This is a genomic window from Parabacteroides sp. AF27-14 (assembly GCF_003635425.1).
Lineage (GTDB): Bacteria > Bacteroidota > Bacteroidia > Bacteroidales > Tannerellaceae > Parabacteroides > Parabacteroides distasonis.
The window spans coordinates 79,226-136,896 of sequence record NZ_QTLZ01000007.1; the positions used below are offsets into that span (position 1 = coordinate 79,226).

The window sequence follows — 57,671 nt, forward strand, 5'->3', positions numbered from 1 at the left end:
TTGCCTCGTGTTGACCATCTTGCCACCCACCTTCCTCGCCTCGACATACGAGGGGGAGAAATACTCGAACAACGCCTCACCACGACGCTCACGGCGGGAAAGCTCAGCGTCCAGCCCCTTCGAGGGGCTGATCCTGTCACGCCCGCCACCGGCGGTAGGAAGCGTGAGCACGTACCAGCGGACAGCCTCCTGATCACGTCGCTTCAGAACATGCGCCATGAACCTATCCGAGCACTTGCCTGTCAATATATCCATCTCTATGATTATCTTTTCTAGAGGTTATCCCATGGCCCGAAAACAGACCCCACGGCAATTCAGAGCCCTACCAAGAATCTTTTATATCATCTTGATAAACAGTACTTTATATTTTTAAATGTGGCATTACTGAAAATTACCATCTCTCGAAATCTTAGGCTACTTGGGGAGTAGCCTAAAAGGTGCGAGAACGGTTATCACCCGGTTGTAGAGACGGGGCACGCCCCGTCTCCCACTGTCTGATAGTAGCTTTAAGTTACCATTTGGAGGGGATGAGACGGGGCATGCCCCGTCTCTACAGGAATACACACAGGTTATAAGGCATGGTGGAATGATACCGGGAACAAGAGGTCATTTCACCCGCATCACCATGTCTATACGTCTAGGATAAAACAGGAAAATCAAAAAATAGAGAGGATCAAACGCCTACAATGAGTAAACAAGCGCATTTGTTTGCTTGTTTTTAGTTATTTTTTACTACATTTGCGCCGTGAAAGAATACGCTACTCCCCAAGTAGCCTACTCCCTTTACCCTACTTTCGGTACATGATTGTACACACTCTCAAAACAAATTTTATTCACCGCAGACATCTTTTCTAACGAGAAACTTTTCAAATAGATTTGCGTAGTCTTGATCGATTTATGGCCCAATAGTTCGCTGATCATCTCAATCGGGACATCCTGTTCCTTCAAAATCATCGCAAAAGAATGACGGATCGAATATGAGGTGATCGGGATAGACACACCGCAGGCTCTCGCCAACCTCTTCAAGTTCCGGTTAAAATGGGCCAAAGCGGAAGTGTACTCCTTGTAGGCTTCTTTTCCCACTTTCATCCCCTTCAAGAAAGGAAACAAATAGGGTGAGTCCTTACCTACATCACTTGACAGTTCCCTCAGCGACTCCCATGCGGTAGATTGTACCTCTATAAGCATCGGAGTACCCGTTTTCTGGCGTTTATATTCCAAAACCCCACCCCGGACATTCTCCTTTTTCAGATGAGCGAAATCCACGAATGCCATACCGCAAAACTGGAACATCAGGCACAATGCCTGCCGTGTTTTTCTCAGTTCCGGATCATCTAATGGGGCCGTCATCAGAGAACGTAATAAATCCTGTGGTAACGCCTTTTTGCGTTTGCTCTCTATACCCGTGAAAACTCCCTTAAATAAATAAGGGATATAGGGGGCCAACCCTTCCTCCACCGCCATGTTGTACACACAACGGATCCGACGCATATAGGTCGACACCGTGTTCCATGTACATCCTTTGTTCAACAAAAAGGCCTGATAACGCCGAAGGTTCTCCTTATTGACATAGATATAGGGAATTACCTCCAACCCACAAAACCGCATGAATGAGTTTAATGCATCCTGATAGCTCTTCGCCGTGGAATAACGCCCATCCATACGCAACTTATAGATATACAGACTCATCCCTTCTACTAAATCCTTTTTCTCCATATTATCGCTATTTTTACGTGATAAAACTTAGCAAATGTAATACAGATCCGGGAGGCTGAGCATATACAAAAAAAGGCGAACCAACCGGTCCGCCTTTATAAAATCTCCATTTCTAGATTATTTCAATCCTCTATTCTTCAGCAACGGATCCGTACCCGGTTCCTTGCCACGGAAATTCTTGTACATATCCATAGCGTCGTCGATACCACCCGGGGTCAGGACATATTTACGGAATTTATCGGCACATTCTTGATTGAAGATATCGCCGGTTTCCTTGAATGCCTCGAAAGCGTCGCAATCCAATACCTCGGCCCAGATGTAGCTATAATAACCGGCGGTGTAGCCGCCACCCATCGTATGGTTGAAGTAAGTCGTACGGTAACGGGAAGGGATTTGTTTCAGCAAACCACGACGGCCTAACGTCTGTTGCTCGAAATCCATCACATTCAAGTTGGCCGGAACATTATTCGTCTGGTCAACGAACTTGATCACCTTCTTATCCGCCGCGTCACCACTGACCGCATGGAAATCCATATCCAGATAAGAAGCCGCCAGATACTCCGTCGTAGCGAAACCTTGTCCGTACTTACCGCTCTTATCCAACTTCTCGATCAACTCGGCCGGGATCACCTCGCCGGTCTGATAATGCTTAGCGTACACCTTCAATACTTCCGGCTCGAATACCCAATGCTCCATAACCTGTGAAGGCAACTCCACGAAATCACGAGGAACACCGGAAACACCGGAGTAATGCACGTCACGGAACAAGCCGTGCAAACCATGACCGAACTCATGGAACAATGTATTCGCCTCATCAGCGCTCAACAACGCAGGTTGTCCCGGAGCGGGCTGGCTAAAGTTACAAACGATCGTTACGACCGGAGCCACACGCTTGCCATCCTTATAAGCCTGCGGACGATAAGAACCACACCATGCGCCACCACGCTTGCTGGCACGAGGGAAGAAATCGAAATAAATAACGCCCAAATGAGAGCCATCCTTATCTTTGCACTCAAAAGCCTGCGCTTCCGGATAAGGCAACGGAATATTACGGATCGGGGTGAACGTGATACCATATAACTTATTAGCTACATAGAAAGCACCCTCACGAACATTATCCAACTTCAAGTAAGGACGAACCTCATTCTCATCCAAATTGAATTTAGCTTTCTTGGCCTTCTCGAAATAATAACGCCAATCCCAGCCCTCGGCCTCGAAATTGCCGCCTTCTTTCTTGATCTCGGCGTTGATATCGGCCAATTCCTCTTTCGCTTTCGCCAAAGCAGGCTTCCAAACCTCGTCTAGCAATTGATAGACCTTATCCGAGCTTTTCGCCATACGATCCTCCAACACGAAAGAAGCGTAATCATCATAGCCCATCAACTTCGCTTTCGCCAAACGAGCGGCAACCAAATCACGAACCACTTCCTTGTTATCGTTCTCATTATTATTATTACCACGGTTGATATAAGCGTTGAACATCTTCTCACGCAACTCACGTTTATCGGAATATTGCAAGAACGGCATCACGCTCGGGTTCTGCAAGGTAAATACCCATTTGCCTTCCATCCCGGCATCCTTAGCCGCTTGAGCGGCGTTAGCGATCAAGGTCTCGGGCAGACCGGAAAGATCCTCCTGCTTGTCGATCACCAATTTAAAAGCGTTCGTCTCTTTCAGCATATTCTGTCCGAAAGTAAGCTGTAGCATGGAGATCTTGCTATTCAACTCACGCAATTTAGCCTGATCCTCAGCGGAAAGATTAGCGCCACCCCGAACGAAGTCCTTATAAGTCTCCTCCAATAACTTCATTTGCTCCTTATCGAGACCCAACTCATCCTTCTTATCGTATACCGCCTTCACACGAGCGAATAATTTCGGATTCAAGTTGATATCATCACTATATTTTGACAATAGCGGCGACATCTCACGGCTTAACGCCTGCATCTCATCATTCGTATTCACGCTATTCTGTCCACCGAAAACGATCTGGACCTTCCGAAGCAACGCACCCTGCTCATCCAAAGCGACAATCGTATTCTCGAACGTCGGCTCCTCCGGGTTATTCACGATCGCCTCGATCTCCTTGCGTCCCTCTTCCATGCCTTGCAATAGGGCCGGTTTGTAGTGCTCGAACTTGATTTGATCAAAAGGTGGAACTCCAAACGGGGTGGTATATTCCGCAAAGAACGGGTTCTCACCCTCCACGGTCTTCTTTTCGGAAGTACCGCAGGCAGTAAGCATAACGGCTAATCCTGCTGCCATAATTAATTGTTTCATCTTTACTGATTTTTTGATTTATGAGTTATAAATTGTTCTGCTCATTTTAGCCCTCTGTTCTCCAACAGCGGATCGATGCTAGGTTGTTTGCCACGGAAATTCACGTACATGTCCATAGCGTCGTCGATGCCGCCCGGGGTCAGTACGTATTTACGGAATTTAGAGGCAACCTCCGGGTTGAAGATATCACCCGTCTCCTTATAAGCTTGGAAAGCGTCGCAATCCAACACTTCCGCCCAGATATAGCTATAATAACCGGCGGTATATCCACCTTCCATCGTATGTCCGAAATAAGTGGAGCGGTAGCGAGACGGAATCTGACGGATCAGACCACGATCGCCCAAGACCTTCGCCTCAAATTTCTCAATATCCAAATCGGCAGGGATCTCTTTCAATACATGATAATCCATATCCAGATAAGAGGCGGCCAGATACTCCGTCGTAGCGAATCCTTGTCCATACTTGCCACTCTTGATCATCTTGTCTACAAGGGCTTGCGGTATTACCTCGCCGGTCTGGTAATGTTTAGCGTACACTTTCAATACCTCCGGCTCAACGGCCCAATGCTCATCGACTTGCGAAGGTAGCTCCACAAAGTCACGAGGCACATCGGACACGCCATAATAATGAACGTCGCAGAATAAACTATGTAGGGCATGACCGAACTCATGGAATACGGTCTCGGTCTCGTCGGCCGTCAAAAGCGCCGGTTGTCCCTCCGCCGGTTTACTGAAATTAAATACGGTAGTAACCACCGGGGCTACCCGTTTCCCATCTTTATACGTTTGTGAGCGGTAACCGCCGCACCATGCGCCACCTCCTTTGCCCGGGCGGGTAAAGAAATCCATATACAGCACGCCCAGATGCGTACCATCTTTATCCTTGCACTCGAAAGCGAGAGCGTCGGGGTCCGGTTTCGGGATGTCCTTGATCTCGGTAAACGTGATACCGTATAATTTATTGGCTACATAGAAGATGCCCTCACGTACATGTCCCAACTCAAAATAAGGACGCATCTCGTTCTCGTCCAAGTTATATTTCGCTTTCTTGGCTTTCTCGAAATAATAACGCCAGTCCCAGCCCTCGGCCTCGTAATTACCGCCTTCCTTCTTGATCTCGGCGTTGATATCGGCCAATTCCTCTTTCGCTTTCGCCAAGGCAGACGGCCAGATTTTATCGAGCAAGTCGTACACGTTCTTCTCGTTCTTCGCCATATTCTCTTCCAATACGAAAGCGGCATAATCCTCATATCCCATCAATCGGGCTTTCTCCAGACGAGCGGTAACCAGCTGCTTAACGACCTCCTTATTATCATTCTCATTATTATTGTTGCCACGATTTGTATACGCCTTGAAGATCTTCTCTCGCAAATCACGCTTATCGGCGTATTGAAGGAAAGGCATCACGCTCGGATTATGGAGGGTAAACACCCATTTACCATCCAGACCATTCTCTTGGGCCGTTTGCGCCGCCTTGACGATCACGTCTTCCGGCAGGCCGGATAAGTCCTCTTTATTATCGATCACTAATTGGAAAGCGTTGGTCTCTTTCAGGGTATTCTGTCCGAAAGTAAGTTGGAGCATGGATATCTTCTCGTTCAGCTCACGCAACTTCGCCTGCTTATCCTCCGGCAGATTGGCTCCTCCCCGGACAAAGCTTTTATAGGTTTCCTCCAACAGCTTCTTCTGTTCCTTATCCAGATGGAAGCTCGCCTGATTCTCATATACGGATTTCACCCGGGCGAAAAGCTTGGGATTTAAGCTGATATCATCCGAATGTTTGGATAAAAGGGGATAAAGCTCACGTTCGAGCTCTTGGATCTCGTCCGTGGTATTCACACTGGATTGGCCACCGAAAGCATACATTACTTTAGTAAGCAACTCGCCACTTTGGTCTAAGGCCACGATCGTATTCTCGAATGTCGGCGCATCCGGATTTACCACGATCGCCTCGATCTCCTTCGACTGCTCTTCCATACCTTTCAAAAGAGCCGGCTTGTAATGAGCCACCTCTATTTGATCAAACGGAGGCACCCCGAACGGTGTCGTATACTCCGCAAAAAACGGATTGGGTGTAGCGCCTTCCGCTACATCGCTTTTCTTTGAGGAGGAACAAGCTCCCAAAATAACCGCTAAACCTGCGGCCATAAGCGTTTTATTCATGCCATTGTTATATTAGAATTACAATGGACAAAGATAACGAAGTTTTGCGTTACAATTCTATTTCAAATTGTTATTATTTAGAATCCGGAAAAAGATTTTCACAATTCACACAAAAAAGATCCCCAAAGGGAGATCTTCCCTTCGGGGACCCAATATGCTTTCATTCAATGTTCAATCGAATCGCTCTCTATACCGTCCTCGATATTTTCATTTTCGATCGTTTCTTGTAAATCTTGAATGTCATTAGACGTGTAATCATCCGACAATACCGAATTGGTAGACATGGTCTCATCGTGAAGATCATCGCTCTCATCCCATAACGTTTTCATTATATTCTCTGGCATATCTCTTATATTTTAAAGTTATATGCCTATTCAACAACCTCGACAAAGAAATTGTTGTTCCAATAAAAATAGTTCACTAATTTTAGCGAGATTAACGCAAGAAATAATATGAATCGAATTTGTAGTCTTTTTGGTATTCAGTATCCCATCATACAGGCGGGAATGGTTTGGTGTAGTGGTTGGCGGCTAGCTTCAGCGGTTAGTAACGCCGGTGGATTAGGATTGATCGGGGCAGGCTCCATGCACCCGGAAGTGCTCCGGGAACATATCCGTAAATGCGAGGCGGCGACCGACAAGCCTTTTGGCGTGAATGTCCCGCTGATGTACCCGGAAATCGATACCTTGATGCGGATATTGGTGGAGGAAAAAGTGAAGATCGTATTTACCTCCGCCGGCAACCCGAAAACATGGACAAAGTATTTGAGGGATCATGGCATGACGGTCGTTCACGTGGTAAGCAGCTCTAAATTCGCCACGAAATGCGAGGAGGCCGGAGTGGATGCCATCGTTGCCGAAGGCTTCGAGGCCGGCGGGCACAACGGACGGGAGGAAACAACTACGATGTGCCTGATCCCCGCTGTCCGGAAAGCGACCTCTCTCCCCCTTTTGGCGGCAGGAGGTATCGGAAACGGTCAAGCGATGCTAGCGGCACTCGCACTAGGGGCCGACGGCGTACAGATAGGCACTCGTTTCGCCTTGACCAAAGAAAGCTCGGCACACGAGAATTTCAAGAAACTATGCTTGAATCTTAAGGAAGGCGATACGAAGTTATTATTAAAGAAACTGTCTCCTACCCGTCTGGTAAAAGGAGATTTCGCTACGGCAGTGGAAGAAGCGGAAGCCCGGGGAGCGTCCGTGGAAGAATTACGTGAGTTATTGGGCAAAGGACGTGCCAAGAAAGGAATCTTTGAGGGCGACCTAAAGGAAGGCGAGTTAGAGATCGGACAGGTAGCGTCTTTATTCTGGGAGGAATTATCCGTGGAAGAGGTGATGAAAGAATTGATCCGTGACTTTAAGCTATCCTTAGAGAACGTAAAAACACAGTTGTGTTCGTGAGAAAACACAACTGTATCTGTGGATAAACACAACTGTGTTCAAGAGAAAACACAGTTGTGTTCCTTATCATAATCGATACTTATACAATTGCGCCATGACCTTTTGGTATTGGTTTTGCAATTGCAGGTAGTTTTGCACGCTTTGGTAATAGGTCGTCACATCCACGAAATACTCGATCATAGAGATTTGCCCGGCCTGTATAGCCTTGTTCAACAAGACCAAGCTATTCTGCCTTTTCAGCACATCCTTATATTCATCGATAGATTTCTTTAAGGAGACAGACTGGTCATATAGCTGCCTCAACCCATTCTCTACCGTGAAAGAAGCGCTCTCCAACTGCATCTCCGTATAGCGGGCCTGAGCCTTCGCCTGTTTCACGTTATTACGGTTCGAGAACAACGGGATGGTGATTCCTACCAAGAAACCATTGAAACGCTCTCCACCCGAGGCGGGATTCATACGATACCCTAACTCAAAGCCGGGCAGACCTTTCGCCTTATTCACGCTCACCTGCCGAAGGGCTGTCGTCTGGTCGCTACGCAAGGTCTGTAATTGCGGATCGGATTGCATCGCCTCCGTCCGCAGCTCATCAAAGGAAAGCACCTCCCTATCCGGCAAGGCGTAAACCGTATCCGTAAACTCGATAGCGATACCGCCGTTCAGGGTAGCTAGCTCCTGCAGCTTGGCAATACGGGAAGTCTCGTTCATCCGGGCCTCTGTCCGAGCGTTCAATAATTCCAGATCGATCTTGTTTGTCTCAAGGATATTCGCATTTCCTTTCTCCAAACGAGTCGCATAAAAAGCGGAAAGTTGCTCGGCGTTCCTAAGACGGGTATCCAATAGGTTCTTCTGCTGGTTCAACAGCACCAAATCTAGGCAAACCTCTTTCACCTGCAACAAGATTTGCTGACGAAAAGCCATCCCTTGACGATCCAAACCCGCGGATTTCGCCTTCGTCAGCTTATGCTTCCGGACATATACGGACGGGAAATCAAAGCTTTGGGAAGCCACGAACTCGCCCGTGAATCCCATCCCTTCTTTATTCCCCCAGAAATGCGAATAAGAGACCGAAGGGTCTGGCAAATTATTATCCAACTTCGCCTCCAGCTTCTGCGACTGGACCAACTGGCTGTTCGCCTGTAAATCCTTATTGTTCGCCTCCACGCTCCGGAGCACGTCCTCTATAGAAGTCTGGGCGGAAAGGCCGCCTGTCAATACAGACAAGGCGGCGACTATAATATATGATTTCATAAAACTTATTCTTTATTCTTGTTCATTATCAGATAAACAATCGGGATGATGAATCCGTTTAAGAACGTAGAGGTTAATAAACCACCCAAGATCACCGTCGCCATCGGGCTTTGGATCTCATTCCCGGGAAGATCGCCATTCAACGCCAACGGGATCAACGCCAAGGCGGAACTCAACGCCGTCATCAAGATCGGGTTCAAACGGTCTAGGGAACCTTGTATCACGGACTCACGCAATCCCATTCCCTCTCCACGCAAATGCGTATAGTGGCTGATCAGCAGCATACCGTTTCGGGTAGCGATACCAAACAAGGAAATGAAACCGATAATCGCCGGGATACTGATCTCGCCGGAAGTAAGCCATAGGATAATCACGCCACCGATCAACGCCAACGGCAGGTTCAACAAGATCACGCCGCTCTCCTTCACGTCCTTGAACTCATTGTACAGTAACATGAAGATCACCAATAACGACATCAATGACGTCAGCAATAAGGTACGGCTGGCCGCCGCCTCGCTCTCGAACTGGCCACCATATTCGATATGGTATCCCTCCGGCAAACGGATATTAGCCTCTACCCGATCCTGTATCTCATTAACCACACTTCGCAAGTCACGTTCCGATACATTGGCGCTAATCACGATCTTACGTTGCACATTCTCACGATTGATCGTATTCGGACCGGTCACGGAACGGATATCGGCCACGTAGCTTAGCGGCACTTTCTGTCCGGCGGCATCGATCATCAGATTGCTAATATCATCCATCGTGGCACGGCTAGCGTCGGAGGTCTTCACGGTCAGGTCGAAGCTCTTGCCATCGTCGTACACCTGACTTACGGCCTCTCCACCCAACATCACATTGATATATTCCTCGAACTCCGGCAGGGGAATACCATATTTAGCCAGCAACTCACGTTTCGGGGTGATTGTCAACTGCGGACGCTCGATCTGTTGCTCTACCTTCAAGTCCACCAGACCCGGGATCGTTTGGATAGCGGCCTTGATCTGGTTTCCGACCGTAAACATCAGGTTCAAGTCCGTACCAAACAGCTTGATAGCGATATTCGCCTCCGTACCGGAAAGCATAGCGTCGATACGATGGGAAATAGGTTGCCCGATCTCTATATTAGCGCCACTGATCGTAGATAACTTCTTGCGGACATCATTCATCACCTCATCCCGACTACGGTCTTGCAATTCGAAAGGAGCCTCGATCTCGGAAACATTCACGCCCAAGGCATGCTCATCCAATTCCGCACGACCGGTCTTCCGAGCCACAGTCTTTATCTCGGGCACTTGCAACAGCAACGCTTCCGCACGGCGTCCGATCTGGTCCGACTCGTCCAAGGAAATTCCCGGAAGCGAGCTTACGTTGATCGTAAAAGAACCCTCATTGAACGGGGGCAAGAAACTACGTCCCAAATGAAAGAAGATCACCAAGGCGACCACAAACAAAGCGATCGTGGTACCTAGCACCCATTTCTGGTAAGCCAACGCTAACTCCAAAGCCCGTTTATACACCACCTTCAACTTCCGGGCTATCCAAGCCTCACGCAGTTCCTTCATTCCCGTCGCTTTACGGTTCAGCAAATAGCTACAAAGCACCGGGGTCAAGGTAAGCGCCACCACCGTAGAAGCAAACAACGCCACGATAAAAGCGATACCCAGCGGAACCAACATACGGCCTTCCATACCACTCAAGAAGAACAAGGGCACGAAGCTCACCACGATAATCAAGGTAGAGTTCAAGATCGGCATACGTACCTCACGGGAAGCGTCGTAAACCACCTCCAAGGTAGAGCGTTGCTGATCCGGAGGCAAGAGCCGGTTTTCCCGGATTCGTTTATACACGTTCTCCACGTCCACGATAGCGTCATCCACCAAGGAACCGATAGCGATCGCCATACCTCCCAAGCTCATCGTGTTAATCGTCAATCCCATGTAGTGCAATACGATGATAGAGACCAGCAAAGATAACGGCAAGGCTACCAACGAGATCACCGTCGTACGTATATTCATCAAGAACAGGAACAAGACGATCACCACGAAGAAACTACCCTCAAACAAGCTCTTCTTTACATTATTAATAGAGTTATCGATAAAATGACTCTGGCGGAATATATCCGTAGAGACATGTACATCCGCCGGCAAGTTCTTCCGCAAATCGACAACAATCTCGTCCAGCTTCTCCGTCAACTTCTCCGTACTCGTATCCGGCTGTTTAGTCACGGTAATCAGCACGGCTGGCTTTGTCCGCTCGGAAGCGGTTCCCAGCTTCGGGCTTTTACCGCCGATCTTAACCGTAGCGATATCACCCAGCGTAACCGGATACTCATTCACGGTCTTCACCACACCCTGAGCGATCTCTTCCGCCTTCGACGTAGACAAGACTCCCCGGATGATATACTCATTATCAAACTCATACAATACACCACCATTGGCGTTCCGGTTCATATTCCGACAAACATCCAACACCTCGTTCAACCCTACACCGTAGTGCTTCATACGAGCCGGGTCCAACAATATCTGGTACTCCTTAATATCGCCACCGATCACGGCAACCTGCGCCACACCGCCCGTAGACAACAAACGGGGACGGATCGTCCAGTCGGCGATCGTACGTAAGTCCAACAAAGACGTGGAATCGGCGGTCAAACCGAGAATCATCATCTCACCCAAGATGGATGACTGCGGGCCTAAGGTCGGTTTACCTACGTTCTCGGGAAGGCTCTCACCCAAGACAGCCAGTTTTTCGGACACGATCTGACGAGCCCGGTAAATATCCGTACCCCAATCAAACTCTACCCAAACCACGGAGAATCCGGTGGTAGACGAGGAACGTACACGCCGCACGTCCATCGCACCGTTCACGGCAGTCTCCACAGGGAATGTCACCAAGCGTTCCACCTCCTCGGGAGCCATACCGTTCGCCTCGGTCATAATCACGACCGTCGGGGCGTTCAAGTCCGGGAACACATCCACGTCCGTATTAAACGCCGTGTACGTACCCCAGATCATCAGCAATAGCGCACAAACCAAGATTACCAACCGGTTGTGCAATGAATAATAAATTATCTTATTTAACATGCAACGTCCCTCCTATTAATGGCTATGGCTATGAGCCGGTATCGCGTTAGAAGCGGAAGACAACTTGATCTGGTAAGCGCCACGAGTCACGACCTCATCGCCCGGTTTCAATCCGGAAAGGATCTGTACCTCCGAGCCGTTATTCGCTCCCAGCGTCACCCATTGCTTCTTATAGCCTTCCTCATCCAGACGGATAAATACCGAATAAACGCCCTGCTCCTCGATAAGGGCGGAGACAGGCACGCTCAAGACATTCTCCATCGGCTTTGTCAACAAAAAGATCTCCACGAAAGAACCGGGGATAACCGCTCCTTTATTATCGAACTCGAAAGTCACCGGTACATAGAAAGAGTTCATATCGGAAGCCTTTCCATACGATAACAACCGTCCACGCAAATCAGACAATTTATAGAGAGCGTTATCATACGGAGTCATGAAATTAGCGGTTTGGATCATGGGAAGATCGTTGTAATACCTCTCAGACACGTCCGCACGCAATACCAAACGATTGTTTTGCGAGATCGTAGCCAAAGGCTGGCCTACGGATACATAATCACCCTCTTTCACTTGGATGTTCTTCAAGTAACCATTCAAGGGAGAGACTACAGACACGCCTTTCGCCGTCTGTTTTCCCGCTATCGCCTCATAAGCGACCTTGGCGTTCTCGTAATTCAAGCGGGCCTGCTCGAAATCCTTGGCGGATACGATCTTATCGCCTACCAAGGCTTGCATACGCTCGTATTCCTTTTTCGCCGTCTCATAAGCGAATTTAGCCCTTGCCGCCACGTCTCCATCCGAGAGGGCGTTGGAGGCGATACTCAACACAGCCTGTCCCTTGCGTACCGCCGTACCATCCACGAATGGCAAGCTACCAAACGAGATCACGCCGGGGACGGTAGCGACGATCACGGACTCCTCCCCTTGCGCCGCCATTACTCGTCCGCTCGTCTTAATCACATCCGTGAAAGGAGCGGGATTAACCGTTACAGTCTGCAAACCAACGGCCTCGGCTAAGGCTTTCTTAAAGACAATCTCGCCGGGATGGGTACCACCGGCCTCATGCTCATGGTCATGGCCTTCGTGTTCATGTCCCTCATGATCATGATCGTGATCCTCACCTTCATGCTCATGGTCGTGAGCCTCTAATTCATGATTATGCTCATCGTGTCCGGCTTGCGACGCATTTCCCGCACAACCGGCAAACAGGTAAGCGCACATCGCACCTACCAAATATATTTTCTTCATTGTGTAAAAAATCTTGATATCGTTAATAATAAATAGATAGGGGCAAGTCTGTCCTCACCCGCTCTCACAAACGAGGTATCAAGACATAGGAGGGGCACGAAGTCCCGAGGCACTCACTATCCAAGTGTCGTGCAGCGACTCAATGTAGGGGGCGTTCTCGTGATCAAGGAGCTGTCCACAAAACGCCGGTTCAGGTGGATAAATGTAATCAAATAAGACGAGTAACGGCATCAGATGTATATCCACATCTCCATCCATAAAATGAGAAATATGCGTACTGAAATAGGCCAAGTTATGCCCGTCGCAACCGCAATCATGCGTATCAGTGCTTTTATCGCCATGCGCTTGCTCCGCAGTCAAGGATTGATAACAAGGCATCCCGTCCCGGTGATGATGGTGAGGGATAACCACAGAAAGCAATACCAAGATGCCGGCCATCAGCACCACGTATTGTACAATCCTCTGTTTCATTTTCTCACGCATGGCACAAAGATAAGGATATTTTTCCGTTTTTTACATGAATGTTGTAAGTTTGCGGTAAATAAAAAGATAGATGAAGTTTGGAGTAAATAAAAAGATATTATTATATACCGCCGGTTGCGTATGGATTTTCGCCGGTATCAATATCTTACGCATCGGTATCGTCACATGGTTAAACGATACCCATTATTGGTTATTCAAGATCGGGGAAGCGACCATCGTTTTCTTACTTTTCTTCAATTTGGTCTTTAAACGGCTTTTCTATAAACATTCCGAACGGATCTCCCGGAAAAACGGGAAACATTGCCCGTTCTCTTTTTTCGACGTGAAAGGTTGGATTATCATGATCTTCATGATCGCTTTCGGGATCACGATCCGCACGTTCCATTTACTGCCGAATTCTTTCATTTCCGTATTCTATACGGGATTATCCACGGCATTGATCATAACGGGATTCTTATTCTTGAGACAAGGAAAAACCGTTAGGAATTGAGAATTGAAAATTATTGATTGTTGTATCTTTAATTTTCAATTCTCAATTCTCAATTTTCAATTCCCAAGTTTTTCGCAGATCAACTCAGCAGCCTTCTTGCCGCTCATCAGCATGCCGCCAAAGATCGGTCCCATACGGAAGCTACCGCTTACGCCGTTAGCGGCCATACCGGAAACGAATAATCCCGGGTAGATCTCCTTCGTGTTCTCCACCGTCGTCTGCTCACCCAGCTCCACATTCAAGGAACGCTCGCCGATCACGCCTCCGGTCGGTGTATTCAATTGGATATCATTCTTACGGGCTACCACACGGGCAATCTCGCAATCATGCCCCGTACCTTCCAAGACAGCCTTTGCCATGATCGTCAACGGATCCACGTGCATCCCCTCACGGATTACCGGAGCCCAGTTCACTACCACACCGGCTACGGCATCGTTATGAAACACCACGTCCTCTACCGAATAGCAGTTAAAGATCGTAGCGCCCGCCTTCGTCGCCTGATAAATCAAAGCGGAAGTGGTATGTACCGAATCCATGATATACGTGCCGTTAGCACCCTCCTTATAGCTTACGCCCAATTCCTTGATAATCGGCATAGCCTCTTCCTGCACCACGATATCGTTGAACATCATAGCGCCGCCCCACATACCTCCACCGGGAGCCAGCTTACGATCAAACAACGCCACCTTCTTACCGGCTTTCGCCAAGAAATAAGCGGCCACGATACCGGAAGGTCCCCCTCCCACGATCGCTACATCCACAGACAAGTTGCTCTTCAACTTCTCGAAGTAAGAGTCAATGATTCCACTTGAAACAATCTGTTCCATCTTAATAACTAATTAAAGTTTAAACATCAGGGAGCACATAGAGGTAACGCCCCCTTTATTTCCTAGTTCTACCTTATTTTCCCTTCGCCGGCATTACCCGGATCAGGTTCGATGGGTATAATCTCAGCCCGTATGACTCGGGCACCCCTATGTGAAAAGTCGGGAGCAAATGTACAAAAAATTAGTATATATGTACTCAACAGAGCCATAAAAGGCAAAAAACGCTCAGCCAAACAAAATGTAAAAAGTTTAGTCTTCTTCCGACCAGTCATCAGACCAACCGAATTCTTTATCCCGGAATAATTCAGCTAATCCCGAAATCTGCTTGAACCGAAGTAACTCATTTTTATCCATTCCAATATTACGCATGATCCACTTATCAGACATCCCAGATTTGACCAACTCCGTAACAATCTCCGTCATAAGTTCCAAGTTGTGCATCCCTCGAGCCCTGTTATGGCGAATGGTTGAAGCCATTCGGTTTGAAATATCTTTCTCAATCACCGTTACAGGCAACATTCCTTTCTCACGATCATAAATCCTTTGAGATTGCTTCATAACCAGATAACGATGATAACCATCTACTATCTCATATAAATCATCCTCTTCAAGATAATAACAGACGCAAGGCATCGTATAGCCATCCTCCCAAATGGAAAGTTCCAATAATCGCATTTCCGGTGGTGCCATGATATTAGGGTTATAGCTGTTGGCTACAATTTTTTCTATAGGGACAGCCCTAACACCATATGCCGGACTAACAAAGTTTCCCATGCTTATAAAAATTATATTTGTCCATTACTTCTTTTCTCATATCCCTCTCTCGTTTTGTCTGGGAAAAACCCATATACTTGCATGTATGATCGTTTTTCAAAATACAAACACACATACGTTTGTAAGTAGGGATTTCTTTAAACTCGGGTATATTGATATCATCGATATACTCCATCCGTACTGGTTTCTTATCCGTATGGTAAGCGGTACATTCTTCCACAATGATAGGAATATTAGCCGCCCGTAACTTAGCGATTGTCTCCTCACTGAGGCATCCTCCTTTTTCTCTCCAGAATTCACGGCTGACTCTTAACTTATTCAAATAGTTCTCACGAGTTTCTTCGGGTAAGGTATTTAGGAGAAAATACATATATTTCTCCCAAGAGAACCCGGCTGGGCACTTGATAGCCCTCCATCCCATAGCGGAGGTATTCCCATATATACCGGCAAAGCCAACACCGTTTACACGTCCAACCATCCGCCCCCACATGTCGGGATCGACAACTTTGTAAATGAACAGTGTGGATATCGCTTGGGATATGAATGGGCTCGCCACACGTTGCCGGGACAAAGGCACCCCTGCTTGATAATACAAATCATACAAATGATTATATGGCCAACCGAACTTTCCGTTCGCTATCCAGATATCCTGAGTTTTCCAATCATAAATAGGATATGCGTTATATATAGAATAATTCATTCTGCGAGTCCATTTATAATTAGCTAGTTTTCTGTAATTCTTATCACTATGTATGGCCCGCCACCTATTAAAACTCTCTTGGGTACGGATACCAACAAGGCAACATATACGCCGGCCCATTTTCCGTTGATACAACCAAAAAGGGAACATATTCTGAAAATCATAATCCCACATGTCCTCCTTGAAGAAGTCAAAGTCTTTCGCCCGGAGACATGAATGGGGCATCTCTCGAACCCAGATATCCCGGCACTCCTCGCTCCAAGGTCTCCAATATTGTTGAAACATAGATGTACATGTCTGGACTTTAAAAGGAACACAACAATGATAAATATCAAGGATATCGGAATTAGCGGCATAAACCTTTTCCACATATTCGGTCGTCTGGCTGTATTGAACCTCATAATCCATATGAAATACACCTAGTTTTCGTCCCGGAGCGTATCTACGAATATAATCTACACACAAATTCAACAGTACACCACTATCCTTTCCGCCGGAAAAAGAGACGTATACGTAATCGAAATAATCAAAAATGATCTTCAATCTTTTCTCTGTCGCCTCGTACACATCCATTCTTCGCATCATGACTCTACCTCCGGTAAATAATGCATTTTATCATAATTTTTCCACTCAACACATGTCTGGAACTTTTTTTGTGAGAACACTTTTACATGACGTTTATGCACAACAGCCATAAGTGAAGCTTGAGATGAAAAATCCTTTATGACTTCTTCAAGAAGTTCACTCAATACCGAAGGATCGTCACCACTCACGAAATAATTGTCTATAGAGTAATAGATATGTCCTTTTTTTACAGGCATAAAACCAACAACAGCCGTTTCATGAAAGGCTATATACCAAACGTGGCTACGAGATGTTTTAAAAGGGTAATTGTTATTTTGTCGCAAAATGGCTGGATTCATGACCAAAGGCGCGACAAGTTCATATAACAATTTGTCCGTTCCCTGCAATGTCATAATTTTCATGGTCTGCACTTAATAATATTACCATGCAAATTTAGGCATTATATATAGATACCGTAACCACAAAAACACAAAAATGTAATTTACCCTATTTATATTTAGTCACTCGCTCATCATCGATAACGCCTTTCCAATTCATACCAAAAGCGAAATCATACAGATGGCCCTCGCTGTCCGTATAGCATTTCATATCCCGGGGAACATCCTCGAATTGCTCCTCCACGATACGCATATCTGCCGGCATCTGCAAAGGCAACAAAGCGGAAGGCTCGGCTTTTCCACTGATGATATCCAAGACCGCTTGGTTTTGTACACCGAAGTTCACCAAAATGGCATCCGCCGAACCCTCGAACTCGGACATAATCGTGGGCTTATCCATCTCCAAAGATACGATTACAGGCTTACCTTTCATTTTAGCCTTTGTCTCCAAAACAGAAAGCATATCCTGCTTATTAGCTGTTTTCACGGACTTACCTTTATAAGAACGGTTCGTGAAATTCTCAAACGGATCTCCCCCCGCCAAACTTGGGTTACGGGCATAGGTAGCGGTATAATCATTATACTGTAAACTGATAGGCATATAACCGTTTCCACCTTTCTCACAATCGGATTTATCATACCCCGTACCACTGTTCGGGCTCGTCATAAAGACGATGGCGAAATCCGCCTCATCGGGATTATCAACGACCGTAAGATACCATGACCGATACCCTCCACTAAAGCTTGCGCATTATTATTCCAGCGAGCCGCCACTTTCGGGCTTTGCACTCTCGTAACCAATACATGACGAACATTATCCTCGGTGAGGAATTTACGCTGCGCATCGGAAAGATCGGATGGCTGGGCTCCACTCTCATCAAAAGATTTGCCATTGTAGGTAGAAGTTCCAAACCCTTTCGAGGCACCGGGGATAGATTGATGGGCGCTATAAAGCATCAATCCGGCGATTTCCTCTGTAGATACTGTCCGGCCAAATCAACGGCACGTTCCTCGGGCGTAAGACGCCAATCCTCATACGGATCAAGCCGCCCGTTCCGATTCAGATCTTTGAAGGCATATCCGTCAACAGTAAGAAGTCTCACCCCCGAATTGGCGGAATATCCTAATACAGCTCCTTCTTGCTGGGTAACGATACGGATAGAATCTTTCTCCACCTCCGTCCACTTCGTGCCCGAACAAGCACAGGTGGAAACTAACAAGGCGCCCAACATACCATGGGTCAGCCGAACAGTAATAAAAGGTTTTCGCATACTTTCTTAGTTTTAATAGGTTAATCTCTATTCAATAATGGTTTCTCAAGAATACGATTTATCCGAAATGAGGCGGACGCTTATTCAATCTGCGCTCGATAAAGCTTTTCATAAATTCCACGGTCTCGTCGATCCCTAATACGGATACATCGATCGAGAAATTATAAGAAGAGGCCATTCCCCATGTCTTATTCGTATAATAATTATAGTAAGCCGCACGGGATTTATCAGTCTTCTCCATCATGTTCTTCGCCTCTTCCACCGTCACACCATGCCTTTCCACGGTCTTTTGGACCCGGCTCTCCACTGAACTATGGATAAAGAAGCTCAAACAAGCCGGATTATCCCGGAGGATATAATCAGCGCAACGCCCTACCAAAACACACGACTCAGTCTCCGCCAATTTACGGATAGCGTCACTCTGTATCTTAAAAAGACCGTCATTAGACAAAATATCATTATAAGGCGTAAACATCCCTCCCATAAAAGAAGAATACCCCATCGTAAAAGCGTACGATAAACCACTGGAGGCACGTTCGTCCGCCTTCTCGAAAACATCCTCGCATAATCCACTCTCACGGGCCGCCACGGTAATCAGTTCCTTATCATAGTAACCGATACCCAACTCCTTCGCCAAACGTTGTCCGATCTCGCGGCCACCGCTTCCGAACTGGCGGCCTATCGTCAATATGATTTTATTATCCATAGATTTCAAGTTTAATTCAACCATCTACAAACGTACAAAATTATTTTTAAAGCCACGATAATAATATAATAAACACTAAAACAAAAAATAATCAAAGTTTATACTTACATTTGTTTTCGAATAAATTTAGTACACTCAATTTATCATGAATAACATTCATTCCAATACAACATTTCTTAATGAGGCTATAGACAAGAAGACCGATGTAGAAGATGAAAAGACCGACTTGATTTTGGCCAATATGATTGATTTGCGAAAAACGATGTCGGATGTATTGTCACTTCTTCTTGGAGCCAAAAAAAACTCGGTTATTGACCAAGCGCTATTCCGCATCTTACAATTTTTCGATGTGGATCGGGTGTATATCGGAACATTTGACGAACAAACTCATACTGTTGATTTTACGAATGAAGTTACTTGTGATGGCATTATCTCTATGCGAGAGGATTTACTGCGTCAACTCCCGCAAGACGAGATTCCTTGGTGGTACGACAGTATCAAAAAGGGCATGGATATCGTTATTCATGATGTCTCTAAAATGCCGGAAGAGGCGAAGAGTGAGCAGCATCTTCTGATTTTGCAAGAGGTTTCATCCTTATTAGTCATCCCTATTTTCAAGCAAGGCAAACCATCCGGATTTATCGGCTTTGATTCTGTAAAAAAGAAACGGAACTGGAGTGCCTTAGATATAGAGAACTTACATATGTTGGCTGATATCCTTTCCATAGCCATTGAAAGAGGGGAAGTTCAAGGATTAGTAGAACATACGGCTATGCAAGTCATGAAAAGCGAGACGAAGTTTAAGATCATTTTCGACAAGATGCCTTGGGGCGCCGAACTTTATGATGAGAATGGAGTGTTGGTAGATATCAACCAAGCGGATCTCGATATTTTTGGTGTTACCCGTGAGCAGGCCGTGGGACTGAATATGTTCGAGAATCCTAATATCCCGAAATATGTAAACCAAAGCCTCAAAAACGGAAAAGATATATTCTTTCCTCTTAATTATGATTTCAAGGTTGCTTCTCAAAACGGCTATTACGATAGTCATCATGATTCTAAAACAAAGCATCTGTTGGTAAAAGGAGTCACATTAAAAGACTCTCTTGATAATATATTCGGCTATATTTATATTGTATTCGACGATACCGAGAATCACATCAAGCGGGAACAAATCGAAAATAGCCTAGCCCGGCTAAAAGTATCAGTAGATACCGGGGATTCCATTCTTTGGGAATACGATGTAGAGAATGATAAATTGACCGTAGATTTTGGCCTCAATGAAGACATTAATAATAATGAGGGGCTAAAAGCGATTCATGATTACAACTTCAAGAATCAAGAAGACTATAAATCCTCAATCCATCCGGATGATTTTGACCGGGTATATAATAAACAGTTCAAACCTCTCCTGCAAGGGAAGATCAATAACTTCGTAGCGGCCTACAGGCGTATCCTCAATGGCAAAACATTCTGGTTCAACTCCAATGTACGCTCCTATAAATTCAACGATGACGGAACGCCTAACAGGATCGTAAGCTATACCTCCAACATAACCCAGCAACGGGAAAAGGAGATCGAGCTAATCAAGGTAAAGGAAGCTGATAAATTGAAGTCCGCATTCTTGGCGAATATGAGTCATGAGATACGCACGCCGCTGAACGCTATCGTCGGGTTCTCAAATATAATCGCCGAGATTGATGATGAGGTAGAGCGTCAATCTTATTTAGATATCATTCATAAAAACAATGATTTGCTACTGCAACTGATCGATGATATCCTTGATTTCTCTAAAATCGAGGCGGGAACCATGGATTATCATTTCGAGGAAGTGGACATCAAGGATATATGTGGCGAAATCGCATTGGCAGACTCTATAAAGATGCCTTCAGACGTGGTTCTTATCTTTGATCTCGGCTCCCCATCCGTAATCGTTAAAACCGATGAGCGGAGGGTTATGCAAGTGATATCCAATTTCGTGAATAACGCTATCAAATTTACCACAAAAGGAAGTATCACGATTTATTATGAGATAGAAGGGGATTTTATCCGAGTCTGCGTGAAAGATACAGGTATCGGTATCTCCGCGGAAAACCAAAGACGTATATTCGAGCGATTCATCAAGGTAGATACTTTCCAGCAAGGTACGGGATTGGGATTAACCATCAGCCGAACCATTATCGAGGCATTAGGAGGTAAAATCGGCGTAGACTCTGAAGAAGGGGTGGGTTCCACTTTTTGGTTCACTCTGCCTTTGGACACAAAACGGACTGATATTGAGCTTTCACCGGATATCCCCGTCCAATCCGAAGAAACGCCCCGTTCAGATAGGCATCATTCCATCTTAATCGCCGAGGACGTTTATGAGAATTATTTCCTTTTGGAAACCTTGTTTGGCAAGCAATACCAACTTTATCATGCGCTAAACGGGCAAGAGGCTATCGATATGTTCGAGACATATCATCCGGACCTAATCCTGATGGACATAAAAATGCCGGTTATGGACGGATTCGAAGCGACTCGCAGAATCCGCACCTTATCCAAGACCATTCCGATCATAGCGCTCACGGCATTCGCTTTCGAAAGGGAAAAGGAGATCGCCAAACAATGTGAATTCACGGATTATGTAGTGAAGCCCATTGATATAAAAGAACTAAAGAAATTAATCGTTAAGGTATTGGCATAAAAAAGCGTGTTGCGACAATCGCAACACGCTTTTTTTTACTTAGGCATCGGAGCGGCAGAAGGAGGAGGCGTTCCCAATCCCCATTCCTTATTCGCTTTCGGCCCCATCTCTAACTCTAACAAACCACCAGCGGCGATATCGCTATGATTGAACCAAGGCTGGTTCAAGGTTACGCCGTTCAACTTAGCGGATTGTACGTATTTATTCTCATCGGATGCGTTATTCGCACGGATCTCGAACGTATTGCCGTTACCCATATCCACTTTCACGTCGGTAAACATCGGGCTACCGATATTATAGGTAGGAGAACCCGGAGTCACCGGATAGAATCCCATCTGGCTGAAAACAACGAAAGCGGACATACCACCACCGTCCTCATCGCCCGGCACACCCATCAAATCATTGCGGAACCATTGATTCAATAAGGTACGAATACGTTTCTGGGTCATCCAAGGCTTACCCGCATAATTATACAAGTACGGGATATGCAAGCTCGGCTCATTCGCCATAGAGAACATACCTACGTTACCCGTATGATCCGGAAGCGTGGAATAGAATTGCCATTTAGACATACCCAGCGGCGTATTGAACATGGAATCCAAGGCAGAGGTAAACGCCTCATTGCCTCCGATCAAAGAGATCAAGTCACCGATATTATGCTGTACGTCCCAACGATAAATATATCCGTTATTCTCATCGTAATAATCACGGGCACCTAGACCGCCATCATAACGGTAATCCAATGGATAGATAAACTTGCCATCCTTATCTTTCGGATGGAAGAAACCTGTCTCCGGATTAAATACGTTCCGGTAATTGTAAGAGCGACGCAAATAATAATCCGCCTCGTCTTTCTTTCCCAATTCTTGAGCGATCTGGGACAAGCACCATTCATCATACGAAGTACCTAAAGTCACTGCGATCGGCTGACGTTTTTCCCAAATGGATACGTTAGGCACCGTCTCTTTCTCTCCCGGTCTCAATGCGGGAATATAGCCATGTTCCTTGTAGAAATCATCCAACCAACCGGCGGGAGCGGCAGACCACGGGATCAAGGTCTTTTCCTCGATACCTTTCTTACAAGCGATATAGGCTTTTTCCAGCTCAAACCCACGCAAGCCCTTGCGGTAAGCGTCGATCACGGTAGCGACAGCATGGTTTGAGTTCATACGGCGTGTATCTCCTGTCACCTCCGGGAAGGTAGGCATCCAATCGGTACCCATCTGCTCCGCCATCAGGAGATAAGAGTTGATGATATCGTTCTCACGCTCATTATCGATCAAGACACGCAGGGGATGTGTAGCACGGTAGGTATCCCAAATCCAGTCGTCCGTATAGAAAGACCGTCCGCCATCCTCATGGATCTTTCCGTCGAAAGCACTGTAATAATGTCCGTCCTCGCTCAAGTTTATCGGGCGTTCGTAGCAACGATATAAAGAGGTATAGAATACGGTCTTCTCATCCTTGGTACCGCCTTGTACTTGTATTTTACCTAAAGCGTCGTTCCAATCGTTGCGGGCGATCTTCGCTACCACATCCACGTCGTAAGCGGCGATCTCACGCTCCAGATTCTTCTTCGCCTGTTCCTCGCTGATAAAAGAGATACCGTAGCGAACGCCAAGTTTCTTCACGTCCTCCCCGAAGGAAAGGGCGATAGCGGCATTGATACCTTCCACGGAAGTCTCGTTATAGTTGACACTGCCGTTCGACAATACCCCCGCTTTCACAGGCTTCTGGTTCGTCTCGGCATATAAAAAGACTTTCGTTTTCTTATCTATATATTGATAACCGCTTACGGCGTTACCATTTACTTGTAGCTGTCCGTTACGGCTGTTAAATACCAGATAAGCCGGTCCCTCTTTCTCGAAAGTGAGCGAATATACGGCACTTTGATGGGACGGGGCGAAGTCCACGTCGATTTCCTCATTATCCAGATATACCTGATAACGGTACGGCAAAATCTTCTCCCGGTCATAGCTATAAGCGATCACGGGTCGCAAGCCGGATTCGTCACCTTGATAAGGGCATAAATTGAACGCAGAACGCTCACGATGGTTTGTCACGATAATAGGCAAACCGCCCAGACGGTCGCCCGTGAAGTCCGCACGCTCCGGATATACACGTAGCATACTGTTCGGCAAATGCACGGTCGGGAAAGTAGGCACCAATAAATGGCTGATGTTTCCCATATAAGGATTCACGTAATCCACCGGGTCCATCGCCGAAGGAGAAGTCCCTCCCCCACCGGCGCATGACACCCACAGGAAAGCGGAAGCCAAAAGGGCCATCGAAGTTTTAAGCTTTGTCTTCATTTTGTCGATTATTAATTCGTTAATTATTCTTTGCTTCTCAGCCGGGTACTTTCCCGGCAATCCGTGAGACGTTGTCTCACTAGTAACTGAGCAAGCCGCTCACTGGTAAAGGAGCTATTTACTCAGCCGTCTTCGGACGATTTTCCGGGGCAGCTCCGAACTCCTTATTCGGTGTACTTCCCATCACAAAGGTAAGATTCCCTCCCTTCACGATATCATCATACAGGATATAAGAATTGTTATAAGGTTTACCATTTAACAACACGGATTGGATATATACATTCTCCTTGCTGTTGTTCTGGGCTACGACCTCGAAAGTCTTACCCTCCGGCAAATGAACGGAAGCCTTATCGAATAACGGGCTACCGAACACGAACACGCCATTGGAAGGATTTACTTGGTAAAATCCCAAGGCAGACATGATATGCCAAGCGGACATCTGGCCACAATCCTCGTTTCCGATGATGCCCTCCGGCTGGTCGGTATAGAACACATCTTGGATGTAACGAACTTTCTCGGCTGTCTTCCATTGCTCGCCGGCGTAAGGATAAAGATAAGTGACATGATGGCTCGGCTCATTTCCATGGGCGTACATGCCGATCAAGCCACTGATATCCGGAGAGGCGTTCTCTCCTAACTCACCTTCCACCAAGAACAAAGAATCCAGTTTCGAGATAAACGGAGCGTCGCCACCCATCAACTCGATCAAGCCTTCCGGATGCTGGGGCACGAAGAATGTATAATGCCAACCATTTCCCTCACAGAAATCGCCTACGCTATGTATGGACTGGATCGGATCGTACGGCGTACGCCAGCTGCCATCATTCATTTTCGGACGGATAAAGTTGATATCCTTATCGAAATACTGCGTATAATATTTACCACGTTTCAAGTAATTCTGGTAATCCTCCGTCTTGCCCATTTTCTTCGCCATCAAGGCGATACCCCAATCATCGGCTGCGTATTCCATCGCGATAGAAGTAGCCTCACGTACCTTATCACAAGGGATATAGCCTTTTTCCAACACGTACGGCACCCCGTTTTGCTTCTCATAGACAGAGGAAGCAACCATATAACGATACGCACGGTCGGCGTCAAAGCCGGTAAAACCTTTCAGATAGGCATCCGCGATAATAGGCACAGCGCTATATCCCGGCATTTGATCCGTCTCACCACCAATCAACGGCCAGATCGGTAATTTCTCTTGCTGGTCGTAAATGCTTAACATAGAGTTCACCAAATCCGACACATATTGAGGCTTGATAATCGTGAACAACGGATGCAAGGTACGATACGTATCCCATAGAGAGAAAGTGGAATAGTTCTTCCAAGTATTGTTCGTATACACCTTATCATCATGGCCACGGAAATCGCCATTCGCGTCGCAATACAACGTCGGAGCGATAAACGCATGGTACATGGCGGTATAGAAAACCTTCTTGGCACGCTCATCTTTCGTATCGATGGAGATACAAGACAATTGGTCATTCCATTTATCGATAGCCTCGTTACGAACCTCGTCGAAATCCCAATGAGAAAGCTCCGTACGTAAGTTAGCCAAGGCATTCTCACAACTTACGGAAGAGATAGCGACCTTTACCAAGGCGGTCGGGGCATCTCCCTTAAAGGTAATCACTCCCTTTACGGACTCGCCTGTCAACTCATCATTACCCGCGGCCTCATCATCGTTGAATACAGCCAAAGACTCGATCGGCTGATCACATTTCAACGTAAAGAATACTTTGTGACGTGGGCTCCAACCTTTGGAAAAACGGTACCCCTCGATCGTGTACTCATCAATCTTCTTCAAATAAGTGTCATACGCTTTATCACCGATACCTTCCTTCAAGTTGATCAAGAGGCGATGCTCGCTTCCCGACGGATACGTATAACGATGTAAAGCTACACGCTCGGTTGCCGTCAACTCCGCTTTTACGCCATTATCCATCAGCAAAGAGTAATATCCCGGAGCTACGGCTTCGTTGGCATGTTTATAATAGGAAGAAGCGGCTCCCTCTATATTATCTTGCTCGCCACGGGCGGTACGTACCTCGCCCGTATAAGGCATCAGAAGGATATCCCCCAGATCAGAACATCCGGTTCCGCTCAAATGCGTATGACTAAATCCGATAATGATACTATCGGAGTAATGATAACCGGAACACCAGTCCCATCCCTTAAAAATATTCTGAGGACCTACTTGAACAGCTCCAAACGGAACGTTCGCCCCGACAAATACGTGTCCGTGCTCTCCCGATCCGATATAAGGATCTACATATGCGGTAAAGTCTGTCTTGTTTTCCGTTTTCTCCGGTGTAGCACAGGAGTATGCGAAAAATGTCAGGCATATCGCTATGCCTGACATTAATGGTTTATGAATGAAATTCATCTTAATTGCTTATTTCTTCTTTTTACTAGGTTTTACAGAAATAGGGGAAAGTTTATTGATCCCTTCCTCGTTTACGGAGAATGAGTAAGGCATATCCTCCGGATTAATACCACGATTCATATTCGGCTTGTCACCCATCTTGAAGTCGATCACGCCACCCTTAAACAAATCGTTATGATCCAGATAATTCTTAGTGTAGTTCTTGCCGTTGAACGTCATGGATTCGATATAGATATTCTTATCGCTGTTGTTCGGGGCATTGATCACCAAGTTGTTTCCATTCTCAAAATGGATCGTAGCCTTCTTGAACAGCGGAGCGCCCAACACATATTGGGTCGTACCCGGAGCTACCGGATAGAATCCTAACGCTGAGAATACATACCAAGCGGAAGTCTGGCCATTATCCTCATCACCGCAATAACCATCCGGACCCGGAGTATACATCTTATTCATTACTTGACGTAACCAATATTGAGCCTTCCAAGGTTGACCCGCATAGTTATATAAATAAATCATATGCTGGATCGGCTGGTTACCATGAGCGTAGTTACCCATATTCATCACGGTCATCTCACGGATCTCGTGGATCACACCACCGTAGTAGCTATCATCGAACAAAGGCGGTACAGCAAATACGGAGTCAAGCATCATCACAAATGACTCCTTACCGCCCATCAAGTCGATCAATCCCTGAGGATCGTGGAATACAGACCATGAATAATGCCAGCTATTACCTTCCGTGAAAGCGTCACCCCATTTCAGCGGAGAGAACGGAGCCATAAACTCGCCATTCTCATTCTTGCCACGCATCAACTTGGTTTCCTTGTCGTACAGGTTCTTATAGTTCAACGCACGACGGGCATATAATTCCAATTCCTTTTTCGGACGGCCTAGTTGTTTAGCGATCTGCCAGATACACCAGTCATTGTAAGCATATTCCAATGTACGGGCGGCGTTCTCGTTGATCTTCACGTCGTAAGGAACATATCCTAACTTATTATAATATTCATGACCCAGACGTCCTGTAGAAGAGACCTTCGGGTGAACGTTTTCCGTACCATGGATCAAACCTTTATATAAAGTCTCCAAATCGTCAACCTTCACACCCTTCATATAAGCGTCTACCAAGATAGACGCCGAGTTATTACCGACCATGCAACCACGGTGACCCGGACTTGCCCATTCCGGGAAGAAGCCGCTTTCCTTATATGTATTGATCAAGCCCTCTTGCATCTCCTTGTTTACCGACGGGAACATCAAGTTCAAGAATGGGAACAAACTACGGAACGTATCCCAGAATCCGGTATCGGTAAACATATAACCCGGTAATACCTCACCATTATACGGACTGTAGTGTACCACCTCGCCCTGAGCGTTGATCTCATAGAACTTACGAGGGAACAACAATGAACGATAGAAACAAGAATAGAACGTACGATATTGATCCAAATCTCCACCCTCAACCTCGATCTTGCTCAAATGCTCATTCCAAACATCCTTACCTTTCTGAACCAAGGTATCAAAGTTATCGTTACCTAATTCCTTCATGTTGATAGCGGCCTGATCGAAGCTAATAAAAGAGGAAGCCACCTTCGCATGAACGATTTCACCCTTCTTCGTCTTGAAACCGATTACGGCTCCTACATGGTCACTCGTTTGCTCCTTCGCACCCTCTTTCAAAGAAGCGTCGGCAAATGTAGCCTCGTATGTGAAAGGCTTATCAAACTCGATCACAAAATAATTCTTGAAATTATCGGGAACCCCACCGCTATTCTTCGTTGAATAACCGATGATCTTATTCTCCTCCGGAATCACCTTGATATAAGACCCCTTATCCAAGGCATCCACCACGATATAAGAATGCTCGTTTTCCGGGAAAGTGAAACGGAACATAGCGGCACGATCTGTCGGCGTTAATTCCGTTACCACGTCATGCTCCGCCAGATATACCTTATAGTAATAAGCCTTGGCGATCTCTCCTTTATGCGAGAACCAGCTCGCACGTTTATCTTGGTCGAATTCCGGTTTACCAACCACCGGCATGATTGCAAATTGTCCGTAATCATTGATCCACGGGCTTGGCTGATGGGTCTGTTTAAAGCCACGGATCTTGTTAGCCGTATATACATACTGCCATCCATCTCCCATCTTTCCTGTCTGAGGAGTCCAGAAATTCATACCCCACGGACGAGCGATCGCCGGATAGGTATTTCCTGTAGACAACTCAAAAGAAGATTGCGTACCCATTAGCGGGTTTACATACTCTACTGGATCAAAAGCCTCATTCACAGCCGCTACCGCAGGTTTTCCCACCCACATCAACATCGCCGCTAAAGCTAAAGCCCAAACGCTTTTTTTCTTCATGATATAGCTATTTAATTAATAATATAATTTATCCGTTTTTGTGTTTTATATTCATAGTTGGACTACAAATATCCATTTAATTAACATGAATAGAAAGTGATTCTCGTGTCATTTATTTAGAAATATCCCTTTCTTTCTTATGAATTTCTGGCATTATACGAATCTAGGTGCAAATCTAACAAAAAGAATTAGAAAAAAGAAATCCAATGAGCTAGATCATGCCCTATTCATCGCACTTTTATCATTCCCGAAAAAGATTAAATATCACATGCGAGTTCCGTACGAACTATGTCTATTCTACAATATAATATTACATATAAATGTAATCAATCTAAACTTAATTTAAAACAAGAGCAAAATGACAAAGAATGAATCTAAGCTATTATCCCTTCAAGGGATAGCTAAAGCCTCAGCGTTCTGTTTGCTGCTTTCTGCCTTCTCTGTAGACGCCGCTATGGCCGTTCCCGCTTCCGCAGGTACGGTTGATGAAGTGATGGTCGTACAGCAGGGTAAGAAAGTGACAGGTATGGTTGTTGATGGTGCTGGTGAGCCTGTTATTGGCGCTAACGTGGTGGTGAAAGGCACTACAAATGGTACGATCACGGACTTCGACGGTAATTACTCGTTGGAAGGCGTGTCCGCAAATGACATCTTGGTGGTATCCTATATCGGTTATTTGTCCCAAGAGATCCCGGTGGAAAATCAATCTTCAATAAAAGTAACTTTAAAAGAGGACACTCAAACTTTGGACGAGGTTGTAGTTGTAGGTTATGGTACGATGCGTAAGTCAGACGTGACCGGTTCTATCGGTGTGGCTAAAGGAGACGACTTGACAAAGAATCAAAACTTTAGTGCGCTAGACAACTTGCGCGGTAAGGTATCTGGTGTAAACATCTTCTCAAACTCCAGCCAGCCGGGTGCTTATTCTAACCGTGTCGTTATCCGTGGTATGGCTACTATCAACGCTTCTTCAAACCCTCTATATGTGGTAGACGGTGTTGTTATGGAGAACTTCGACTTGGTGAACCCGAATGATATCGAGTCTATGGAGGTCTTGAAAGATGCTTCCGCTGCCGCTATCTACGGTGCTCGTGGTGCCAATGGTGTTATCATGGTAACTACGAAGCGTGGTAAGAAAGATGGTGAAGGTGTACAGGTTAGCTATCAAGGATCTGTCAGCGCAAGCCATATCGCTCGTAAGATGGATACGATGAACGCCCAAGAGTGGTGTGACGCATTCATGATTGGTCTGGAAAACGAGAATAAGTGGCAAGGTAAAAATTGGTCTTTGAACCGTGCTGATTGGTTTAATGATTCAGATTTCTTTGATGCAAACGGTAATCCTCTGTATGATACGAATTGGCAAGATGAGGCTACTCGTACCGCGGTTTCTCACAACCATCAGTTGAATATCCAACAAGCGGGTAAGAGCTCTTCAATGGGTGCTTTCTTGAACTATACGGATCAACAGGGTATTGTAAACAATACGTATAATAAGCGTATTAATGCGAAGTTGGCATACGACGCAAATCCTACGAAGTGGTTGTCTACGGCAGTCAATGTATTGGTTAACCATACATGGGGGCGTTATACGCCTGAGGATGGTGGTGGCCAAGAGGCTCGTCGTACCATGATCGAGATGGTTCCTTGGATGCCGATTCGCGATAAGAATGGTAAATATACCACTTCTACCTCTTCTTCCATTGGTGATGTATTAGGCTTTGAGGGTATGTCTAACCCAGTCATGATCTTGGATATGCAAAAACGTATGCGCTACAACACGCAGGTGTTTGGTAACGCCGCTTTGACATTCCACTTGGCTGAAGGTTTGGATTTGAAGACTCAACTAGGTCTTGACCATCATAATAAAACGTATAGAGGTTATTCTTCTATCGATTTGAACAACATCTCCATGCCGAATGGTTGGGCTGAGTACCAAAATTGGAATACACTTTATTGGCAGGAGGAGACTTACTTGACTTACAATAAGGTATTCGGTGATCATCGTATCAACGCTATGGCTGGTTTGTCTTGGCAAGAGCGTGTGCAAAAGTGGAATAAGGCACGAACAGAAGGTTTCTCGGATGATTTCTTTGAGGACAATAATATGTCCGCAGGTACAACTCCGGCATCTCCTGAGTCTTCTTACGATCGGTGGGCGATGAACTCTTATTTCTTGCGTTTCGCTTATACATATAAAGATCGTTACTCCGCAACCGTAACAGGTCGTGTCGATGGTTCCTCTAAGTTTGGTGAAAACAACAAGTATGCGTTCTTCCCATCTGCAGGTTTGGCTTGGAATATCTCTCAAGAGGATTTCATGCAAGATCAAAGCACGATCAGCAATTTGAAGTTGCACACTAGCTACGGTTTGACTGGTAACTCCGAGATTGACACTTATCGGTCATTGGCTCGTGTTTCTTCTGGTACGCTTTTGATCAACGATATTCGCGCTCCGTATTCTTACATCAGCTCTATGGCGAACCCGGATTTGAAATGGGAGAAGACTGGTCAGTTTGATGTTGGTTTCGAGATTGGATTCTGGCAGAACCGCTTGTCTTTCGATGTAGCTTACTATAACAAGAAGACAACCGACTTATTGTTGGATTGCCCGATTCCTCACACTACAGGTTTCACGACAGTGTATAAGAATATCGGTTCTGTAAGAAACCAAGGTATGGACTTAATGATCAGCGCACGCCCAGTTCAGACACAAGACTTCAATTGGAGTTCTACGATTAACTTAAACTTCAACAAGAACAAGATCCTTCAGTTGGGCGACAATAATGAGGATATCGAGATGAACAGCTGGGTAGGTGGTTCTGAAAGTATCTTGCGTGTAGGTGAGAACATGAGTTCTTTCTATGGCTACAGACGTTTGGGTGTTTATACGGAGGAAGATTTCAATAACGGCTTGTGCGAGAAGAACCAGATCGGTCGTGCGAAACGTACGGATAAGAAAGAGATCATCGGCAAAGGTATGCCGGACTGGACTGGAAGCTGGATCAACAACTTCTCTTACAAAAACTTCGATTTGACGATGGACTTGCAGTTCGTATGGGGTGTTGAGACCATGCAACAGTTCTACCACTCTACTTACGACCGTTTCGGTATCACGAATGGTTTGAGCAATATTTTATATGACGCATATAACGGATCGAACCCGAACACGATGCAACAGGCTGTTTACTTGTGTAACTCAGGCCATGCAGGTCAGGATACGACAGTAGATTCTCAATGGATCGCCAATGGTTCTTACTTGCGTTGTAACATGTTGCAATTGGGTTATACTTTTGACTCAAACGTGATTAGCAAGATCGGTTTGTCTGCTTTGCGTTTGTACGCAAGTGCGAATAACTTATTCTTGATTACTGCTAGCGATTTCACAGGTTACGATCCTGAGGGTACATCGCAGGGTGATAGTAATAAGTTCGGTCAGAACATGGTATTCTTCTCTTATCCAAGAGCGAGAACTTTCACGTTCGGTGTTAATGTAACATTTTAATTCATTTAATCAGTAGAATTTTTAGAAATGAAAAAAATATTGACAGTAGCGATTGCATGCGCTTGTTTAACCGGGTTCAGCGCATGTAATGATTTCTTGGAAGAGAAACCGAAGTCATCGTTGACAGCCCCGGATTATTACCAGACAGAGGCTCAAGCTCAGGCTAACGTGAACTATTTGTATCGTACGGGAGCTTCAAGTAAGCTCACAGGTGCGGGTAGTGCTTACGTAGGTCCGTTTGCCTCTATCACAGGACAATTGACCGGTTACTTTACAAACAGTTATGAAGGTCAGGAGCTGACTTGTAAATATTCTCGCGAGTTGACTCGTCAGCAGAATACGATGACTGTTTCCGTAACTATTGACGGTATATGGGATGATTGCTACAAGGCTATCAACGTAGCTAATGGCGCTATCAAGTATATCCCCGAGATCTCAATGGATCAGTCTTTGGCAAATCGTTTGATCGGTGAGGCAAAGTTCTTTAGAGCTTGGAACTACTTCAACTTGGTGAAGATCTTTGGTGGTGTTCCATTGACAGTAGAGCCGTACGAATCTATGGAGAACATGTATTTGGAGCGTGCTTCTGTAGAGCAAGTATATGCTCAGGTCGAATCCGACTTGAAGGATGCCGTTAATGCTTTGCCGGCTGCTACTTTCTACAACAATAGTAACCGTATCACGAAGTATGCTGCCGCTATGGTTTTGACTTCCGTTTATATGCAACAAGGTAAGTATGCCGACGCTGCTTCTGCGGTAAAGACGGTGATCGATTCTCCGCATGCTTTGGCAACCAACGATGATTTAGCATTGGGTTCTGCCTATAATAAGATCCGTACGACAGACGGTTTGGCTGAGTCTATCTATTCTTATGAGTACAACGCAACGATCAGTAACGGTGGTTGGTGGCCTACTTATGCGTTCAACTCAGCGGCTACAGCTATATTTGGTACGTATTCTATCTTTGAGCGTACATACGGGCCAACGAATCAATTCTTGAACGTGTATGCGGCAAACGACTTACGTATCCAGCCAAATCAATTCTTCCATTGGAATTATACAAATCCGGATAATGGCAAGACTTGGACGGCTCCTGAGAATGCTTGTGGTTGCTGGTTCTGGTATGATGAGGACGCTTTGTTGAACACAGGACGTTCTACGAAAGACCGTGATATCTTCCGTTACGCAGAGGCTTTGCTTGACGCTGCTGAATCTATCGCTCAGTCTCAAGGTGTAACAGCTGAGGCTGCCGGCTATTTGGCACAAGTTAAGGCTCGTGCAAACATGGAAGGTAAGACGGTAGCCGCAATTACTGCCGATCTTCAGAAATTAGGTAAGCAGGCCTTTATCGAGGAATGCTGGACAGAGCGTTTGCGTGAGTTCCCGTTGGAATTCAAGATTTGGGATGACTGTTTGCGTACAGGTAAGTTCCCTGTAATCTCTTCTACAGAGAAGGGTAAGGTTACATACGTTGACTTAGTTGGCGCAAAGAACGCTTCCGGCGCGACCTTCAAGTCTTCCGACTTGTTATGGCCGATCTCTTTGAACGAGATGCAACGTAACCCGAGTTTGACTCAAAATGAGGGTTATGCCGTTCAATAATAAATTTCAATAACTGATGGCTAGAGAGGGAGGGAATGAGCGATCATCCTTCCCTCTCTTTTTGGTAGCTTGATTAGTCAGCAAGTTGCATGAAACAATGTATAATATACAGAATTTTGGTTTGGTTGTCTTATTATTCACTTTCAACTATGAAAACAAAAGAGCAAGAAATGACATACTGGATTCTGCTAAGTTAGAAGGACGGTTGGAAGGTGAAGAAAAAAGAATGATTTTCTGAGCAGTACTACTGACTTACTCAAAGGATATATACTTATTTTGCCCACGCAGTATATATTACTTTGCCAAGTCACTAGTACTTCATAAACATCCTTTACTTTGACACAGGCTAGAGGATAAGCAATTGCTTCCTTCTGTAAACAAAAAACGCCCAAAATTGCTCTCTGCTATAAACAATTTGTTATATTTGCATATATATAAGTACGATTATGGAGCGATTGATAGAGATGTATCGAAAGAAGTTGCGATTTACCTCTACCGCCTTTATTAGAAGCACGGTGTACGAGATTAATCGGGATGCCCGGTTGATCGGTATAAGAGGTGCTCGGGGAGTGTACCGCAACAGCATATCAAGCGAAATTTTCCGCAAGACGAACGAACCATATATGTCAGCTTAGATAGTATCTATTTCTCTGACAATACATTATATGACTTTGCGGATCGTTTCGTGAAACGAGGAGGAACACGCTTACACTTGGATGAGGTACATAAATCCCCCCAGTAAAGCCAAGAGTTGAAGAATATATACGATGATATGCCAGAACTGCAAATTATCTTTACCGGCCCCTTTTATCCCGAATATCAGTAAGCTCTGCGAATGGATTAGTATCACGAGAAACGTTTTATTGACTTATCTAAACGTATTGGCAGAAAGTAAGCTGACCTACAACTGTTTCTACTTTTGGTATCTCTCGCCTGCAAAAGCCGGACAATATCTACTTGAAAAATAGAAATCTGATGTATATCCTCTCGCCTTTGAAAGCGAATATCGGCAACATGCGGGAGACGTTCTTTGCGAACCAATTGAAAAAGTCTCACCAAGTAACAACCTTAGATTTACATCCGAGTATTACAGATAAAATAGAAAGGATAAATTTGTAAAGTATGAGCGAAGCCAACGATTTTTTAGTGGATGGAATTTATACGTTCGAGATCGGTGGCAAACGAAAAAGGTACTCACCAATAGAAGGGATACCGGACGGTTTTATCGTTGCGGATGATATAAAAATAAGATCCCGTTATGGATGATGGGGTTCTTGTATTAAGGAAGAAAGGGAAGAATAATCACTCATCCTTCCCTTTCAGCCATCAGTTATTGAAATAAAAAGTAATTACTTCGCTGAATATCCCTCATTCTGAGTTAAATTCGGATTACGTTGGATCTCGTTTACAGGGATCGGCCAGTATAAGTCTGTTGCCTTGAATGTAGCACCGCTACCATTCTTAGCGCCAATTAAATCAACGAATTGAACCTCACCTTTGTTTGTAGCGGAGATTTGAGGGAATTTACCTGTACGAACACAGTCATCCCAAATCTTCATTTCCAATGGGAACTCACGTAAACGCTCTTTCCAGCACTCTTCAATAAAAGCTTGCTTGCCTAATCTTTGAAGCTCGGAAGCGATTGTAGAAACATCCTTACCTTCCATGTTAGCACGTGCCTTAACTTGTGCCAAATAGCCGGCAGCCTCAGCGTTTACCCCACTAGACTGAGCGATAGCTTCAGCGGCAGATAATAATGTTTCAGCATAACGATAGAAGTTCCAGTCTTTCGTACCCTTACCAGTCTCTAAGATAGCAGTCTCATCATACCAGTACCAGTTACAAAGCATCTTCATATCCAGAGTTGTTCCATCAACAGGATGCGTATATGTACGATGGAAGAACTGATTCATCTGGGCACGCAAGTCTTTCTCACCATACACATTCAAATAACGCTCGCTAACACCATACACATTTACCCACAAAGAGTATTTGTTTCCAGTAGAAGAATTAGCGAAGAATGTCGGAGAAATCAAATTGAATGCGTGAACCGGGATATTACCGTTAGGAGAAATAGCTGCGTCATATTCACGGGCATAAATAACCTCTGGCAGATCATCTGTTGTACGTAACTTATTGAACGCACTACCTTCCGCAAGGTTATCGTTAGTAGCCAAAGCGAATTTTCCGCTATTGATTACATCTTTCAATGGAGTAACCGCATTAGCGTACTCTCCTAGTCTCATGTAAACATCGGCCAGCAACATATCAGCCGCATATTTTGTCACACGGTGACTATTTCCTGCAAAAGTAGCATTAGGTAAATTCTCTACAGCAAACTGTAAATCAGGAATGATAACTGTATTGAAAACTTCCGATGCAGCCGTACGAGTCGGATATTCAACCAAAGTAGCATCTTCTGTAGGTTCTGTAACCATTGGAACATCACCAAACATTTTTACAAGATAGAAATAGTTCAATGCACGGAAGAAACGAGCCTCTGCTTTATACTGAGCTTGATTATCCATTTCCACACCATCAACATACTTGATAACTGCGTTCGCTACATTGATCGACTTATAACAACTTTTCCAAGTGTCATTAGTCAAATAATTACAACAAGATTGCGTAAAGTCCTGACGAGTCAACTGGCGAGCATAGGAACAGTCTACTTCCTGACCTTCATATTCATTCACGAAATAACCAGTTACCATGTTCATTACAGACAAGCTAGAACCTCTATAAGCACCAGTCATATTACCCATCTTATCAGGAGCACCATCACGATATAGATAATTGACATTGCCAATAATATCAGCACTTGTCTTATAATAGGTATCCAAAGTCAAGGACGACTTCGGATCCTCATCCAAAAAACTGTCACATGCGGTAAATCCTACCAATCCCGCACATAAAATAGCTGTTGTTAATATTTTTTTCATTGCAATTTTCTGAATAATTTAATTAATTAAAATATTACATTTACACCCAACGTAAACGTTCTAGCTCTCGGATAAGAGAAGAAGGCCATATTCTGACCAAATTGTTCTGGAGATACTGAACCGTTAGATGTAGAGATCTGAGATGTACTTTCAGGATCGTACCCATTAAAGTCTTTCGCTGTAATCAAGAACGCATTGTTCACATTCAAATATAGGCGTAAGCTACTAAACGGAGTCTTTGCCAATTGATTTGAGTCAAAAGTATAACCTAACTGGATTAAGTTCGCACGTAAATAAGAACCATTAGCCACCCATTGAGAGTCTGTCAAAGTATCCTGTCCTGCGTGACCACCGTTGAACAACCAGATAGCTTGCTGCATAGAATTAGGATTCGTTCCATTATATGCGTCATACAAGATATTTGTCAAGCCGTTAGTCTGTCCGAAACGGTCATATGTAGAGTGATAGAACTGTTGCAAGGTCTGAACACCAGCGACAAATTGTAAATCCAAAGTGAAATCCCAATTCTTGTAACGTAATGTATTGATCATAGATCCAGTCCAATCGGGTACACCTTTACCTATGATCTCACGCTCAGAAGAACGTTTCGCACGACCGATCTGTTTCTTCTGGCAGTTACCAGCTTCATAATCTTCTATTGTATAAACGCCTAAACGTTTGTAACCATAGAAACTACCTACGCTTTCGCCTACACGCAAGATAGAAGCACCGCTCACCCATTCGTTTTTCAAGATATCCTCGTCATTGTCACCCAAAGATAAGATCTTATTTTTATTGAAGTTAGCATTGATGGATGTTGTCCATGTGAAGTCTTTTGTATCAATATTGCGAGTAGATAACATCAGATCCAAACCTTGGTTACGGATAGAACCGATATTCTTATAAACAGTCTCGAAACCTGTTGTATGAGGAACCGGAGCATCCAATAACAGATCAGAAGTCTTCTTGTTGTAATAAGAAGCATCTAACGTAATTCTATTATTGAACAAACCTAAATCGAAACCTATATCGAACTGGGCGGTTTTCTCCCATTTCAGATCAGAGTTAGGCAATCTATTTAAATAAGAATAGGAATTACGTGTTCCGTTCAATAATAACGTTTCGCTCTTAACTGTTGCTAAAGATTTGTAAACACCAATCTCAGAGTTACCAGTCAAACCGTAGCTGGTATGCAACTTCAAGTTGCTGATCGTATTTTGATCAGACATAAAGTCTTCTTGCGTGATGTTCCAAGCCAAACCCGCTGATGGGAAGAACGCATATTTATTATTCTTACCAAACTTAGAAGAACCGTCATAACGACCAGTAATTGTAGCGGAGTAACGATCCTTGAATGTATAAGCGAAACGTAAGAAATAGGAGTTCATAGCCCAACGTTCCCAATAAGTCTTCGGAGCATCAGGCTTCGTACCTGCGTCCATATTGAAGTCCTCAAAGAAATCGGTAGTGAAGTTTTCTGTATACATTCTAGAATAATCATACTTGCGCTCCTGCCAAGACAAACCGGCCATAGCGTTGATACGGTGCTCGCCAATCGTCTTATTATAAGTCAAGTAAGTCTCTTCCTGCCAATAAAGAGTATTTGCATGATATCTTTCAGCACGTCCATGTTGGTCATATGCCAAATTCACCAAGTCACTTGGCATATATTTATGCAAAGTCTTAAAGTTAGCGTCAACACCGAATTGAGTCTTCAAATCCAAACCTTCGATGATATGGAATGTCAAGGCTGCATTACCGAATACTTTTGTATTATAGTTCATATTCTTATAGGTCTTCAAGATATGAACAGGGTTAGACATTGCCTCAAAGTCCATTGGCATCCCTTCTGGAGTATTGGTGGAGGTATATTTGCCATTATATTGAACCGGCATCCAAGGAACCATTTCAATCATAGTACGACGAGCATCCTGTCCACCACCGTCTTCTGGAGTAGAGTTACCCCAAGTATGGTTCACCGCCAAGTTGATCGCTGTAGATAACCATGTTGTAGGATTCGCATCATAAGCGATCTTTGCATTCAAACGTTTTGAATAGGTATTCAACATGATACCTTGGTTATCAGTATAGTTCAAAAATGCACCCATAGATGATTTCTCGCCACCTTGCTGAACATTCAATTGATGGTTATGAGAGATCGCTGTACGAGTTGCCTCATCTTGCCAATCTGTATCATAAAGAGGATTACCGTTAGAATCGAAGAAACGACGATCTGTAAACCAATCCGCACGATTAGTAGACCAGTTAAATGGATTGCCATCCTTATCAGATCCCCATCTATTCTCATTCTCAATACCTTGCATAAAAGCATCGCACCACTCCTGCGCATTCATCGTATCCATCTTACGAGCGCGATGAGCCAAGCTTACAGAACCAGAGTAGCTAACCTTCGTTCCACCTTCTTTGTTACCACGTTTCGTAGTAACCATGATAACACCATTGGCACCACGAGCACCATAGATAGCGGTAGCGGAAGCATCTTTCAATACCTCCATAGACTCGATGTCATTCGGGTTCATCAAATAGAAGTTCTCCATTACTACGCCGTCCACAACATACAACGGATCAGAAGAGGCATTAATTGTCGCTTGACCACGGATAACAACACGGCTACCATAAGCACCCGGCTGGCTAGAGTTAGAGAAGATATTTACACCGGCAGCCTTACCACGCAAGTTATCCAATGCACTAAAGTTTTGAGCTTTTAACATCTCTTCTCCTTTAGCTGTAGAAATAGAACCTGTTACATCCGATTTACGCATCGTACCGTAACCTACTACTACTACCTCATCCAAAGTCTGTGTATCTTCTTTCAATGTAACATTGATTGCAGATTGGTTGCCTACAGGGATCTCTTGAGATAAATAACCAATATAGGAAATCACCAAAACTCCGTCGGCGGGCACACCCTCGATCGTATAATTTCCATCGAAATCAGTGATCGTACCGTTTGTAGTGCCTTTCACCACCACGTTAGCGCCAATAACAGGCTCACCTGTACCGTCAACAACCACACCTGTTACTTTCTTGCCTTGCTGCACTGCCATTACTTCATCAACCGTGCCTGCGGGAGCGGGAGCGGCCATAGCGGCGTTTACAGAGAAGGCAGAAAGCAGCAAACAGAACGCTGAGGCTTTAGCTATCCCCTGAATGGATAATAGCTTAGATTCATTCTTTGTCATTTTGCTTTGTTTTTTAATTAAGTTTAGATTGATTACATTGTCTATGTAATTTTTATCGTTATAGATGGACATAGTTCGTACGGAACTAGTGCGCCATTCATGGTCTATATCATTAAAAACTGGGCAAATGTATAACTTTTTTTGTAAACTAGACTTAAATCTATAGTATTTTTTTAATAAAAATGACACATTTATCACAAATCACCCCTTGAAACCAAGAATATCAGCCCTTAAATGTACTAAAAATATATTGTTCCGTACGGACTTACAATAGTATCATCGTCTTTCTATCACATAAATAATTAACTATCAAATATTAACAGTAAAAACACTTTAAATTGGTTACAATAAACAAATGTTAAATTTATTAAGATTCAAGGCTAGGCGAAAATGGCACTAGTATGGCTTCTATGAAAAAAACAGATAATATATTCAGAGACTGGATAATATAAAAAAATTTAGCCTTCCTTTATAAATAAAAGAAGAACCACATTATCTACAATCTTTCTACCAAGAAAGCGCCATAGACTTATTCCCACAAGGCTTGAAATCCAATAAGGCATTACCCGAAACAGAGTCTCTCATGACACTCTTCACCCATCACTCTAACACAAGCAAGTCTTCTGCTTAGAATAATACCGATTTATTTGGGATTAAATCCTATCAAAACATTCAATATACAAACATAAGACAAACTGGATAAGGGCGGGCAAACCCCGCCCCTACCATGCTACCAAGATAATTTTATAAACTTATTCTCCCACGGAGCGAAACTCAACGGATTCCCCGAAACTGGGTCTCCAACGACATCACAAACCGTAGTTTTCACAAAATTAATTTTATCTGAAGTTACGGAGAAAGTAGCTGGCTTCCCGCCTATCTCACGCAATTGAAGCATAACAGCATTCTCGCCTTCCACAGGCCTCATGTTTACCAACAACAAATTCTCCGGTACGATCTTGAAAATGGAAGCCGATTGAAGAGGCTCCACCTTTTTATCTCCGGCAGGCAAAACACGGGTCAAGAACGGAATCCGGTTTTCCCAAGCGAACTTAGTCGCATACTCAATAGTGTTGTCTTTCGAAGAGTTGATGAAGTAACTCCATTGCATCTCTCCCATTTGGTCCGCATTGAAATTGGTTACCCAATAGTTGTTCATCGGCCATGAATACATATTCGTGGACTGAGGTACGGCTCCGGCCTTATACCGCCCCGTATTGATCGCCCCAAATTGCATTAATGGTATTTCTTGGCTACCCATCACGACCTGTGACTCTCCATTACGAGCCGTAGCGAAGTTTTGCACCGTGTACCAATCGTTAGAGGAGCCCGGGATTTGGTCTACACCCGCCTCAATCGATCCGCCGGGTACATCCAAATGGATCTTACCGCTTTCAACCTCAAACGGGAAAGCGATATAAACCGCTTCCGGATCTGTTACCGCTTTTTTACGCAAGCGATAAACTACCTCGATTTTCTTTGTTACGTTAAATACACGGAATTCCACCATCAAATTATTCGGCTCACGTCCCGCTACTGTCTCTCCCCGAAAACGATATGTATCCCAAACATCGCCTTTCTCATATTTCTCGAAACGCATCTTCTCGGGACGACGGCGGAGGAATTGGGGAGCACGATATTGTTCCATCGGATGACGGCTATCGATAATCTCATAAATAAACTCTCCCATCTCCCATTCCGCATCCGGCGTAACCAATTGTTTGTTCAAATCCTTATCATATAATTTACGAATCGTACCTTTACGGGTATTGAAGTCGATGGCATACCAAGGATTCTCCACATGTGTCTCTTTTAATTCCGTTGCGCCCTGTATTTCCGGACGTGGCGCATCCTTTACTTTTATATAATACTGCGCATATCCCAAGGCCGGGACATCTTTCACGTAAAAGCTCCAATAGGTACCGTCGGAACGGCTTTCGCCAGCTTGTGCGGGAATTACGTTGCCAGCCGCATCCACGATCTCGAAAGCCTTGTCTTTCGGAAGAATCTGATGATCGACATAAGCTTTAGCGATACCGCTATAACTCCAGTTGAGCGTATTGAATACAGCGATAGACGGAACGTCGCTTTTAGGCACGAATGATTGTAATATACCCATAGTAGCCTCTCCCAGCAAACCGGAATGGCGATAGGCTTCCCACGCATACGATTGTTTCAAGGAGCGTTGTTCCCAAGTTTCCAGTCCATAAGCGTTACGTACGCTCTCGCTATGCCCGAAAGTATGCTCATCATAGAACAAAAGAGCTTTGTTGATGTCCTGAATCCGATCATTGATGTCTTTCGGCAATTGAGCGCCTAGCATTTTAGCAAATGACAATCCGGCTTGATTCGCGATAATATCCGAATGAGTCACACGAGATATGGCGGCTTCACGGGCACCGGAAGCGAAACCATCCGTCCACCAATCCGGCCAAGCTCCACGAATAGTCTGAATATGATCCGCATATTGGCTCTCTACCGTCTTAAAAAACTCACTGGCTACCGCCGTGCGTAATTTCGGCCATTCATACTTCTCATTCCATTTCTGTAACATCTCGCAACTTTTAGTCGAAGGGGGCGCATTATCCGTAAGATATCCCGAATGCTGCACCGCTAATATATCATACGGATAATTTTTCGCTTCCATTTCACCTAAATAAGTTAAAACACGCTCCTCAAACTGGTCAAAGTTATCTGTATGAATCCCGAAAAAATTACCATAGTGATAATGCTCCGCACGATAAGTCAAGACCTTCTTCCCAGAAGGTGATTCCCACCAAAACACCGTAGGTTTATCAAAGCAGATCAACGCTCGATGACCATGGGTTCCCATATTCACATATTTCACGCCGGCATCTGCGAAATACTCGCTGAAACACCAACCGATACCATTCACGTCGTCTTGCATAGCTACCTCGGCACGCATCCCATTTTCCCTGAATTGCTTGATCGGATAAAGAGAAGCGGCAAGTGTCTGCTCATCCGGTAATTCGTCAAAATTCAAGAACATCGTTGCTAATTCAATACGGCCTTCCTTTACCCGTTGCTTCAAGCGAGCGATCTGTTCCGCAGGACGACATTTCAAATATTCGCTAACCGCCCAAGCGATCTCGCAAGTCCAACGGAACTTAGCGAAATCCGGATAATTATCCGTAGCGTCACAATAATCCAACGCATAATCAATGTATCGAAGCTGTTCTGCCAAGATTTCCATTTGGGAACGGGTATAACCGATATCCGTATGGGTGTGTTGCACCATATTCATCTGCCAATGGCGAACCGGTTTTACGGTAACCGTACTTTCCTCTTTCTCTTTCCCACTTGTCAGCGTCAACGGTAATTGGCGAGTCGTGCTAACCTCGGGTATCTCGATTCGGAATACATTATCCCCGGACACCAGTTTCTCTTTATGGCTTTGCTCGCCTAAATGGATCGTCACTGTAGAAGGTTCTCCTTCATGTTTTACGGAGATCTCGACCTTTTGGGTCAGTCCGTTTTTCGATTTATAAACCGCCGGTAATACACGGCTCTTGACATCCGATAATCCCGGAGACGCATGAACCGACAATGTCCCGATCAACAAAGCCAATCCTGCTGATAAATAAGTTCTTTTTTTCATCTTATCGTGTTTTTATTGATATAAGTCCTATATACAACATACATATTAATAATAGCATCAAGCCGGCTACCTGTCCGAACATATCGGCTATGCCTCCCATACAAGGCGTAATCAAAGCGCCTCCTGATACACCCATAATCATCAAGGCCGAGACCTCGTTCGATTGCTCCGGCCGATGTTCCAACGCAAAAGAGAACAGGATCGAAAACACATTCGAGCAAGCCAAGCCAACCAGTACGATCATAACGCCCATGCCCCACAAGCTATCCGAGATAAGCAATCCTACGAAAGCAAGGATAGCGATAAGCATGCTCCCCCTTAAGAAGGGTCGTGACGAGATCCTCGCCAACAATATAGCCCCCAGGAAAGAGCCTCCGGTACGAGCGGCGAAATAAAGGCTACTCCCTAATCCGGCCTCTTGCAACGGCATGGATAACTTTTCCATCAATAGCTTAGGGATCGTCGTATTCAGACCGACATCGATCCCGACAATACACAGAATCCCCAAGAAAAGCATCCGTATCCTAGCATCTTTACATAAAGCTAACGTAGAGGCGAACGAGGCTTCTTGCCCCTCTCCTTCCTCTTTACCCGGAATAGTCGTTATCAACCAGATGATAGATAACAAGGTAGTCACCGAATAGACAATGAATATCAACTTCCAATCTCCCCAGAAAGAAGAAGCTATACCTGCAATAATCGGCCCTAAGAAGGAAGATACCGCCTTAATAAACTGCCCTAAAGTAAGCACGCTCGTTACTTTATCCGGATTTACCACCCGCGCTACCATCGGATTCAAGGACACTTGCAAGATCGTATTTCCAATTCCCAGCAAAGCGAACGCAAACAAGATACAAGCAAAGTCATAGAAGAATAGAGGTATCAGCATCGCCAAGGTTGTGATAGCCAAGGCTACGACCACCGTATTCCTACGCCCGTGCCGTCCCATCCAGATACCGGTAGGGACAGAGAACAGGGCGAACCAAAGAAAGACCATCATGGGCAATAGGTTCGCCAACGTATCGGACAAACCAAAGTCCATCTTCACATAATTCGTGGCAATTCCCACGACATCCACGAATCCCATCACGAAAAAGCCGAAAAGGATCGGGAATATAGCGGAGTTCGTACTTTTAGTTCTCATATCGATCTTTTGGTTGGTTACCCATTTCTAAAACCAAATGTCCACCTTGAACAATCTCCGAGAAAGGAATACGAGTATCCGTCAATGGTTTCCCGTTTAAGTCCATGGATTGCACGTAATCATTTTGCTTACTATTATTACGAGTCTCGATCACGAATTCCTTCCCTTTATAATAGCGGTCATTCAGCCGGATCGTAATCTTATCGAACAAAGGACTACCCAAAGCGAAAGAAGGCGCTTGATCCGTCAAGCCTTTCATATCGAATAAGCCTAAGGAAGAGATCACGTACCAAGCCCCGAGCTGGCCTTGATCCTCATCTTGTCCGTAGCCATAACCGTGGATGCCATCCGTACCATAGAACTCATTCAAGATCGCCCGCACCCATTTTTGCGTAAGCGAGGGACGACCGGCCTCGTTGAACATCCAAGAGATGTGCAAACAAGGTTGATTTCCTTGGTTATACAAGGTTTGCAAACCGGCGAAAGCCCCTACTTCCGTGCCTCCGCTAAAGATTAATTTACGAGACACCGTGAAGATACTATCCAACCGATGGTTAAACACGTCCGCACCTACTTTTGCGACCAAGCCTTTCGCGTCGTGCGGTACATAGAATGTATATTGCCAAGCGTTACCTTCTTGGAATCCGCGCCATACTTGCATCGGATTGAAGTCCTCGATAAACGTACCATCCTTCTTTTTAGGACGGACAAAATTACAGGAAGGGTCATAGATACGCTCCCAGCCTTTCGATAAGTCCATCAAACGGTTATAATCGTCCGTCTTACCCAGTTGCTTCGCCCATTGGGCCACGGCCCACGCACTATAAGCATATTCCAAGGTATGGGAAGCGGAAAACATGAAAGCCTCGTCCGGCCCGTCCCCTTTATCCAAATGAGGTACATAACCATATTCCACGAAATAACGGGTATCGATCTTTCCCGCGCCCAACGGACGATTCTCCCCATCCAACTCATTCTTCAAGCAAGCCTCATAAGCCGTATTCACATCGAAATCCCGGATGCCACATTGATAAGCGCCAGCGATAATCGTACTTAATAAATTCGTACCAACCCCGGAGACATAACGGCTATTAGCGATTCCATCCGCCAGCCAGCCGGCGTCCTTGTACACCAACAAATGGCTACTTATATAATCCGAATAATATTCCGGATAGGCCAAAGCCCAAACCTGTGTCAGATTCCATTGCGCTCCCCAAGCGGCATCGGTATTGTATAAGTTATGTACCGGTTTCCCGTCTTTCAAAGGGATTTGTCCTACCGAGCCATCATTTCTCGGATAAGCGCCATTCACATCGCTAGCTAACCCACGCCCCAATAAAGCGTGATACAAACCGGTATAGAATTTCACCTTATCCTCTCGCGCTGGAGTCTCTACCCGGATACGTCCCAAATATTCTTCCCATGTTTGACGAGATATTTCCCTTGCCTCGTCAAACGTAAGGGTAGCGGCCTCAGTTTCCCTATTTAACCGGGCATTCTCCACGGATGTATAAGAAAGACCTACTTTAGCGGTTACCGACTCTTGATCTTGGGTACGGAATGTCAGATAAAGTCCGGCCCCCACGCCCGTCGCTTTCCGTTCATCCGGACGGATATCCGCTCCGTTGAAAGCGCCAAATCCAACGGGAACCTTGTCCAGCACCGCCGAGAAATACAAAGGAACCGATGCCCCGGGTTGATATTTCCTCACATATTCAGGCTCGGTAATCACCCAGCCCTCGATACGCCCGTCTTCCGTAAAAGTAATTTCAGCATCCCGTACAGCTCCGCTCTCTCCTTGACGGTTTCCTATATCGAACAAGATATGGCTATCCTCCCCGGCCGGAAATGTATAACGCTGAATAGCGACACGAGGGGTAGCGGTAAGCTCCGCACAAATCGAGTAATCTTTTAGGAGAACGGAATAATAACCGGCGGTAGCGATCTCGTCCGTACGGTCAAAACGGGAACGGTATCCTATACCTGTCGAGTCGTCTACCGCCCCGGGAATTGTTTTCAATGGACCCGTCGTAGGCATCAGTACGATTCCACCGATCTGAAACTCATGCAAGCAGGGGAAACCCTCGATCGATTGATCCCGATAATCGTAACCGGTCGCCTCCCAACCGGATTTATTCCCGATATGCCCGTTCGTAGAAGGAGCCGGCTTGGCCATACCGAAAGGCATCGCTCCCGGGGTAAAATGAAACCAACGGCAATGCGCCGTACCGATCCGAGGTTCTACATATTGGCTAAGCTCTTCTTGCTGAACTTTCTTGCCTTGTGTCACACAGGATGTGAAGAAAGCACACGCAAACATCAGGAACCATACAGGTCCTATACTATATTTTTGTCTCATATTCCTTTAGATAGATGGTTTAACGCAAAAACATAAGCTCCCATAGCGATCGAGCGATTAGCACCTTGTTTACTTACGGTCACCCCTATCCGTTTACAAGGATCATACCCTACCTTGCGATTGGTACCCGGAATGGGTACCTCGACAGCTCCTCCTTTAGCGAAATCAGCGAAACTCTCCGCATCCTCCAAAAGATAAGCTTTCATTTGCAATCGGCCGAAACGACTTCCATCCATCATACCGGTAGATGAGTTCAATTCTTTCAACAAAGCAGGGAGAATATACTTAGAAGCCCCCGATAGTCCACCACCGATCACGATGATGCCATCGATTAAAGTAATGGCAGACGCCAACGCATCCCCCGCTAGCTCCCCTAATTCGGAGAAAGCCGTAATAGCAGCCTCCCGGTTACCCGGGCAAATACCCTCGGCGATCTCAAAGATCTCTTTCGGAGTATGCGCTCCCGTATCACCGGATCGTTCCGCATATACTCGCATGACCGCACGTATGCTGACACTCTCCTCTACGATATACTCCGGATATTTCTTATTCCGAAAACACCAGATATCTCCTCCTGCCGCATTATCTCCCAATAGAAGCTCTTGATTAATGACAACCCCGGCACCAAAACCGGTACCCAAGGTGACTCCCAGCAGGTTCTTATATTGCTTCATGCTTCCTGCCTCCCGCAAACGGCGGTTTATATCCGGAAGGGCTCCGGTTAACGCTTCTCCATATGCGAATAAATTCCCATCGTTATTGATAAATACCGGTATCCCGAATATATCTTCCAGAAACGGGCCTAACGCTACTCCACCCCGGAAAGAGGGGAAGTTGGGTAAATCGCCTATGATACCGGCTTGATAGTCTGCCGGACCGGGAAAAGCGAAACTGATAGCGACCGGAGTTTCCGGCAAGCCTGCCTGAATTGCCTTAAAACCCTCTACCAAATTGCCTAAACACTTATCTAAACAATCCGCGCATGCCGGAAGAACTACCGGATCGGCTATCTCTTTTCCTCCTTGGATGGCAGAGAAAACAAAATTCGTTCCTCCCGCATCCAATGTCATTACTATTCTATTGTCATTTGTATACATCATAATTCCTTTATTTACCCATGTTCCGCCAGTGCCACCACGGTGGCACAGCCGTGCCATAGGGTTGGCATTGGCGTGCCATCAAGGGTGGCACAGTTGTGCGATGCCTATGGCACGGTGATTATTGCCTAAATCGTACGTAAGCTTTTATAGTACCACAGTATTTACCTACGGACGATCCATACGGGCGGATCGTATATTCACCCACGCAAGCCGGAATGATAAAAGTCTCCGCGTAATGAACGATGAATGGTTCAAAAGCGTTTGTCGGACTCTCCACGATCAACTCATCTCCCTTGATTACATTCAGCACTTGCACCCCTCCATTCGTATTGTGAGGCACGATATCCGTGAACCAATGACGGCGGGTCTCGATGAACTCGTTCTCATGCAAGCCGGTCCGCTCCTCCCGCCAACCGTCTCCCTCGGCGATCATCTCCACTTGGTTGATCAAGTTATGACGGACAAACTCCGTTTGCCGCTCCCATTGGATCACTTTCGAGCCGTGGCCGATATTAATCGGTCGAGGCAGTCCGTCCAATCCCAAGCGGCCCCAGTCCCAAAGCTTAAAGGTAAAGATACTTGGAGTAGCGCTAATCTCCAGCACCATGGCACCAGCTCCCGAACAATGGACCGTTCCGGCGGGGATCAGATAATGATCATGGCGTTTGGCAGGCCATTTGTTGACATATTTCTCCGTATCGAAAGGCTTTCCGGTCTGTTGGGAGTCGTTTAGGGCAGCGATCATCTCGTCCGGATTTACACCGGTTTTCAATCCCAGATAAACGGTAGCGTCCTCCTCGGCATCCAGCAGGTAGTAGCTCTCGTCCTGCGTATAATAAATCCCGAACGTATCCCGGATATATTGGGTGACCGGATGCACTTGCAAACTTAGGTTTCCTCCTCCCATCGTATCCAAGAAGTCGAAACGGATCGGGAAATCTTGTCCGAAACGAGCCTCGACCGGCCCGCCCAGCAAGTCTCTCGTCTTATAGAATACCAAGTCATTGGAAGGGATCTCAAACAGCTCTCCGGCAACTTTCAGGTACAAACTATTTTCCTCGGGCACGCAATCAAAACACCAGCCGAAGTTATCTTGCTTTTTATCCAGATCACAGACCTCTTTCATCCATTGGCCGCCCCAAGGAGCCGGATCAAAGAAAGGTACTACCCGGAACGGGGTATGCGCCGTTTTCTCCAACCCTTCTTTCAAGATCTCCCCGGAAATCATCTTAGGTGTTCCGACGATATGGGTATCCAACCAATAATCGACCTTAGGAAGGACTTTCTTCTTCAGATTATCGCAAACAATCCAATCAATAAAATATCCTCGCTTATAATGGTACGACGGGGCTTCCTCCCGGTTTTCCACACCTAGCCCGTTCACCTCTTTTCTACGGGAACGCATCTGGATCTCCCAACGAGCCATATCCGCGTAGATCAATTTGTCCGGAGCGGGAACGATCTCGGCGGCGGCGTGGCCATAAACGATTGTCCAGCCTTTTCCATCACGCAAGGACTCCCGGCAGGCGTTCACCTTCTCCTCATCCAAGAAATCCGTATAAGAGAAATGAGCCCGGCGGCCAAACAACCGGTCATCCGTCAGATAAGGATAGGTCATCGCCTCTATATCTTCTGCCGATTTAAATAAATCTCGCGTATTGATAAAACGATCGGGCGCGAGTGCTTGCAGTTCACGCATCAACTCCTCGTGATGAACCCCTTGGTAGCATTCCACCACCCAAACTTGTGATCCATTCGTTTCTGCATGTATCTCCGCCAATCGCTTCCGTATCGATTCCCAGCCTTTCCACAAGGTACCGTCTACAACGGTGACCGGCATTTTATCATAATTACTTTTTCTCATCTCTTTTGATATTTAATATTGCACGCTTGTATTTAACTCTTATTTTTCTCTGCCCAATCCCTTAATAATTCAATCGCCTTAGATAACACTCCGGCCGATCCCTTGAAATTACCAGAGCCGCTGGGGACACCGCCTTTGCCATACCATTCGTAGAATCCGTCATTTTGGATCACACGCTCGATCATCGGATGAATCTCCGCATAAGCCTCCTCAACCATTCCATTAACGACAAGCTGCTGGATCATCCGACCGCCAAACCAAGTCCAATCCCCGCCATTCTGATACAGATAAGCCTTTGACATTCCTCCATGGAAAAAACCATCCGGATACACGGGATATAAGGTAAGACCAATGCTTGGCATACCCGACAGGCGAACATTCTCAAGCATCTGGGCATTTACGGTACGTATCTCGTCTTTCGACAACAAGCCCGCCTCTATAGCGATAGCCGTCCCACCGTGATAATGAATGGCCAGCTCGTCGAATCCTTCCGGTATCGGCGATTTCTCAGGATAGATATGAGGGATGAATTTCTGTCGCTTCTCGTCCCATAAATGGGTCCGTACGTTCTTGGCGATTCCCTCCCGTAAACTTCTCCAACGAGGAGCTTGCGGAGAATCGGGAGCCATCTCCAATAAATAATCTAAAGCAATAAGAAACATAGCGTTATCATACACGTCAATGGCCGGATCGGATAGCTCATTCATATCACATCCGAAATCGTCATTCGGCTGTACATCGCCCCAATCAGCGGTCATTGCTCCATAAAGCAATCCATATTTCTCATTATATCGTTCCCGCATCAGATAATCTACCATTGCGTTCATCCGCTCGAGAACGGTCTTCCCGGCAACTTTCTCATTCAATATCTCCCGATCACCCGTCTTACGAATGTATTTACCTACGATCTGAATCAAGGAAGACTCTTGGTCCGTCTCTACCGTATTCTTAAAAGCGACATGTTTCGGAGCGGCATTCGAATAATAAGGCGTATCATCATACTATGTAAAATCTTCTTTCAGCACATAACCATCGATCATCTCATCATTCGGCTGTTGAAGAGCGAAAAACAATAAGATAGCTTCCCGCAGTTCGTGTGGATCACTCTCCTCGCAAGCGATCTCTATAAACGTATTCATATCACGAGCCCATATCTGGGAATAACCGCTGCCCGCGTTAAAACCATTGCGGATGGTAGCACGAGCCATACTATCGACCTTCAACAAATTCGTATCAGACAATATCTGATTGGCCAATCGCTGTCTATCGGTTAATCCCGTACAAGACAAAAAAGATACAAATACAAAAGAAACTACAACTAGAATTTTATTCATGGCATTATGTTATGATTTATGTCGGCAAAATTATTTCAATAATCCAGAAAGGAATACTACATTTGTTCCGATTTACTTGTACAATCTTATGATTTATAGATCATGGTCAAGATAAAAGAAGGATTTAAGGGAGAACGGCTCGTTTCTTTACCCGAGGAACTATTGGCAAGCTACCGGAGGGAACCGCTCATCAATAATTTATATGTACGCAAGATCGGTTTCTTCCCACGTGTTAAATATCATTTTCTCCAAAAAGAACATGGCTGTGACTACGCCATGCTTATTTATTGTACGGAGGGAAAAGGATGGTATCGTATCCTCGGTAAACAATATACCGTGGAGAAATACCAATATATCATCATCCCTCCCGGTATCCCCTACTCATTCGGGGCAGACGAGGGAGATCCATGGACTATTTACTGGTTACACTTCCAAGGGAAGCTTCGCGATCAATTCCTGCCGTCGCATCCGGTTCCGGTCACTATTTCGCCGAATGAATATTCCCGTTTACAAGATCGGTTACGGCTGTTTGAGGAGATATATAGCAGTTTCTCCATGGGATATATTAAAGAATATATGATTTATTCCTCCATGTGCCTTTACAATTTTCTGGCCTCTTTCATCTATCTGGAGCAATTCCGCCATATCATGATTCCCTCGCAAAAAGAATATCCGTTCACGGCACGGGTTATTCATTATATGCGTGAGAACATCCAGCAGAATCTTACCTTGAAGGAATTAGCGTCTTATTTCAAATATTCCCCTTCTCACTTCTCTGCTCTCTTCTTTGGCGAGACCGGGGTCTCGCCCATGAATTACTTCATACGCTTGAAAATACAGAAGGCTTGTGAATATATCGAGCTAACGAATATGAAGTTGAATGAGATCGCCACGCATCTGGGATTCGAGGATGCCGCCTACTTCTCGCGTACGTTTACGAAAGTTATGGGTTGCTCTCCTTCCGTTTATCGTAAAAAGGAGATGGAGATATAGAATTCGTTTGGATTTCTAGTATTTCTCATAAGAATAAAATATATTTGTACAATAGATATTTAAACGAACATAAAGTAAGTAGTTACTATGATAGACCTAACACAGTTCACCCCTTGGACTCTCTTTACGGATCTTGGATTCATTTCGATACTTCTATTGGTTGGCAAATTCATACGAGTCAAGGTAAAACTGATACAACAATTATTCATACCCCCCAGCTTGATCGCAGGCTTGCTAGGACTGGCGTTCGGACCTAATGGACTGGGGTGGATTCCGCTTTCCAATGACTTAGGTACTTATGCGGCTATCCTTATCGCCTTGGTGTTCGGTGCGTTGCCTTTATCTTCCCCGAACGTCTCCATGAAAGAAGTAGCGAAACGAGTCGGACCGATGTGGGCGTACGCTCAGGTGGGTATGTTATTGCAATGGGCATTGGTAGGCCTTTTCGGATTGTACGTGATCAAACTGATCTGGCCGGACCTGAATGACGCTTTCGGCATTATGTTGCCGACAGGCTTTTATGGCGGACACGGCACGGCCGCTGCTATCGGGTCTGCGTTCGAGGGATTGGGCTGGGACGAGGCTCGCAGTTTAGGCATGACAACCGCTACCGTGGGGGTTATTTGCTCGATCATCGGAGGTTTACTGATGGTCAAATGGGCGGCCAAGCATAAACAAACCGCTTTTATCTCGGATTTCGACGATCTCCCGGATGAGTTGAGAAGCGGGTTGCTGCCGGAGGATAAGCGGGATTCCATCGGAGAGGCTACGACTTCCTCCATATCCATCGATACGCTGACTTTCCATGTGGCCTTGGTGTTTGTCGTGGCTTTTTTGGGATATATGGTTAGCCAAACCGTAAAGGTGTATTATCCGGTATTGGAGTTACCTGTTTTCAGTTGTGCCTTTATCATTGGATTAGTATTAAAGAAATTCTTCGACGCAACAACCATATCCAGATATATCTGTCCGCAGACGACCCAGAGGCTGAGCAGTTCCTTCACGGATATGCTGGTAGCTTGCGGTGTAGCGTCTATCAAGCTAGGGGTGATCGTAAAATATGCCTTGCCGCTTATCGTACTCATCATAGCGGGCGTGGCGATCGTCTGGTGCATAACATTCTTCTTAGGAAGAAGATTAGCCAAGACCTTTTGGTTCGAGCGCATGATTTTCGCTTGGGGATGGTGGACCGGCACGATGGCCATGGGCATCGCCTTGCTGCGGATCGTCGATCCGAAACTTTCCAGCAAAGCGATGGATGATTATGCGATGGCTTACCTGCCTATCGCTCCCATAGAGATCTTATTGATCACCTTCGTCCCCATCCTTTTCGTAAACGGATTGGGAGTTTGGTTGCTATTAGCCTGCTTGGTCCTTTCCCTACTTATCTTGCTGCTGGCGTGGAAGATGGGATGGTGGATTACTCGCTCTTGATACTATTTACCGGGTTCTCGTTCGCCGCTTTCCAGTTCTGGAAACTCACGGTCAATAACGTGATTACGGTTACGATCAATAAGGCGATTAAGAATACCCACCAATGAAGCGGAGTCTTATAAGCGAAACCCTCGAGCCACATCTTCGCGCCCTGCCAAGCGATCGGCGCCGCTATCACGAAGCAAATACCTACAATCCTCAGATAGGCCTTATTAAACATCAGCAGGATCTCCCCTACCGTAGCTCCATGTACCTTGCGGATACCTATTTCCTTACGGCGGTATTGAGTCTCGAACACCACTAAGCCAAATACCCCGACCAAAGAGATAATAATCGCCAGTAAACTAAAGACCGTAACCAGATCGCGCAGGTTCTCCTCTTTCCGGTAAAGATGATTAAAGATCTCATCATAGAACTCGATATTGAACGGATAGGAAGGGTCTAATTCTCTCATCGTCTCCTGGATGTGTCCTACTACGGCATGAATGTCCGATCCGGCTTTCAAGCGGATATAAGAGATTGGCAAAGAATAACCAAAGTTTCCGACCAAGAAAGCGATATTATCCTCTCCACCACGAAGCGAGGTGAATTTCACATCGTCGGAGAAACCGATAAGATGACCGGAAGAATAGCTATCGAACGCGTCACCCACTTGCATATCCAACCCCTCCATCGCCGTACGATTGAATATATAAGACACATGATCCGAAAGTTCGTCCGCCTTTGAGAAATCTCTCCCTTCTATAACCGGAATCCCCATCACCCGCAAGAAATTGGAAGATGCTATAATTATGAAATACTGAAAGTCCTTACCCTTATAATTACCGCCATTCGTGTTATACCCGTCCTTAGAGCCCACTTTCTCCATAGCGAAAGCTACATCCTCGATCCCCGGATTCTCTTTCAAGCGATTCACATATGTATCGTGATGCTTATTGTACATTGTCTCATTCAGCTCCACGATAGCTACCTGATCCTTATCGAATCCTAAAGAGAAATTCCGCATATAACTATTCTGGATTTGTACAAAGCAAGCCCCGATAATCAACACGATCGAAACAACGAACTGGACACAAATCAATGTCGTACGTAACTTACGCCCGGAAGGAGATAACCCGAAGCTGCCCTTCAGCACCAAGGCCGGAGGAAAAGAAGTTATATAATAAGCAGGATAAATACCCGCCAGCCAACCGATAACTAACGCTACGATGCCACACAAGAAAACGATCGGAAGATTTGAGACCAAACTCAAATCGGCCTCGATAAAAGGTAGCGCTTCCGCCCAATCCAATCCCCAAACGATAACGAGACTTACCAGCCATGCTATAAAACTAATAAGGGCTGCCTCTATCAATAAAGATCTGCGCAACAAAGTATCCGAACTACCCAATACCTTCTGCGTATTGATACTTTTGATTCGCAACGGAGTCAGAGAAGTGCTAAAGTTCGTGAAGTTAATAGCCGCGACAATGACGATCAGAAGAGCTATACCGAACAATAAGGCCGTGACTTCCTTGTTTCCGCTCCGGAATGTACCACCGTCTTGCGTCTCATTCATATAATAAATATCAGTCAGCGGAACGAGCCGGATCTGTTCTCCTTCATGGTAAATCTTCTTGAAATCAAAATGACGGTTGAAATTATCGGCAACCTCATCTGCCATGGCAGGATTATCAAGCAATAAATAACAAACCCAGTTACTTGAGCTAAAATTATTGATATTATAATCCGGATCGATCGCCGTATAGACCACGTTCCGAAGCTGCGTGTTCTCCGGGAAATCCTTATAAACCGCACCAATCGTAAAGAGCTTAGCCGATTTAGTCCAGATATTTTCTTCCGCTCGCAACGTCTTACCAACCACAGAGATATCTTCCCCAAACAACTTGTCAGCCAAGCTTCGGGGTACCATTACTTTCTCGGGATCTTTCAAGCAATCGATATCGCCTTCCACGATCGGGAACGCGAATATCTTCGGTAAACTAGCGTGGCAGGTTGTCACGATTTCCTTAAACCCAAACGGTTGCCCGTTTCTATCCACCGAGAGATAAACACCATTCTGGCCAAAAGAAGGAGTCAACAATGTACCCGCCTCTATATGCGGGGAAGATTGGATGACAGCCTCCACAAAGGCACGGGGTAATATTGTCCCGAAAGTACCCGGAATGGTCAAGTCCACCCTAAAAATCCGCCCGGACGTAGGATGGCAACGGTCAAAAGTCCGCTCAAAATTAATCTGTATCAAAATCACGATAAAAGCGGCGAAAGCAACCGCAAGACCGGCTACGTTCAATGCGGTCGCCATTTTAAACCGCCTCAACACACTTAGAAAGTTTCGAATAATCGTTTTCATTTTATTATAGTTTCATTTATTATTCCGTTTTAATACTATCCACCGGATTCGCGTTCGCCGCACGCCAGTTTTGGAAAGTTACCGTAAACATCGTTATTAAGGAGACAATTAATAGAGCGAACGCAAATATCCACCAATAAATAGGAGTTTTATAAGCAAAACCCTCTAACCATTTCCGTACGCCATAATAAGCCAAAGGAGCCGCTATGATAAAGCAAACGCAGACAATACGGAAATAAATCTTATTGAACATAACCAAGATCTCATGAACCGTGGCCCCGAATACCTTACGAATACCGATCTCTTTCCGGCGATACTGGGTCTCGAATATAACGAGGCCGAATATACCGACAATACAGATAATCACAGCCAACAGGCTAAACAATAAAATCATCGTACTTAAATTCCGTTCTTGATGATATAAATGATCGAAAATCTCATCATAAAATTCTACCTCACAAGGATATGTGGGATCTAAGTGGGCTACTGTCTTACGGATATGATCCACCACGCCCATGATATCGCTTCCCGCTTTCACACGAATAAAAGAATAAAGCATCAAACGAGGTTCATTAATAACAAAACCTAATTCGGAGACGCTTTGTCGCAAGGAAGTAAATTTAACATCATCTACAAATCCGATGACGGAACCATCGGCCGATTCCTCCTCAAGCCATGGAATCCGCATGATATCATTCGGTTCCATGTTCCATTTATCCCGCATTTGTCTATTGAATACATAACTATAGTTGTTACCTCTCTCATCAGACTCGGTAGGCATCCGCCCCCCAATCAATGGAATACCCATTACTTTGAAGAAATTCCAAGAAACAGAAAGAGAAGTGAAATTAACACTCTGCTCTTTATATACACCTCCCCACGTACGATAGCTATCCTCCGATCCAAACTTCTGGGAACAGAACGCCACATCCTCTATTCCCGGATATTCTTTCAATCCACCCACGTAGCTATCCTTATGGTCATGCATAATATTCCGGTTCAGCTCGACAACTACTACCTGATCTTTGTCGAAACCCAAAGAATATTTTTGCATAAACCTATTTTGTTGACGAACGAACATGGCTGATATAATCAATACGATAGAAACGATAAAC

39 protein-coding genes, 1 pseudogene and 1 riboswitch (1 of these 41 cut by a window edge) are annotated in these 57,671 nt (G+C 45.3%); of the genes and pseudogenes, 9 read left to right on the top strand and 31 right to left on the bottom strand.

The window, feature by feature from the left end:
• The 5 genes and pseudogenes from DWY79_RS23010 to DWY79_RS09490 form a co-directional block, all read right to left on the bottom strand.
• Positions 1–255 (bottom strand): annotated as a pseudogene (locus tag DWY79_RS23010) (transcriptional regulator); the annotation flags it as partial.
• Between the two features lie 528 nt (positions 256–783).
• Positions 784–1,716 carry a site-specific integrase gene (locus tag DWY79_RS09475; RefSeq protein WP_122369257.1) on the bottom strand — a complete coding sequence of 311 codons (933 nt, stop codon included), beginning with the start codon at positions 1,714–1,716 and terminating at the stop codon, positions 784–786.
• A gap of 117 nt (positions 1,717–1,833) precedes the next feature.
• A complete protein-coding gene (locus tag DWY79_RS09480) occupies positions 1,834–3,993 on the bottom strand; it encodes a M3 family metallopeptidase (protein WP_008779651.1) in 2,160 nt (719 codons plus the stop codon).
• A gap of 41 nt (positions 3,994–4,034) precedes the next feature.
• On the bottom strand, positions 4,035–6,155 hold the full coding sequence (locus tag DWY79_RS09485) for a M3 family metallopeptidase (RefSeq protein ID WP_122369258.1): 2,121 nt from the start codon (positions 6,153–6,155) through the stop codon (positions 4,035–4,037).
• Between the two features lie 164 nt (positions 6,156–6,319).
• Complete coding sequence (locus DWY79_RS09490) at positions 6,320–6,499, bottom strand: hypothetical protein (RefSeq protein ID WP_005857938.1); 180 nt, start codon at positions 6,497–6,499, stop codon at positions 6,320–6,322.
• 108 nt (positions 6,500–6,607) lie between these two features.
• On the opposite strand from DWY79_RS09490, the gene DWY79_RS09495 reads away from it, so the two are divergent.
• Positions 6,608–7,555 (top strand): nitronate monooxygenase family protein, encoded by a 948-nt coding sequence (locus tag DWY79_RS09495; RefSeq protein ID WP_005866461.1) that lies wholly within the window; start codon positions 6,608–6,610, stop codon positions 7,553–7,555.
• 66 nt (positions 7,556–7,621) lie between these two features.
• Here DWY79_RS09495 and DWY79_RS09500 read toward each other — a convergent pair whose 3' ends face one another.
• The 4 genes from DWY79_RS09500 to DWY79_RS09515 all read right to left on the bottom strand — a co-directional run bounded on the left by DWY79_RS09500 (position 7,622) and on the right by DWY79_RS09515 (position 13,623).
• Entirely contained in the window at positions 7,622–8,806 is a 1,185-nt protein-coding gene (locus tag DWY79_RS09500; protein ID WP_044546338.1) for a TolC family protein, read from the bottom strand.
• Positions 8,807–8,811: 5 nt separating this feature from the next.
• Positions 8,812–11,895, bottom strand: a complete 3,084-nt coding sequence (locus DWY79_RS09505) for an efflux RND transporter permease subunit (protein WP_008772501.1) — start codon at positions 11,893–11,895, stop codon at positions 8,812–8,814.
• A gap of 15 nt (positions 11,896–11,910) precedes the next feature.
• A complete protein-coding gene (locus DWY79_RS09510; protein WP_036650882.1) occupies positions 11,911–13,140 on the bottom strand; it encodes an efflux RND transporter periplasmic adaptor subunit in 1,230 nt (409 codons plus the stop codon).
• 78 nt (positions 13,141–13,218) lie between these two features.
• Entirely contained in the window at positions 13,219–13,623 is a 405-nt protein-coding gene (locus DWY79_RS09515) for a DUF6769 family protein (RefSeq protein WP_008779646.1), read from the bottom strand.
• Between the two features lie 70 nt (positions 13,624–13,693).
• On the opposite strand from DWY79_RS09515, the gene DWY79_RS09520 reads away from it, so the two are divergent.
• A complete protein-coding gene (locus DWY79_RS09520; RefSeq protein WP_008779645.1) occupies positions 13,694–14,113 on the top strand; it encodes a hypothetical protein in 420 nt (139 codons plus the stop codon).
• A 56-nt stretch (positions 14,114–14,169) separates the two neighbouring features.
• On the opposite strand, the gene DWY79_RS09525 is transcribed toward DWY79_RS09520, so the two are convergent.
• The 8 genes from DWY79_RS09525 to DWY79_RS09560 form a co-directional block, all read right to left on the bottom strand.
• A complete protein-coding gene (locus tag DWY79_RS09525) occupies positions 14,170–14,940 on the bottom strand; it encodes a sulfide-dependent adenosine diphosphate thiazole synthase (RefSeq protein WP_005857953.1) in 771 nt (256 codons plus the stop codon).
• Positions 14,941–15,002: 62 nt separating this feature from the next.
• A riboswitch (TPP riboswitch) is annotated at positions 15,003–15,099 on the bottom strand.
• A 90-nt stretch (positions 15,100–15,189) separates the two neighbouring features.
• Positions 15,190–15,714 (bottom strand): ParB/RepB/Spo0J family partition protein, encoded by a 525-nt coding sequence (locus DWY79_RS09530; protein WP_005857955.1) that lies wholly within the window; start codon positions 15,712–15,714, stop codon positions 15,190–15,192.
• The gene (locus DWY79_RS09535; RefSeq protein ID WP_122369259.1) at positions 15,698–16,999 is read right to left on the bottom strand and encodes a DUF3440 domain-containing protein; all 1,302 of its coding nucleotides are present in this window, start codon (positions 16,997–16,999) and stop codon (positions 15,698–15,700) included. The genes DWY79_RS09530 and DWY79_RS09535 overlap by 17 nt, the downstream gene beginning before the upstream one ends.
• Positions 16,996–17,400 (bottom strand): hypothetical protein, encoded by a 405-nt coding sequence (locus DWY79_RS09540; protein ID WP_005866444.1) that lies wholly within the window; start codon positions 17,398–17,400, stop codon positions 16,996–16,998. Before DWY79_RS09540 ends, DWY79_RS09535 begins: the two co-directional genes overlap by 4 nt.
• Before the next feature lie 85 nt (positions 17,401–17,485).
• Entirely contained in the window at positions 17,486–18,043 is a 558-nt protein-coding gene (locus tag DWY79_RS09545; protein ID WP_122369260.1) for a glycoside hydrolase family 3 C-terminal domain-containing protein, read from the bottom strand.
• A complete protein-coding gene (locus tag DWY79_RS09550) occupies positions 18,040–18,333 on the bottom strand; it encodes a hypothetical protein (RefSeq protein ID WP_005857963.1) in 294 nt (97 codons plus the stop codon). The genes DWY79_RS09545 and DWY79_RS09550 overlap by 4 nt, the downstream gene beginning before the upstream one ends.
• The gene (locus DWY79_RS09555) at positions 18,333–18,647 is read right to left on the bottom strand and encodes a hypothetical protein (protein ID WP_005857964.1); all 315 of its coding nucleotides are present in this window, start codon (positions 18,645–18,647) and stop codon (positions 18,333–18,335) included. Before DWY79_RS09555 ends, DWY79_RS09550 begins: the two co-directional genes overlap by 1 nt.
• Positions 18,648–18,705: 58 nt before the next feature.
• Positions 18,706–19,353: an AAA family ATPase gene (locus tag DWY79_RS09560; protein WP_008779643.1), complete on the bottom strand. Its 648-nt coding sequence runs from the start codon at positions 19,351–19,353 to the stop codon at positions 18,706–18,708.
• A 145-nt stretch (positions 19,354–19,498) separates the two neighbouring features.
• Between DWY79_RS09560 and DWY79_RS09565 the strand changes: the two genes are divergently transcribed.
• Positions 19,499–22,039 carry an ATP-binding protein gene (locus tag DWY79_RS09565; protein WP_008779642.1) on the top strand — a complete coding sequence of 847 codons (2,541 nt, stop codon included), beginning with the start codon at positions 19,499–19,501 and terminating at the stop codon, positions 22,037–22,039.
• Between the two features lie 35 nt (positions 22,040–22,074).
• On the opposite strand, the gene DWY79_RS09570 is transcribed toward DWY79_RS09565, so the two are convergent.
• The 3 genes from DWY79_RS09570 to DWY79_RS09580 all read right to left on the bottom strand — a co-directional run bounded on the left by DWY79_RS09570 (position 22,075) and on the right by DWY79_RS09580 (position 29,104).
• The gene (locus DWY79_RS09570; protein ID WP_057325868.1) at positions 22,075–24,351 is read right to left on the bottom strand and encodes a GH92 family glycosyl hydrolase; all 2,277 of its coding nucleotides are present in this window, start codon (positions 24,349–24,351) and stop codon (positions 22,075–22,077) included.
• Positions 24,352–24,469: 118 nt separating this feature from the next.
• Positions 24,470–26,740 carry a GH92 family glycosyl hydrolase gene (locus DWY79_RS09575; RefSeq protein ID WP_057325869.1) on the bottom strand — a complete coding sequence of 757 codons (2,271 nt, stop codon included), beginning with the start codon at positions 26,738–26,740 and terminating at the stop codon, positions 24,470–24,472.
• Between the two features lie 9 nt (positions 26,741–26,749).
• Positions 26,750–29,104, bottom strand: a complete 2,355-nt coding sequence (locus tag DWY79_RS09580) for a GH92 family glycosyl hydrolase (protein WP_057325870.1) — start codon at positions 29,102–29,104, stop codon at positions 26,750–26,752.
• 358 nt (positions 29,105–29,462) lie between these two features.
• Between DWY79_RS09580 and DWY79_RS09585 the strand changes: the two genes are divergently transcribed.
• The 4 genes from DWY79_RS09585 (at position 29,463) to DWY79_RS22735 (ending at position 35,477) form a co-directional block, all read left to right on the top strand.
• The gene (locus DWY79_RS09585) at positions 29,463–32,609 is read left to right on the top strand and encodes a TonB-dependent receptor (RefSeq protein WP_005866430.1); all 3,147 of its coding nucleotides are present in this window, start codon (positions 29,463–29,465) and stop codon (positions 32,607–32,609) included.
• A 27-nt stretch (positions 32,610–32,636) separates the two neighbouring features.
• Positions 32,637–34,211, top strand: a complete 1,575-nt coding sequence (locus tag DWY79_RS09590; RefSeq protein ID WP_005866428.1) for a RagB/SusD family nutrient uptake outer membrane protein — start codon at positions 32,637–32,639, stop codon at positions 34,209–34,211.
• 446 nt (positions 34,212–34,657) lie between these two features.
• Complete coding sequence (locus DWY79_RS09600; RefSeq protein WP_005866426.1) at positions 34,658–34,846, top strand: hypothetical protein; 189 nt, start codon at positions 34,658–34,660, stop codon at positions 34,844–34,846.
• 487 nt (positions 34,847–35,333) lie between these two features.
• Complete coding sequence (locus DWY79_RS22735; protein WP_005866422.1) at positions 35,334–35,477, top strand: hypothetical protein; 144 nt, start codon at positions 35,334–35,336, stop codon at positions 35,475–35,477.
• An 83-nt stretch (positions 35,478–35,560) separates the two neighbouring features.
• On the opposite strand, the gene DWY79_RS09605 is transcribed toward DWY79_RS22735, so the two are convergent.
• The 9 genes from DWY79_RS09605 to DWY79_RS23015 form a co-directional block, all read right to left on the bottom strand.
• Positions 35,561–37,153: a RagB/SusD family nutrient uptake outer membrane protein gene (locus tag DWY79_RS09605; RefSeq protein ID WP_008779636.1), complete on the bottom strand. Its 1,593-nt coding sequence runs from the start codon at positions 37,151–37,153 to the stop codon at positions 35,561–35,563.
• A 26-nt stretch (positions 37,154–37,179) separates the two neighbouring features.
• On the bottom strand, positions 37,180–40,356 hold the full coding sequence (locus DWY79_RS09610; RefSeq protein ID WP_022192405.1) for a TonB-dependent receptor: 3,177 nt from the start codon (positions 40,354–40,356) through the stop codon (positions 37,180–37,182).
• Between the two features lie 730 nt (positions 40,357–41,086).
• Entirely contained in the window at positions 41,087–43,975 is a 2,889-nt protein-coding gene (locus tag DWY79_RS09615) for a glycoside hydrolase family 38 C-terminal domain-containing protein (RefSeq protein ID WP_057317029.1), read from the bottom strand.
• 1 nt (position 43,976) lies between these two features.
• The gene (locus DWY79_RS09620; RefSeq protein WP_005866412.1) at positions 43,977–45,119 is read right to left on the bottom strand and encodes a sugar MFS transporter; all 1,143 of its coding nucleotides are present in this window, start codon (positions 45,117–45,119) and stop codon (positions 43,977–43,979) included.
• Positions 45,109–47,478, bottom strand: a complete 2,370-nt coding sequence (locus DWY79_RS09625; protein ID WP_083434124.1) for a GH92 family glycosyl hydrolase — start codon at positions 47,476–47,478, stop codon at positions 45,109–45,111. The genes DWY79_RS09620 and DWY79_RS09625 overlap by 11 nt, the downstream gene beginning before the upstream one ends.
• Positions 47,475–48,578, bottom strand: a complete 1,104-nt coding sequence (locus DWY79_RS09630; protein WP_121962266.1) for an ROK family protein — start codon at positions 48,576–48,578, stop codon at positions 47,475–47,477. Before DWY79_RS09630 ends, DWY79_RS09625 begins: the two co-directional genes overlap by 4 nt.
• Before the next feature lie 118 nt (positions 48,579–48,696).
• A complete protein-coding gene (locus DWY79_RS09635) occupies positions 48,697–50,442 on the bottom strand; it encodes a class I mannose-6-phosphate isomerase (protein WP_122369261.1) in 1,746 nt (581 codons plus the stop codon).
• A gap of 32 nt (positions 50,443–50,474) precedes the next feature.
• A complete protein-coding gene (locus tag DWY79_RS09640) occupies positions 50,475–51,359 on the bottom strand; it encodes a hypothetical protein (RefSeq protein ID WP_233563957.1) in 885 nt (294 codons plus the stop codon).
• A gap of 84 nt (positions 51,360–51,443) precedes the next feature.
• A complete protein-coding gene (locus tag DWY79_RS23015) occupies positions 51,444–51,776 on the bottom strand; it encodes a hypothetical protein (protein ID WP_233563958.1) in 333 nt (110 codons plus the stop codon).
• Between the two features lie 102 nt (positions 51,777–51,878).
• On the opposite strand from DWY79_RS23015, the gene DWY79_RS09645 reads away from it, so the two are divergent.
• Entirely contained in the window at positions 51,879–52,769 is an 891-nt protein-coding gene (locus DWY79_RS09645; RefSeq protein WP_005866402.1) for an AraC family transcriptional regulator, read from the top strand.
• A gap of 87 nt (positions 52,770–52,856) precedes the next feature.
• Positions 52,857–54,203 (top strand): sodium/glutamate symporter, encoded by a 1,347-nt coding sequence (locus tag DWY79_RS09650; RefSeq protein WP_005858025.1) that lies wholly within the window; start codon positions 52,857–52,859, stop codon positions 54,201–54,203.
• Here DWY79_RS09650 and DWY79_RS09655 read toward each other — a convergent pair.
• Positions 54,190–56,556 carry an ABC transporter permease gene (locus DWY79_RS09655; protein WP_122369262.1) on the bottom strand — a complete coding sequence of 789 codons (2,367 nt, stop codon included), beginning with the start codon at positions 56,554–56,556 and terminating at the stop codon, positions 54,190–54,192. The genes DWY79_RS09650 and DWY79_RS09655 overlap by 14 nt on opposite strands.
• 19 nt (positions 56,557–56,575) lie before the next feature.
• Positions 56,576–57,671: the 3' portion of an ABC transporter permease gene (locus DWY79_RS09660; protein WP_122369263.1), read on the bottom strand. It continues 1,289 nt past the right edge of the window; the window shows 1,096 of its 2,385 coding nt (coding positions 1,290–2,385); the start codon falls outside the window, past its right edge — the gene reads right to left on this strand; the stop codon is at positions 56,576–56,578.

Excerpts from the sequence above, each read along its gene's own strand:
- DWY79_RS09475 (WP_122369257.1), bottom strand. The coding sequence starts at position 1,716 with ATGGAGAAAAAGGATTTAGTAGAAGGGATGAGTCTGTATATCTATAAG.
- DWY79_RS09480 (WP_008779651.1), bottom strand. The coding sequence starts at position 3,993 with ATGAAACAATTAATTATGGCAGCAGGATTAGCCGTTATGCTTACTGCC.
- DWY79_RS09485 (WP_122369258.1), bottom strand. The coding sequence starts at position 6,155 with ATGAATAAAACGCTTATGGCCGCAGGTTTAGCGGTTATTTTGGGAGCT.
- DWY79_RS09490 (WP_005857938.1), bottom strand. The coding sequence starts at position 6,499 with ATGCCAGAGAATATAATGAAAACGTTATGGGATGAGAGCGATGATCTT.
- DWY79_RS09495 (WP_005866461.1), top strand. The coding sequence starts at position 6,608 with ATGAATCGAATTTGTAGTCTTTTTGGTATTCAGTATCCCATCATACAG.
- DWY79_RS09500 (WP_044546338.1), bottom strand. The coding sequence starts at position 8,806 with ATGAAATCATATATTATAGTCGCCGCCTTGTCTGTATTGACAGGCGGC.
- DWY79_RS09505 (WP_008772501.1), bottom strand. The coding sequence starts at position 11,895 with ATGTTAAATAAGATAATTTATTATTCATTGCACAACCGGTTGGTAATC.
- DWY79_RS09510 (WP_036650882.1), bottom strand. The coding sequence starts at position 13,140 with ATGAAGAAAATATATTTGGTAGGTGCGATGTGCGCTTACCTGTTTGCC.
- DWY79_RS09515 (WP_008779646.1), bottom strand. The coding sequence starts at position 13,623 with ATGCGTGAGAAAATGAAACAGAGGATTGTACAATACGTGGTGCTGATG.
- DWY79_RS09520 (WP_008779645.1), top strand. The coding sequence starts at position 13,694 with ATGAAGTTTGGAGTAAATAAAAAGATATTATTATATACCGCCGGTTGC.
- DWY79_RS09525 (WP_005857953.1), bottom strand. The coding sequence starts at position 14,940 with ATGGAACAGATTGTTTCAAGTGGAATCATTGACTCTTACTTCGAGAAG.
- DWY79_RS09530 (WP_005857955.1), bottom strand. The coding sequence starts at position 15,714 with ATGGGAAACTTTGTTAGTCCGGCATATGGTGTTAGGGCTGTCCCTATA.
- DWY79_RS09535 (WP_122369259.1), bottom strand. The coding sequence starts at position 16,999 with ATGATGCGAAGAATGGATGTGTACGAGGCGACAGAGAAAAGATTGAAG.
- DWY79_RS09540 (WP_005866444.1), bottom strand. The coding sequence starts at position 17,400 with ATGAAAATTATGACATTGCAGGGAACGGACAAATTGTTATATGAACTT.
- DWY79_RS09545 (WP_122369260.1), bottom strand. The coding sequence starts at position 18,043 with ATGACGAGCCCGAACAGTGGTACGGGGTATGATAAATCCGATTGTGAG.
- DWY79_RS09550 (WP_005857963.1), bottom strand. The coding sequence starts at position 18,333 with ATGCTTTATAGCGCCCATCAATCTATCCCCGGTGCCTCGAAAGGGTTT.
- DWY79_RS09555 (WP_005857964.1), bottom strand. The coding sequence starts at position 18,647 with ATGCGAAAACCTTTTATTACTGTTCGGCTGACCCATGGTATGTTGGGC.
- DWY79_RS09560 (WP_008779643.1), bottom strand. The coding sequence starts at position 19,353 with ATGGATAATAAAATCATATTGACGATAGGCCGCCAGTTCGGAAGCGGT.
- DWY79_RS09565 (WP_008779642.1), top strand. The coding sequence starts at position 19,499 with ATGAATAACATTCATTCCAATACAACATTTCTTAATGAGGCTATAGAC.
- DWY79_RS09570 (WP_057325868.1), bottom strand. The coding sequence starts at position 24,351 with ATGAAGACAAAGCTTAAAACTTCGATGGCCCTTTTGGCTTCCGCTTTC.
- DWY79_RS09575 (WP_057325869.1), bottom strand. The coding sequence starts at position 26,740 with ATGAATTTCATTCATAAACCATTAATGTCAGGCATAGCGATATGCCTG.
- DWY79_RS09580 (WP_057325870.1), bottom strand. The coding sequence starts at position 29,104 with ATGAAGAAAAAAAGCGTTTGGGCTTTAGCTTTAGCGGCGATGTTGATG.
- DWY79_RS09585 (WP_005866430.1), top strand. The coding sequence starts at position 29,463 with ATGACAAAGAATGAATCTAAGCTATTATCCCTTCAAGGGATAGCTAAA.
- DWY79_RS09590 (WP_005866428.1), top strand. The coding sequence starts at position 32,637 with ATGAAAAAAATATTGACAGTAGCGATTGCATGCGCTTGTTTAACCGGG.
- DWY79_RS09600 (WP_005866426.1), top strand. The coding sequence starts at position 34,658 with ATGGAGCGATTGATAGAGATGTATCGAAAGAAGTTGCGATTTACCTCT.
- DWY79_RS22735 (WP_005866422.1), top strand. The coding sequence starts at position 35,334 with ATGAGCGAAGCCAACGATTTTTTAGTGGATGGAATTTATACGTTCGAG.
- DWY79_RS09605 (WP_008779636.1), bottom strand. The coding sequence starts at position 37,153 with ATGAAAAAAATATTAACAACAGCTATTTTATGTGCGGGATTGGTAGGA.
- DWY79_RS09610 (WP_022192405.1), bottom strand. The coding sequence starts at position 40,356 with ATGACAAAGAATGAATCTAAGCTATTATCCATTCAGGGGATAGCTAAA.
- DWY79_RS09615 (WP_057317029.1), bottom strand. The coding sequence starts at position 43,975 with ATGAAAAAAAGAACTTATTTATCAGCAGGATTGGCTTTGTTGATCGGG.
- DWY79_RS09620 (WP_005866412.1), bottom strand. The coding sequence starts at position 45,119 with ATGAGAACTAAAAGTACGAACTCCGCTATATTCCCGATCCTTTTCGGC.
- DWY79_RS09625 (WP_083434124.1), bottom strand. The coding sequence starts at position 47,478 with ATGAGACAAAAATATAGTATAGGACCTGTATGGTTCCTGATGTTTGCG.
- DWY79_RS09630 (WP_121962266.1), bottom strand. The coding sequence starts at position 48,578 with ATGATGTATACAAATGACAATAGAATAGTAATGACATTGGATGCGGGA.
- DWY79_RS09635 (WP_122369261.1), bottom strand. The coding sequence starts at position 50,442 with ATGAGAAAAAGTAATTATGATAAAATGCCGGTCACCGTTGTAGACGGT.
- DWY79_RS23015 (WP_233563958.1), bottom strand. The coding sequence starts at position 51,776 with ATGAATAAAATTCTAGTTGTAGTTTCTTTTGTATTTGTATCTTTTTTG.
- DWY79_RS09645 (WP_005866402.1), top strand. The coding sequence starts at position 51,879 with ATGGTCAAGATAAAAGAAGGATTTAAGGGAGAACGGCTCGTTTCTTTA.
- DWY79_RS09650 (WP_005858025.1), top strand. The coding sequence starts at position 52,857 with ATGATAGACCTAACACAGTTCACCCCTTGGACTCTCTTTACGGATCTT.
- DWY79_RS09655 (WP_122369262.1), bottom strand. The coding sequence starts at position 56,556 with ATGAAAACGATTATTCGAAACTTTCTAAGTGTGTTGAGGCGGTTTAAA.